General features: G+C 49.5%; 52 protein-coding genes (2 of these 52 running past the window's edge). 25 read left to right on the top strand and 27 right to left on the bottom strand.

What is annotated here, in order from left to right; all coding sequences use genetic code 11:
- The 3 genes in view from OCU49_RS00975 to znuB are tightly spaced (each overlapping or abutting the next) and all read left to right on the top strand, a layout consistent with a single transcriptional unit that may run on beyond the window.
- Positions 1 to 98, top strand: the 3' portion of a protein-coding gene (locus tag OCU49_RS00975; RefSeq protein ID WP_261843163.1) for a Fur family transcriptional regulator. It extends 391 nt beyond the left edge of the window; 98 of the gene's 489 nt are visible here — the last part of the coding sequence; its start codon lies beyond the left edge, outside the window; it ends in the stop codon at positions 96 to 98.
- The gene (znuC, locus tag OCU49_RS00980; RefSeq protein WP_261843164.1) at positions 98 to 916 is read left to right on the top strand and encodes a zinc ABC transporter ATP-binding protein ZnuC; all 819 of its coding nucleotides are present in this window, start codon (positions 98 to 100) and stop codon (positions 914 to 916) included. The genes OCU49_RS00975 and znuC overlap by 1 nt, the downstream gene beginning before the upstream one ends.
- Positions 909 to 1,694 carry a zinc ABC transporter permease subunit ZnuB gene (gene znuB / locus OCU49_RS00985; protein ID WP_261843165.1) on the top strand — a complete coding sequence of 262 codons (786 nt, stop codon included), beginning with the start codon at positions 909 to 911 and terminating at the stop codon, positions 1,692 to 1,694. Before znuC ends, znuB begins: the two co-directional genes overlap by 8 nt.
- Positions 1,695 to 1,740: 46 nt before the next feature.
- Here the strand turns inward: znuB and OCU49_RS00990 are convergent, their stop codons facing one another.
- Entirely contained in the window at positions 1,741 to 2,604 is an 864-nt protein-coding gene (locus tag OCU49_RS00990; RefSeq protein WP_261843166.1) for a DMT family transporter, read from the bottom strand.
- 171 nt (positions 2,605 to 2,775) lie between these two features.
- Here OCU49_RS00990 and OCU49_RS00995 point away from each other — a divergent pair, with 171 nt between their 5' ends.
- Entirely contained in the window at positions 2,776 to 3,081 is a 306-nt protein-coding gene (locus OCU49_RS00995; RefSeq protein ID WP_261843167.1) for an NIPSNAP family protein, read from the top strand.
- 17 nt (positions 3,082 to 3,098) lie between these two features.
- Here the strand turns inward: OCU49_RS00995 and OCU49_RS01000 are convergent, their stop codons facing one another.
- Together OCU49_RS01000 and udk are read right to left on the bottom strand one after the other, a co-directional pair.
- Entirely contained in the window at positions 3,099 to 4,874 is a 1,776-nt protein-coding gene (locus OCU49_RS01000) for an EAL domain-containing protein (protein ID WP_261843168.1), read from the bottom strand.
- A gap of 384 nt (positions 4,875 to 5,258) precedes the next feature.
- Positions 5,259 to 5,966, bottom strand: a complete 708-nt coding sequence (udk, locus tag OCU49_RS01005) for a uridine kinase (protein WP_261843169.1) — start codon at positions 5,964 to 5,966, stop codon at positions 5,259 to 5,261.
- 168 nt (positions 5,967 to 6,134) lie between these two features.
- Here udk and OCU49_RS01010 point away from each other — a divergent pair, with 168 nt between their 5' ends.
- Together OCU49_RS01010 and pbpC are read left to right on the top strand one after the other, a co-directional pair.
- The gene (locus OCU49_RS01010) at positions 6,135 to 11,060 is read left to right on the top strand and encodes an alpha-2-macroglobulin family protein (RefSeq protein WP_261843170.1); all 4,926 of its coding nucleotides are present in this window, start codon (positions 6,135 to 6,137) and stop codon (positions 11,058 to 11,060) included.
- Positions 11,061 to 11,065: 5 nt separating this feature from the next.
- The gene (pbpC, locus tag OCU49_RS01015; protein WP_261843171.1) at positions 11,066 to 13,375 is read left to right on the top strand and encodes a penicillin-binding protein 1C; all 2,310 of its coding nucleotides are present in this window, start codon (positions 11,066 to 11,068) and stop codon (positions 13,373 to 13,375) included.
- 33 nt (positions 13,376 to 13,408) lie between these two features.
- On the opposite strand, the gene OCU49_RS01020 is transcribed toward pbpC, so the two are convergent.
- Positions 13,409 to 14,365 (bottom strand): AraC family transcriptional regulator, encoded by a 957-nt coding sequence (locus OCU49_RS01020; RefSeq protein WP_261843172.1) that lies wholly within the window; start codon positions 14,363 to 14,365, stop codon positions 13,409 to 13,411.
- Positions 14,366 to 14,559: 194 nt separating this feature from the next.
- On the opposite strand from OCU49_RS01020, the gene OCU49_RS01025 reads away from it, so the two are divergent.
- Entirely contained in the window at positions 14,560 to 15,096 is a 537-nt protein-coding gene (locus OCU49_RS01025; protein ID WP_261843173.1) for a DUF4142 domain-containing protein, read from the top strand.
- A complete protein-coding gene (locus OCU49_RS01030; RefSeq protein WP_261843174.1) occupies positions 15,086 to 15,466 on the top strand; it encodes a plastocyanin/azurin family copper-binding protein in 381 nt (126 codons plus the stop codon). The genes OCU49_RS01025 and OCU49_RS01030 overlap by 11 nt, the downstream gene beginning before the upstream one ends.
- 39 nt (positions 15,467 to 15,505) lie before the next feature.
- Here the strand turns inward: OCU49_RS01030 and OCU49_RS01035 are convergent, their stop codons facing one another.
- The 3 genes from OCU49_RS01035 to OCU49_RS01045 form a co-directional block, all read right to left on the bottom strand.
- On the bottom strand, positions 15,506 to 17,503 hold the full coding sequence (locus OCU49_RS01035) for a methyl-accepting chemotaxis protein (RefSeq protein ID WP_261843175.1): 1,998 nt from the start codon (positions 17,501 to 17,503) through the stop codon (positions 15,506 to 15,508).
- Between the two features lie 271 nt (positions 17,504 to 17,774).
- The gene (locus tag OCU49_RS01040; protein WP_261843176.1) at positions 17,775 to 18,086 is read right to left on the bottom strand and encodes a cupin domain-containing protein; all 312 of its coding nucleotides are present in this window, start codon (positions 18,084 to 18,086) and stop codon (positions 17,775 to 17,777) included.
- A gap of 38 nt (positions 18,087 to 18,124) precedes the next feature.
- Positions 18,125 to 18,793, bottom strand: coding sequence for a response regulator transcription factor (locus tag OCU49_RS01045; RefSeq protein ID WP_261843177.1), 669 nt, complete (start codon positions 18,791 to 18,793; stop codon positions 18,125 to 18,127).
- Positions 18,794 to 18,930: 137 nt separating this feature from the next.
- Between OCU49_RS01045 and OCU49_RS01050 the strand changes: the two genes are divergently transcribed.
- Together OCU49_RS01050 and OCU49_RS01055 are read left to right on the top strand one after the other, a co-directional pair.
- The gene (locus OCU49_RS01050; RefSeq protein ID WP_261843178.1) at positions 18,931 to 19,311 is read left to right on the top strand and encodes a complement resistance protein TraT; all 381 of its coding nucleotides are present in this window, start codon (positions 18,931 to 18,933) and stop codon (positions 19,309 to 19,311) included.
- Positions 19,312 to 19,444: 133 nt separating this feature from the next.
- Positions 19,445 to 20,743, top strand: a complete 1,299-nt coding sequence (locus tag OCU49_RS01055; RefSeq protein WP_261843179.1) for a sensor histidine kinase — start codon at positions 19,445 to 19,447, stop codon at positions 20,741 to 20,743.
- A 50-nt stretch (positions 20,744 to 20,793) separates the two neighbouring features.
- Here OCU49_RS01055 and OCU49_RS01060 read toward each other — a convergent pair whose 3' ends face one another.
- The 3 genes from OCU49_RS01060 to prlC all read right to left on the bottom strand — a co-directional run bounded on the left by OCU49_RS01060 (position 20,794) and on the right by prlC (position 23,762).
- Positions 20,794 to 21,381, bottom strand: coding sequence for a DNA-3-methyladenine glycosylase I (locus OCU49_RS01060; RefSeq protein ID WP_261843180.1), 588 nt, complete (start codon positions 21,379 to 21,381; stop codon positions 20,794 to 20,796).
- A gap of 72 nt (positions 21,382 to 21,453) precedes the next feature.
- Positions 21,454 to 21,708 (bottom strand): YheV family putative zinc ribbon protein, encoded by a 255-nt coding sequence (locus OCU49_RS01065; protein WP_261843181.1) that lies wholly within the window; start codon positions 21,706 to 21,708, stop codon positions 21,454 to 21,456.
- A gap of 8 nt (positions 21,709 to 21,716) precedes the next feature.
- On the bottom strand, positions 21,717 to 23,762 hold the full coding sequence (gene prlC, locus OCU49_RS01070; protein WP_261843182.1) for an oligopeptidase A: 2,046 nt from the start codon (positions 23,760 to 23,762) through the stop codon (positions 21,717 to 21,719).
- Positions 23,763 to 23,988: 226 nt separating this feature from the next.
- Here prlC and OCU49_RS01075 point away from each other — a divergent pair, with 226 nt between their 5' ends.
- The 5 genes from OCU49_RS01075 to creD all read left to right on the top strand — a co-directional run bounded on the left by OCU49_RS01075 (position 23,989) and on the right by creD (position 28,824).
- Positions 23,989 to 24,552, top strand: coding sequence for a gamma carbonic anhydrase family protein (locus tag OCU49_RS01075; RefSeq protein WP_261843183.1), 564 nt, complete (start codon positions 23,989 to 23,991; stop codon positions 24,550 to 24,552).
- Between the two features lie 61 nt (positions 24,553 to 24,613).
- A complete protein-coding gene (locus tag OCU49_RS01080; RefSeq protein ID WP_261843184.1) occupies positions 24,614 to 25,156 on the top strand; it encodes a GNAT family N-acetyltransferase in 543 nt (180 codons plus the stop codon).
- Positions 25,149 to 25,841, top strand: a complete 693-nt coding sequence (gene creB / locus OCU49_RS01085) for a two-component system response regulator CreB (RefSeq protein ID WP_261843185.1) — start codon at positions 25,149 to 25,151, stop codon at positions 25,839 to 25,841. Before OCU49_RS01080 ends, creB begins: the two co-directional genes overlap by 8 nt.
- Entirely contained in the window at positions 25,841 to 27,343 is a 1,503-nt protein-coding gene (creC, locus tag OCU49_RS01090) for a two-component system sensor histidine kinase CreC (RefSeq protein WP_261843186.1), read from the top strand. Before creB ends, creC begins: the two co-directional genes overlap by 1 nt.
- An 83-nt stretch (positions 27,344 to 27,426) precedes the next feature.
- Complete coding sequence (gene creD / locus OCU49_RS01095) at positions 27,427 to 28,824, top strand: cell envelope integrity protein CreD (RefSeq protein WP_261843187.1); 1,398 nt, start codon at positions 27,427 to 27,429, stop codon at positions 28,822 to 28,824.
- A 60-nt stretch (positions 28,825 to 28,884) separates the two neighbouring features.
- Here creD and OCU49_RS01100 read toward each other — a convergent pair whose 3' ends face one another.
- From OCU49_RS01100 to OCU49_RS01125, 6 genes are all read right to left on the bottom strand, one after another.
- Positions 28,885 to 29,409, bottom strand: a complete 525-nt coding sequence (locus tag OCU49_RS01100) for a hypothetical protein (protein ID WP_261843188.1) — start codon at positions 29,407 to 29,409, stop codon at positions 28,885 to 28,887.
- A 168-nt stretch (positions 29,410 to 29,577) separates the two neighbouring features.
- Positions 29,578 to 30,324: a M48 family metalloprotease gene (locus tag OCU49_RS01105; RefSeq protein ID WP_261843189.1), complete on the bottom strand. Its 747-nt coding sequence runs from the start codon at positions 30,322 to 30,324 to the stop codon at positions 29,578 to 29,580.
- A gap of 116 nt (positions 30,325 to 30,440) precedes the next feature.
- Entirely contained in the window at positions 30,441 to 31,556 is a 1,116-nt protein-coding gene (locus OCU49_RS01110; RefSeq protein WP_261843190.1) for a DUF1513 domain-containing protein, read from the bottom strand.
- Positions 31,543 to 32,655 (bottom strand): imelysin family protein, encoded by a 1,113-nt coding sequence (locus tag OCU49_RS01115; protein ID WP_261843191.1) that lies wholly within the window; start codon positions 32,653 to 32,655, stop codon positions 31,543 to 31,545. Before OCU49_RS01115 ends, OCU49_RS01110 begins: the two co-directional genes overlap by 14 nt.
- Positions 32,652 to 34,193, bottom strand: a complete 1,542-nt coding sequence (locus OCU49_RS01120) for a di-heme oxidoreductase family protein (RefSeq protein WP_336605359.1) — start codon at positions 34,191 to 34,193, stop codon at positions 32,652 to 32,654. Before OCU49_RS01120 ends, OCU49_RS01115 begins: the two co-directional genes overlap by 4 nt.
- Positions 34,194 to 34,253: 60 nt before the next feature.
- On the bottom strand, positions 34,254 to 35,531 hold the full coding sequence (locus OCU49_RS01125; RefSeq protein WP_261843192.1) for an imelysin family protein: 1,278 nt from the start codon (positions 35,529 to 35,531) through the stop codon (positions 34,254 to 34,256).
- A 287-nt stretch (positions 35,532 to 35,818) separates the two neighbouring features.
- Here OCU49_RS01125 and OCU49_RS01130 point away from each other — a divergent pair, with 287 nt between their 5' ends.
- Both OCU49_RS01130 and OCU49_RS01135 read left to right on the top strand, forming a co-directional pair.
- A complete protein-coding gene (locus OCU49_RS01130) occupies positions 35,819 to 36,118 on the top strand; it encodes a hypothetical protein (RefSeq protein ID WP_261843193.1) in 300 nt (99 codons plus the stop codon).
- A 35-nt stretch (positions 36,119 to 36,153) separates the two neighbouring features.
- Complete coding sequence (locus OCU49_RS01135) at positions 36,154 to 36,663, top strand: DinB family protein (protein ID WP_261843194.1); 510 nt, start codon at positions 36,154 to 36,156, stop codon at positions 36,661 to 36,663.
- Here OCU49_RS01135 and OCU49_RS01140 read toward each other — a convergent pair.
- Entirely contained in the window at positions 36,660 to 39,119 is a 2,460-nt protein-coding gene (locus OCU49_RS01140) for an ABC transporter permease (RefSeq protein WP_261843195.1), read from the bottom strand. The two genes, OCU49_RS01135 and OCU49_RS01140, sit on opposite strands and share 4 nt — an antisense overlap.
- The gene (locus OCU49_RS01145; protein WP_261843196.1) at positions 39,116 to 39,805 is read right to left on the bottom strand and encodes an ABC transporter ATP-binding protein; all 690 of its coding nucleotides are present in this window, start codon (positions 39,803 to 39,805) and stop codon (positions 39,116 to 39,118) included. Before OCU49_RS01145 ends, OCU49_RS01140 begins: the two co-directional genes overlap by 4 nt.
- Between OCU49_RS01145 and OCU49_RS01150 the strand changes: the two genes are divergently transcribed.
- Positions 39,804 to 40,412: an arylesterase gene (locus tag OCU49_RS01150; RefSeq protein WP_261843197.1), complete on the top strand. Its 609-nt coding sequence runs from the start codon at positions 39,804 to 39,806 to the stop codon at positions 40,410 to 40,412. The genes OCU49_RS01145 and OCU49_RS01150 overlap by 2 nt on opposite strands.
- Before the next feature lie 67 nt (positions 40,413 to 40,479).
- Here the strand turns inward: OCU49_RS01150 and OCU49_RS01155 are convergent, their stop codons facing one another.
- Positions 40,480 to 40,908 (bottom strand): carboxymuconolactone decarboxylase family protein, encoded by a 429-nt coding sequence (locus OCU49_RS01155; protein ID WP_261843198.1) that lies wholly within the window; start codon positions 40,906 to 40,908, stop codon positions 40,480 to 40,482.
- Between the two features lie 130 nt (positions 40,909 to 41,038).
- Between OCU49_RS01155 and OCU49_RS01160 the strand changes: the two genes are divergently transcribed.
- Positions 41,039 to 41,929 (top strand): LysR family transcriptional regulator, encoded by an 891-nt coding sequence (locus OCU49_RS01160; RefSeq protein WP_261843199.1) that lies wholly within the window; start codon positions 41,039 to 41,041, stop codon positions 41,927 to 41,929.
- Here OCU49_RS01160 and OCU49_RS01165 read toward each other — a convergent pair whose 3' ends face one another.
- Entirely contained in the window at positions 41,930 to 43,297 is a 1,368-nt protein-coding gene (locus tag OCU49_RS01165) for a DUF3482 domain-containing protein (protein ID WP_261843200.1), read from the bottom strand.
- The gene (locus OCU49_RS01170; RefSeq protein WP_261843201.1) at positions 43,294 to 44,403 is read right to left on the bottom strand and encodes a DUF2868 domain-containing protein; all 1,110 of its coding nucleotides are present in this window, start codon (positions 44,401 to 44,403) and stop codon (positions 43,294 to 43,296) included. The genes OCU49_RS01165 and OCU49_RS01170 overlap by 4 nt, the downstream gene beginning before the upstream one ends.
- Positions 44,404 to 44,509: 106 nt before the next feature.
- Between OCU49_RS01170 and OCU49_RS01175 the strand changes: the two genes are divergently transcribed.
- Complete coding sequence (locus tag OCU49_RS01175) at positions 44,510 to 45,145, top strand: SGNH/GDSL hydrolase family protein (RefSeq protein ID WP_261843202.1); 636 nt, start codon at positions 44,510 to 44,512, stop codon at positions 45,143 to 45,145.
- A 122-nt stretch (positions 45,146 to 45,267) separates the two neighbouring features.
- Positions 45,268 to 46,053 (top strand): substrate-binding periplasmic protein, encoded by a 786-nt coding sequence (locus OCU49_RS01180; protein ID WP_261843203.1) that lies wholly within the window; start codon positions 45,268 to 45,270, stop codon positions 46,051 to 46,053.
- An 83-nt stretch (positions 46,054 to 46,136) separates the two neighbouring features.
- Here the strand turns inward: OCU49_RS01180 and OCU49_RS01185 are convergent, their stop codons facing one another.
- Positions 46,137 to 46,487: a hypothetical protein gene (locus OCU49_RS01185; protein ID WP_261843204.1), complete on the bottom strand. Its 351-nt coding sequence runs from the start codon at positions 46,485 to 46,487 to the stop codon at positions 46,137 to 46,139.
- Between the two features lie 236 nt (positions 46,488 to 46,723).
- Positions 46,724 to 47,458, bottom strand: coding sequence for a glutathione peroxidase (locus OCU49_RS01190; protein WP_261843205.1), 735 nt, complete (start codon positions 47,456 to 47,458; stop codon positions 46,724 to 46,726).
- Between the two features lie 368 nt (positions 47,459 to 47,826).
- On the opposite strand from OCU49_RS01190, the gene OCU49_RS01195 reads away from it, so the two are divergent.
- The 3 genes from OCU49_RS01195 to fghA all read left to right on the top strand — a co-directional run bounded on the left by OCU49_RS01195 (position 47,827) and on the right by fghA (position 51,483).
- Positions 47,827 to 49,206, top strand: coding sequence for an L-serine ammonia-lyase (locus OCU49_RS01195; RefSeq protein ID WP_261843206.1), 1,380 nt, complete (start codon positions 47,827 to 47,829; stop codon positions 49,204 to 49,206).
- Positions 49,207 to 49,434: 228 nt separating this feature from the next.
- A complete protein-coding gene (locus tag OCU49_RS01200) occupies positions 49,435 to 50,550 on the top strand; it encodes an S-(hydroxymethyl)glutathione dehydrogenase/class III alcohol dehydrogenase (protein ID WP_261845292.1) in 1,116 nt (371 codons plus the stop codon).
- Positions 50,551 to 50,637: 87 nt separating this feature from the next.
- Positions 50,638 to 51,483, top strand: coding sequence for an S-formylglutathione hydrolase (gene fghA / locus OCU49_RS01205; protein WP_261845293.1), 846 nt, complete (start codon positions 50,638 to 50,640; stop codon positions 51,481 to 51,483).
- A gap of 260 nt (positions 51,484 to 51,743) precedes the next feature.
- On the opposite strand, the gene OCU49_RS01210 is transcribed toward fghA, so the two are convergent.
- The 4 genes from OCU49_RS01210 to OCU49_RS01225 form a co-directional block, all read right to left on the bottom strand.
- The gene (locus OCU49_RS01210) at positions 51,744 to 52,718 is read right to left on the bottom strand and encodes an ABC transporter substrate-binding protein (protein ID WP_261843207.1); all 975 of its coding nucleotides are present in this window, start codon (positions 52,716 to 52,718) and stop codon (positions 51,744 to 51,746) included.
- A 19-nt stretch (positions 52,719 to 52,737) separates the two neighbouring features.
- Complete coding sequence (locus tag OCU49_RS01215) at positions 52,738 to 54,291, bottom strand: ABC transporter permease (RefSeq protein ID WP_261843208.1); 1,554 nt, start codon at positions 54,289 to 54,291, stop codon at positions 52,738 to 52,740.
- Between the two features lie 11 nt (positions 54,292 to 54,302).
- Positions 54,303 to 55,373: a quaternary amine ABC transporter ATP-binding protein gene (locus tag OCU49_RS01220; protein ID WP_261843209.1), complete on the bottom strand. Its 1,071-nt coding sequence runs from the start codon at positions 55,371 to 55,373 to the stop codon at positions 54,303 to 54,305.
- Positions 55,374 to 55,452: 79 nt separating this feature from the next.
- Positions 55,453 to 56,475 carry an arginase family protein gene (locus OCU49_RS01225; protein WP_261843210.1) on the bottom strand — a complete coding sequence of 341 codons (1,023 nt, stop codon included), beginning with the start codon at positions 56,473 to 56,475 and terminating at the stop codon, positions 55,453 to 55,455.
- Between the two features lie 300 nt (positions 56,476 to 56,775).
- On the opposite strand from OCU49_RS01225, the gene gcvA reads away from it, so the two are divergent.
- Positions 56,776 to 57,671: the 5' portion of a transcriptional regulator GcvA gene (gene gcvA / locus OCU49_RS01230; protein WP_261843211.1), read on the top strand. 34 nt of this gene lie beyond the right edge of the window; 896 of the gene's 930 nt are visible here — the first part of the coding sequence; its start codon is at positions 56,776 to 56,778; its stop codon lies off the right edge, out of view.

Here is a 57,671-nt window from a genome sequence, read left to right on the forward strand (position 1 = left end):
GTATTCATAACAGCGCCGCTGAACTGGGGTTTGTCGTGGAGCACGAAAATGTTGAAGTTGTCGGACGTTGCCCAAACTGTCCGCCAGAGGCGAAGTAATGACTGATGTATTAGTCGATCTGAAAAATATCCACATAAGTTTTGGCAGTGAAAAGGTTATTCAGGATGTGTCGTTTGGCCTTAACCGGGGCTCGATTACAACACTGATTGGTCCTAATGGTGCCGGTAAAACCACGTTAGTACGTGCGGTATTGGGGTTAGTTGAGCCGACTCAGGGTACCGTTAATCGCCAGCGAGGGCTGCGTATTGGCTATATGCCGCAAAAATTGCATATAGATTCGACATTTCCTCTGACAGTTAAACGCTTTTTGCAAACCGCCCGTTACAGCGACAAAGCTGCTTTGCTTCAGGCATTGGAAGATGTGAAGGCTGAGTCTTTGATCGATAAGTCTGTTCATAGCTTGTCTGGTGGAGAGATGCAGCGGGTTTTGCTGGCCCGGGCATTGTTACAGAAGCCGGAATTATTAGTGCTGGATGAGCCTGCACAGGGTGTGGATATTAATGGTCAGGTGGAATTGTATAGCCTGATTGGTCGTATCCGTGATCAGCATGGCTGTGCAGTTTTGATGATCTCACACGACTTGCATTTAGTTATGGCGTCGACGGATAACGTTATTTGTCTTAACCGCCATGTGTGCTGCTCCGGTCGTCCGGAACAGGTCAGTAATGATCCTTCCTATAAAGAACTTTTTGGTGTGCCGGGTGCCGAGAACCTTGCGCTGTACAGCCATCATCATAATCACCGTCACGATGAACATGGCGATGTTGTCGAAACTGGCGATTGCCAGAATCCGCAGTGCGCGAATACACCATCTGAATCACCTGTAAGCGACAAGGAACATACACACTGTGGCTGATTTTTTACTTTATGCATTACTCGGTGGCGTTGGTGTTGCGCTGGTTGCAGGACCATTAGGTTCTTTTGTTGTATGGCGGCGAATGGCCTACTTTGGCGACACGCTGGCGCATTCTGCGCTGTTGGGGGTTGCGGTTGGCGTTTTATTTGATATTAATTTCAATCTGGCGGTGATCAGCTGTTGTGTGCTGCTGGCGATTATTCTGGTTAGTTTGCAACGACAGCGACTGGTTGCCACTGATACCTTACTTGGAATTATGGCGCACAGCAGTCTGTCGTTAGGTCTGGTGGCTATAGCATTGTTAGATGATGTCCGTGTCGATTTAATGGAATACCTGTTCGGTGACCTGCTGGCGATCCTGCCGGAAGATCTGTTGTGGATTTATCTGGGCGGACTTGTGGTACTGGTACTGCTATGGAAGCTCTGGACACCGTTACTGGCAATTACTATCAATGAAGAACTGGCTCAGGTGGAAGGTGTGAATGTAACCCTGACCCGGCTGGCACTGATGCTGTTGATTGCCTTTGTTATTGCCATAGCTATGAAAGTTGTCGGGATTCTGCTGATTACGTCGTTGCTGATTATCCCGGCGGCAGCAGCCCGACGTTTGGCGCATAACCCGGAACAGATGGCGTTGATTGCCAGCTTGTTAGGTACACTGGCGGTGGTGATGGGTTTGCTGGCATCTTATCAGTGGGACACGCCGGCAGGACCTTCGGTAGTCGTCGCTGCACTATCCCTCTTTCTATTCCTCTACAGCCTGCCGCGCCGCGCCTGACTGTATCAGTGAAGCGCTAATAAGCACTTGTGAATAATCTTGCTGATTAGCGTTTCATCAATGCGTTTATAAGAGCGCCGGTAATAATCAGGCTACCGCCCATTAAGGTCCAGAATGTCGGTGTTTCAGCGAAGAAGATAATCCCCAGAATGGCTGAGAATATTACCTGTACATAAGAGTACGCGGTGGCTTTACCTGCTGACTCAGCTGCCATTGCTTTAGTCATACCTATCTGGCCTACCTGTGTGAAAATTCCCACCATAATTAACAGAATCAGTGCCTCGGTACCGGGCATAACAAAGTCATCTCCCAGTAAGATAAGCGACGCTGGCAGGGCGATCAGAGGGAAGTAAAAGATAATCACGGAACCGTCTTCGCTGCGGCTTAACTGACGCACAATTACATACGCAGCGGCACTGCCGAATGCACCCAAAAGGGCTGCACCAACGCTAAGCAATGGCAACGGGTCAGCATTGGAATCCATACCTGGACGCATCATGACTAAGAGTCCGAGAATGCTTAATCCGATACAGATAATAGTGGCGAGGTGAATACGCTCTTTAAGAAAGATCAGTGCTAATACCGCTGTAAATGCCGGGTAGGTGTATTGCAAAATAGTCGCTTCAGCCAGTGGTAATGTAGTTACCGCAAAGTAGATAACCATCAGTGAAACTGCCCCGATGCCACCTCTGGCTATCAGCAGGGGCTTGTTATTTCCCCAGATAGAAATGCCTTTTCGCTTCACATCTACATAACTGATTGCCAGCGAGATAATGGCTCGTGCAGCAACGATCTCCATCACCGGAATACCATAGCCACTGACAGCTTTTACACTGGCAGCCATGAGCGCAAAGCCCAGTGCAGAAAGAAGCATGTAGCGAACAGCAACGGGTATAGAGTCGGTCAGCATGTTGGATGATCTGTGTTAGTAAAACGTTGGATTTCGGTGTGATTTGTTAATAGCGCAATCGGCGATGAATGATAGCAGAGTTCGCCGGTATTACCGTCGCGTCTAATGGATTATTTATCGATGGCTGCGTATTCTCAGCGAACCTTATCTATAAATTTAAAAGGACGTTTTATGGTGACTTGTCATATCCGATATGAAATTGATCCGGCCAAACTGCAGGAGTTCGAAATATATGCCCGTATGTGGTTGCCGCTGGTAACCAGGCTGGGTGGTGAACACCATGGTTACTTCTTGCCCCATGAAGGAAAGAATTATGAAGCATTCGCGGCCTTTAGTTTCGAATCATTAGCGGCTTATGAGGTTTATCGGGAGAAAATGGCTGTGGATGAAGGCTGCCAGGCAGCCTATGAATACGCGAAACAAACCGGCTGCATTATTCGTATTGAGCGACAGTTTATGCGACCGGTTTTAAATTAACCGGTACGACATAATACTCAGAAGCGCCTGGCATAGATCATTGCATCCTGCCAACTCAGGGCTTCTGAGTAATACCAGCCCTGAACCTGCTGAGCACCGACTGACAGAGCAATCGCAAGCTGTTGGTCGGTTTCCACACCTTCTATAACCAGATCCAACCCTAAGCGCAGGCACATCTGACAAGAGTGCTGCAAAATAATCAGGCCTTCCGGAGAATTTGCCTGGTCCAACAGGATCTTATCTATTTTTACAATATCCACCTGAGAAGCTGATAGTGCGGCAATGCCTGAGTAACCGGTACCAAAGTCATCCATCGAAATTAGAAAACCGGCCTCTCTGAGTTTGCGAATGTTGGCTTTTACCCGGTTGCTACCACTGAAAGAGCGCTCGATGATTTCAAAGCTGACATTCATTCCCTGCATTATTTTGATGATTTTTTTGATGACTTCGTTGTCTTTCAGGGTATCAGGGTGAAGGTTTATGCTGACATGAAGTGCGGTGTTTTGCTGGTGTTCCGTGTCGCGACACACCTGCTGACACACCCAGAAGTCAATGATAGGTGCCATACCTGCTCTCTCAATTGCTGCCAGAAAAAACGGCGGCAAGAGCTTGTCTGTATTGGTACGCAAGCGTAATAGTGCTTCCAGCTTTCGGCAGTGATTGTTGTTTGTATCAATGATTGGCTGATACATCAGCAGGAGGTCATTATTTTGTAAAGTATTGATCGAGTCGTACAGGTATTTGTGATGTTCAATATAACTGAGCGGCTTATGAGACTGTATAAAGCGTTCGGCGTTTTCCAGCTCGGAGCTGATATTCAGGCGTTCATACAGACGGAGTAGTGACTTAGGGGTGTTCTGAATATCTGATAAGCGCCGTACGAAAGGCATGTAAATAAATATTCCGAGCAGCAGCAGTGAGCCCTGGAGTAACAGTGCAAGCGGATTGCCGTCTGTAGCAATCCAGGCATTCATAAAAACAGGTGTTGCCCAGGAGATATTGTGGTTTGAAAATTCGATTAAATCATATGACAGCATTAGTCCGCTGATAAAAATATTCACTAATGGCAGCGTAAGAAAGGGAATTAAAAGGTGCCGGTTAAGCATAATAGGCAAGCCGTAGATAATGATTTCGCTGATATTAAATATGGCAAATGGTAATCCCAGTGTGGCTATCTGACGGCTGTGCCGGTCCTCCGCGATGAGCAGGATGGCAAAGATAAGTGACAGGCAGGCGCCGCTACCGCCGTAGATAATAAATAAGTCATAGAACTCTTTATATGTAAGATTTTTTTGCAGTTCCTGGTCGAGAAAAGCATTACTGAAAAGCAAGTCGTGAGTGTTATCTCCATGCAGGCCAAGAAACCAGAATAAGTGACTTAGCTCTGCCCGTAATGCTGTTGCAATCAGTCCAGGTGTTTCAGGTAGATGGCTTCCAATCCAGAGCAACGGCTCAATAATAATGGCCTCCAGAATCAGAATACTGATGCAGGTGAGCAGGCAGCTGAGAATAAATGGCAATATATAGTTAAAAGTTTCTGCAACTTCAGTACTGATATTGAAGTAGCGTCGAATATTCGCCAGCTTCAGTGTGTACCGCAGTACAACGACGTTAATGATTGGAGTGACTAATCCAAGTGCTTCAGGAATATGTAAAACGTCGAAAGGTTTGTCACGCACCGCTGCAAAAATTACTCCCAGAGTCAGATAGCTGATGAGCGAAGCGAGGGCACAAATAATCTGACTTAACCTGTTCAGGCGGGCAAAATGATAGCTGATAGAAATCAGTAGCATGATTGGAAATAAGCTTTGTAACAGAAGAAGATAATTAGTGAGCTGGCTGTGTATTGGATCAGGTAAGTGAAGGTCTGAAAACTTTAGTATCTGTAATAATAATGTGCAGCTGACGAGCAGAAGGACGTAGGGGATAATCGCGACAAAGCTTTCCCTGAGTGTATACACTGCGGGCACTAAATTTGTTCGAATAAACTGCATGAGAGATCCTTCTCTTAGTTCGAATTCAGCGAATTTGATGACTTCCTGTCATATGTAGCTCAATTGATCATAAAGCTTGTATGGCTTACTTGCCAATAGATGGCCTAAAAAGCCGGAAAGGTTATTTAATGGATTGGGTATGAGAAGTGACCTGCGATTATGGCGGCAGGTCAGCATGGATGGTCAGAGAAGTTGTGATACCTGATTTGCCAGACCGAATACTTCTTCATCCAGTGTCTGGTAACCGTTGATGGTAATGTCGGCGTGCTGCACGGTTGGTGCAAGAAACTGCTTTAACATTGGGCGAACAGTGGTTTCATACTGTTGCAGAATTGAATCCAGACTGCGGCCGCGTTCTTTGGTGTCCCGCTGGATGCGGCGCATCAGACAGATGTCCCATGGCGTGTCGATATAAATTTTCAGTTCCAGTTCGTCCCGCAAATGGGTGTTGTGAAACAACATAATACCTTCCACGATAACCAGATTTGCCGGTGGAATCGTTTGAGTTTCTTTACGGCGATTATGGTTACTGTAATCATACAGCGGTGCTTCAATAGCCTCACCAGATTTGAGTCTGGCAAGTTGCTGAGCAAGCAACTCATGTTCGAAGGCTTCCGGGTGATCGTAGTTACACTGGCAACGTTCCTCGAAGCTCATTTCAGTCTGATCATTGTAGTAACAGTCTTCCTGCAGAATAGTCACACTGCCGGCGCCAAAACGTGTCTCGATCAGATCTTTAAGATGTTCGCTGAACCAGGATTTCCCCGAACCGGAAGGCCCGGAAATACCAATTACCCGTGTTGTCATGAATGCATACTTGCTCAAAAAAATTTGGCGCGCATCATACCAGCTGTTTACAAAGTAAACAAAAATATCCTGTTTTTCCTGCATGTTGATGTCCGTTAAGGCAAGGTCTGTACTCAGTTTGTAAAATTCTGGCAGGTCTGTGTCAGGTGTAGCTGTCGTGGTACAGAAACAGTGCTATAAATAGCTTTCGGAACCTTTATGCATAGCTTTTATACAGCGTTCTTTTGCTGAGTTTGAAACACGGGATGTGTTATGAAAATCGCTTATCTGGCAGTTCTGCTGCTGTTTGGTTTACTTACCGGTTGTAATGAAGAGTCGTCTGACATCCAGACGACTGCGCCTGCTGTTACCGATACCTCTGAGGCTGAGGTTTCTGAAAATGAGCTACCTGAGCAGATTCAAGTGACTGAAGGGCAACTGACAATTCTTGATATCAGTACCGAGCAGTATCAGGGGCGGCCAGCGTTGGTGGTTGTTTTATCGGCCAGAGTGGACGCTGATCAGAAGCTGGATAAGTGGTTACAGGTTGAGGATCAACAAGGGCAGCGCGTAAAAGGTAGCTGGATTGTCGCTGACAGTCTGAAGCGCTTGTATTTTACCGCTGTAGAACCCGAAAAGAGCTATCAGGTAATGGTGGATAAAGGTCTGCCAGGCAAACAAAGTAAGCTGACCAGCAGTCGTCAGGCTGAGGTTCAGGTTGCTGCAGTGAATACCATGCTGGGTTTTGCCGGTAATGGGAATTTACTGGCGAAAGATCTGGCCAAAGGCCTGCCGGTTATCGTCGCTAATGTATCCCGGGTAGATGTGGACTTTTATCGCCTGCCGAACTCCCGGCTGGTGAGCTTTCTTAGCCAGAACAGTCGTAAAGGTCAGTTGAATTTCTGGCGTATCTCCGATCATCTGAAAGATTTTGAGTTGGCGTATAGTGGCCGCTTTCAATTGCAACTGGCCCGTAATGAGCAAGGTATCCGTTATTTGCCGGTTAAAGATATTCCTGCCCTGACGGGCAGCGGTGTTTATGTAGCGGTGATGCGTGAATCCGGCGATTACCGTTATGACTATCCGGCAACCTGGTTTGCGGTGAGTGATCTGGGTATTCATCTGCGTCAGTATACTGAGCAGCTGGATGCAACTGTGAACAGCCTTAAGACAGCGGCGCCACTTGCCGGTGTTCGCTTGCAGTTGCTCAATAGCAGCGGTGATGAGTTGCTCAGTGAAGTGACAACCACCGCAGGTACTGCCAGTTTTAAGGGGGCAACTGAACTCGGGAATGCTGCTTTGCTGATTGCCACTACAGATGCTGGTGATACTTCGTTGGTGCGCCTGTTCGGTGCGGGGCTGGATTTAGCGGAGTTTCCGGTTGAAGGACCGGTGCGAAGCAGTGAGCAGTTATTTATGTATAGCCCGCGGGATCTGTATCGTCCGGGTGAGAGCGTAACTGTAAGTGGTTTGCTGCGGGATGCAGATGGTCGTGCGGCTGCGGTTTTGCAAAACGCGGATGGTACACCACGGCAACGAATAGCCGAATTAAGCCTGACCCGGCCGGATGGTCAGGAAGTTGCCAGCCGTACATTACGCTTTGATGATCTGGGCTACCTGCAGGGGGAGTGGCAGATTCCTGCTGATGCAGCCACCGGCGAGTGGACGCTGGTAGCCAGAATCAATGCAGAAGACAGTTTCAGTTACCACTTTCAGGTAGAAGAGTTTTTACCGGAAAGGATGCAGTTAACGCTGGAGGCTCCTGAGTATATATCCTCTGGCGAACCGCTGAGAATTAATGCGCTTGGAGAGTACTTATACGGTGCACCGGCCAAAGGCAATGTGCTGGAAAGCGAATTGATTAGCCAGATGGCAGCGCATCCGTTCTCCCGTTGGCAGGATGTTTACTTTGGACATCCGAATGCCACCGAATTTAACCGCCGGATAACGTTAAACCCACTTAGCTTAGGTCCGCAGGGCCAGGCCGTCGTCCGGCCTGATGCGTTTTGGCAGCAGGCCAAAGTGCCATTGCAGCTGAAAGTTTTCCACGGTCTGATTGATAGCGGTGGCCGGCCGGTAAGCCGGCGCAGTATCAGTTATGTACTGCCTGCTGAGCGGTTATTAGGCATCCGTCCCTTGTTTGCGGACGGTACTGTCGACTATGACACAATGGCAAGCTTTGAACTGATCGCTACTTCTGGCAATGAAGATCAGTTGGCGGCTGCTAATGTGCAGGTAAAACTGATTCGTGAGTATCGTCAGTACCACTGGGTTTATTCAGAAGTAACGGGTTGGGAGTCTGATTACACCCAGCGTGAATATCCGGTTTTCAGTGATGTGATTGATCTGATTGCCGGCAGTAGCAGTGAAGTCAGTGCGCCGGTGGAATGGGGGTATTATCGTCTGGAAGTGACTGATCCACAGACTGATTTAGTCAGCGGTTACCGTTTTCAGGCGGGTTGGGATCCGGGAGCAACCGTTATGGCCGGCCGGCCAGACCGAATCGGCATGGCACTGGATAAGCAGGTTTATGCTGCCGGAGATGAGGTGAAAGTTGCCATTCAGCCACCTGCCGCGGGTAAAGGCTTCCTGCTGGTGGAATCTGATCAACCTTTGTTGCGTATGCCAGTTGATATTCCTGAAGAAGGCTCGACCGTCAGCTTCACGTTAGACCCTGCGTGGCAACGACATGATCTGTACGTCAGTGTGTTACTGATACAGCCTGGCGAGCAGCGAGAACAGGCTTTGCCCCGTCGTATGTTGGGGATTGCACCACTGCCTTTGGATCGTGAGGCGAGGCGTTTAAGCATTCAGCTGGATGTACCTGCGAAAACTTATCCAAATAGTCAGTTGAGCGTACCGGTGCAAATCAGCACCACTGAGGATATGCCAGAAACTGTCAGTATGACGCTGGCGGCGGTAGATGTTGGAGTGTTGAATATCAGCCGTTTTGCAACGCCAGACCCTTTTGCAGACTTCTTTGGACAGCGTCGGTATGAGGTGACAGGTCGTGACAGTTACGGTGATCTTATTGATGCCGGAAGCGGTGAAATGGCCACACTGAGTTTTGGTGGTGATGAAGACTTCAACGGTGCCGGTGAGCAGGGGGAAGATGTAAGAATTGTTTCCTTGTTCAGTGGTCCGGTAAGTTTGAGTGATGAAGGTTACGCTGAAGTCGTGCTGGATCTGCCTGATTTTAATGGCAAGCTGCGCCTGATGGCTGTGGCATACAGTGCTGATGACTTTGGTGCAACGGAGCAGGATATTGAAGTGGCCGCACCACTGGTCACTCAGCTGACCAAACCGCGTTTCCTGGCACCGGGGGATATCAGCCGGCTGGCGCTGGATCTGCATAATCTCAGTGGTCAGGACCAGCAGTTCGAACTCAGTCTTGTGTTACAGGGGCTACGAACAGGGGACGCATTTAGCAGTGATGAATATCAGCAGTCGCTGAACTTGAAAGTGAATGAAAAGCGCACTCTTTATATCCCCGTCGAAGCAGCAGATATCAACGGACTGGCACAGATCAGTTTGGATATTCAGGGACTGCAGGGGCTGCCTGCGGCTCAGCAACAGGTTCTGCGCGATTGGTATCTGTCAGTTCGACCTGCCTGGGCTGCGCAGAGTCTGCTTGAGCAGCGACGCCTGGTGCCGGGGGAAGTGTGGCAAATGTCACCGGCTACTGCGGAAGACTGGCTGACATCTGATTTACGCAGCCAGTTGCGTGTGGCTTCGTTACCACCGATTGATTTTACCTCGCACTTTAATGCATTACGGGCTTATCCCTACGGGTGTCTGGAACAGACGACCAGTGGTGTTTTTCCACAGTTATTTGTAAACAGCGAGCTGATCCGTCGCTTTGACTTACCTGAGTCCACTCCGCAGAGTCGCCAGCAGGCGTTACAGTTGGCTGTGTCCCGGGTATTAGGTATGCAGAAATATAATGGTGGCTTTGGATTGTGGAATAACGAGAGCGCCGAAGAGCACTGGTTAACAGTTTATGTACTGGATTTTCTGCTACGGGCACAGCAGGCAGGTTATCAGGTACCTGCAGCAGGTCTGAACGAAGCGATGCAGCGGGTCAGTGAATACTTACGCAGCCCGTCCCAACTGGAATATCTGTCAGCCAGGAGCCAGTTTGCGGTACGTGCGTATGCTGCTCAGGTGCTAAGTCAGGCTGAGCAGGCATCACTGGCAGACTTGCGCAGCCTGTTTGATTATCAGCGTGGCAATGCTGGTTTCCTGGGACTGATTCAGTTAGGCCTGGCATTGGAGAACAGTGGTGACAGTAATCGCGGGGAGCGGGCGCTGACTGCTGGATTGGTTGCTGCAATGCAGCCTGATTATCGCTATGTAAGTTACGGCAGTAAGGTACGGGATCTGGCACTGGCTATTTTCTGGTTACTTGAGGCCGAACGACCAAGTGAGTATTGGATTGAGTTGCTGGATAATTTGCAGGAGCAGTTAGGCAAACGGCGCTGGCTGAGCACGCAAGAGCGTAATGCACTGTTTCTGGCGGGTCAGGCATTGGTGGTAAAAGGAGAGCAGCCGCTGGATCTGACACTTTTGCTTGGTAGTGAACAGGTGAGTCTGCAGGCTGTAAAAGGTTACGCCCGCAGTTTGCAGGGGGAGCAGGCTGCTGCGCCGCTGAAAATTGAAAATACCGGTATCACCGATGCGTATGTGAGCTTACGACTCAATGGCCGTACTGCCACTGAGCCTTCAGCACATAACCGGGGTATTCAGGTACAGCGCCGCTTTTATGATGCAGATGGCGTGGCATTTGCTGACCAGCAAAATCTGCGATTGCAGAGCGGGCAGCAAGTGCTGGTGGAGCTGTCTGTTATGGCAGATGCAAACCGTCCGCACGGTTTGGTTGTCGATCTGTTGCCGGCAGGGCTGGAGCTGGAAAATCAGAATCTCAATGATGCTTACAGTATCAGTGACCTGAGTGTTGAAGGTACGCGTCTGGCGGATTTACTCACCGGTGTTGAGATTAATCATCAGGAATATCGGGACGACCGTTTTGTGGCGGCAGTATCTTTGTATGCAGACCGGCCGGTACGGCTCTTTTATCTGGCCAGAGCTGTTGTGGCCGGTGAGTTTAAATTACCGCCAACCTTTGCGGAAGATATGTATCAACCGGAAGCGCGCCACCAGGGCGTGGCAGCCGGTCAGCTGACGGTAACACCAAGGTAATTGTCATGAATACACGGGGCGTACTGGCAGTGTATGCCGGTGCAACTCTGACACTGGCGGTATTGCTGTTGGTGTTTGGTGGGCTGAATCACCGCTATCCTTTACCGCTGGAAGCTGATTTCAGCAGTGTGGTAACCGATGTCGATGGTCAGCCGCTACGCAGCTTTACCAATGCCAGTGAACAGTGGCGTTATCCCATCAGTGAAACCCAGCTTGGGGATAACTATAAAGCCTTATTAATTGGCTATGAAGATCGTTGGTTTTATCAGCATCCGGGGGTTAATCCGCTGGCGATGCTGCGAGCCAGCTGGCAGAACTTCAGTGCGGGACGGGTTATCTCAGGTGGTTCGACCCTGACAATGCAGGTCGCACGCCTGCTGGATCCGCATGAACGTAGTATCAGAGGCAAACTGAAGCAGGTATTACGGGCTGTGCAGCTTGAATGGCACCTGAGTAAGGCAGAGATTCTTAATCTGTACATTAACCGTGCGCCTTTTGGAGGCACGCTGTCCGGCGTTCAGGCTGCCAGTTACAGCTATTTTGGTAAGCCGGTTAATGCCCTGAGTGATGCGCAGGCGGCGCTGCTGGCGGTATTACCTCAGGCGCCCAGTCGCTGGCGGCCGGACCGTTATCCACAGCGTGCCAGACAGGCCCGGGATAAAGTATTGCGGCGCATGGCAGAGTTACAATTGTGGCCAAAGGAAAGAGTTAGCGATGCGCTGGCTGAACCAGTGGTTTCTCTGAACCGAAAACCCCGGCGACTTGCACCTTTGCTAGCCCGTCGGTTGCGCAGTGAATGTCCAGACTGTAATCAGATACGCTCGCTGATCAAAAGAGATCTGCAGCAGGGTGTCGAGGCGCTGTTACGGCAACAGACGAGGCATTTTTCGCCCGGTGTATCGGCTGCGGTATTAGTAATGGATAACCGTAATGGCGCGGTACGCGCCTATGCCGGTTCGGCGGATTTTCTTAACAGCGAACGCTTTGGTCATGTGGATATGATCCGTGCGGTGCGCTCCCCAGGTTCTACACTGAAACCTTTTCTATATGGCATGGCACTGGAAGAAGGGCTGATTCATTCACACTCACTGCTCAGTGATGCGCCACGTTACAGGCAGCAGTACCGGCCTGTTAATTTCAGTGGTGGCTTTAATGGTCCGGTGAGTGCTACAGAGGCATTGCAGCGTTCATTGAATATCCCGGCGGTGCAATTACTGGAAGCCTATGGCCCGGCACGTTTTGCCAATCGTCTGCGCAGCGGTGGGTTGCGTCTTAGTGGTCCGGGTGCGCAACGCCCTAATATTGCCATGATTCTTGGCGGCGTAGGTACAACCCTGGAAAGCCTGGTGGGTAGTTACAGTGCGCTGGCCCGGCAGGGCAACGCGATACAGCCAAGATTAAAACCTGAGGATCCACAGCGCACCCGTTATTTGCTAAGTTCTGGTGCCGCATGGATAACCTGGAAGATGTTGGCGGTTCCCTTAAAGCGCTTGCAACGCAGTCAGCAGTTTCACGCGCGCTGGCCTATGGCCTGGAAGACAGGTACCAGTTATGGCTTTAGGGAGGCCTGGGCGGTAGGTGTCAGCCAGAACTGGACTATTGGTGTCTGGGTGGGACGGCCGGATGGTAGTGCCGCACCGGGGCTTTCAGGACGTAGCAGTGCTGCGCCTGTGTTATTCAAAGTCTATCAATTACTCGCCCGAAATAATGAAGCGCCAGTGTCGGCGCCTGATAATGTTACTCAGAAAATGATTTGCTGGCCGGCCGGAACGGCAGCATCGGCGCGGTTAAATCAGCAAAATAATAACTGCATGCGCCAGCATCAGGCCTGGGTACTTGATGGCCAGGTTCCCCGTACGCTGCATACTGAAACATTGCAGCAAAGGGTCTGGCTGGATAATGAAACGGCACAGCGGGTTGAGCCGGCATGCAGTAACACACCAATGCAGGTGGCTAATTACAGCCTGTGGCCGAGACAACTGGAGCCCTGGTTATTACCTGAATGGCGACGGGCTGCCCGTTTACCGGTGGCAATGCCGGAATGCCGTTATCTGACAGGTGAGCAACGGAATATTCAGATTACATCTTTACCGGATGAGGCGCGCTTAATGAGCCGTTCAGGACAGCCATTAGCATTAAATTTGCAGGCACAGGGAGGCAGTGGCGAACGTTACTGGTATGACAATGGGCGGTATCTGGGGCGTTCATCTGCTGATGGCTATCTGGTATTTAAAGATGTGTCCCGTGGCAAACATCAGCTTAGCGTCGTTGATGAGCAGGGCAATGCAGACCGCCTAAGTTTTGTGGTGCGTTGAGCGGATCTTTAACGGTCATTCCCGGGCTTACTATCAGTGATAGATCTGCTCAGTTTGTCTGCTTTGGCGGCGATATCCGGAAGGGCCCTGTTCAAAATGTTTCCGGAATACCCGACCAAAGGCTGCTTCAGACTGATAGCCAACCTGCTCAGCAATTTCAATAATTGAAGCGCTGCTGTCGACCAGCAATTGCCGGGCAATTTGCATCCGCCAGTGGGTAATGTACCCAAGAGGTGTCATCGACAGGTTGTCAGTGAATTTACTGATAAAGGAGGTGCGGGACATGCTGGCAATACCGGATAACTCTTCTATCCGCCAGGGATGTGCAGGATTGGCATGAATGGCTTGTAATACTTTTGCGAGCTTAGTATCAGAAAATCCGGCAAGCACAGGTTGGTCGACGCCTTCAGTATTTAAGTGAATCCGTAAAGCCTGGGTATAGATAATCTCAGACATTTTCAGTGCCATCAGATCGCTGCCGAGTTTATCACTGCCGGCTTCTTCACCTATGACTTTCAGCGCTGTTTCCATCCAGTGACCGGCAATCGCACCATAGTTACGAATGTGAATGTACGCAGGTAATGCCTGAATAAGTGGATGGTTAGCGTGTTTATTAAAAGCGAAGTGACCGCAGACTAACTGCGTCTCATGGCTGGTACCGGGCTCACCGTATACCAGTGTGCCACTGCCGGTGAAGCCGGACTTCTCCAGCATCTGATCCAGTGGCAGGGCTGCGGTTTCAGTTTTGGGATCGCAATATAAAGTATGTGCAGCTCCACGGGTAATAATAATCAGGTCGCCCTGTTCCAGTAATACCGGTTCGGCAACGCCTGCTACCCGTGCCAGACAGCGGCCACGGTATGCAAAATGGAAACGGGAGACATCTTCAAAAGAAGGCACCTGAACACCCCATGGAGAGGTGAACGAAGTACGAAAATAGAGCGTACCTGCCAGCTGCATACGATGCAGAATGTCGCTAAGTATATCCATAGGCTGACGTCTCCCGGATGCTAGCCGAATGTTGGTGTGTGCTTTGATGATAAGTCAGCTGATACTTAAAAACATGCATAGCAGTGAAAATTTGAATTATCAGTCAAGTGATTCGAATTTCCGGTCATATATCGTGTTTTTACGTTGTTATTTAATGTTGGTGTGCATTTTTTAGTCAATTGAGAGGACATGACATGAAAATAACAACAGCAATACTCGCACTGAGTTTAATGGCCGGTTTAAACGGCAGCGTGCAGGCAACGGAGTCTCCCGCAGAGCTTAATGATCTGCAGATTGCTCATGTGGCTTATACCGCAGATAACATTGATATCCGCTACGCTCATCTGGCATTGGCGCTAACAAATGATCCGGCGATTCGCAGTTTTGCTCAGACCATGATCCGCGACCACAGCGCAGTTAATGAACAGGCACTGGCATTACTGAAAAAACTTGAAGCACAGCCACAGGATAACTTTCTTAGCCAGCAACTGAATACTAAAGCTGAAGGTTTAATCAATGAAATGAGCCAGTTACGTGGCGCAGAGTTTGATAAGTTTTATGCGGCTAATGAGCTGGCGTATCACAAGGCAGTGAATGAGCTGGTGGAGTTTACTTTCCTGCCAAACATTGAGCATCCGGAAGTAAAAACCTTATTTGAGGCAGGGCTTAAAATCTTCAAAGTACATCAGGGTCATGCTGAGCATATGGTAGATAAGCTAAATGCCAGGTAAAACAGAGCTCAGTAAGCAAGTTGTGAATAACCAGTTGCCTGATATTTCCCGGCGAAACTGGTTGTTCCGGGTAATGCAGCTTGGAGGGGCGCTGGCATTGCCAGTACCTTTGGTGAGTCTGGCAGCACAGCAATATAAGGTATCAATACAAAGCTTTGCGTTTGTGCCTGCGCAGCTAAAGGTTGCGCCTGGAGATCAGATTACCTGGTTTAACGAAGACATAGTGCCGCATACGGCGACGGCTAAAGACCACAGTTGGGATACCGGCATTATTGAGCCGGGTCAGCAGGTAACTGTACAGATCCCGGCGGGTGCCGGAGCAGAATATTACTGCCTGTATCATCCGATGATGCTGGGCAGTATTAGCTGAACGTAGGCCGTGTGCCTACGTTCAGCGTTTGTTAGCAGGTTACTTAAGACGGAAATTAAGTACCAGACTGTTGAGACGTTCAGCCAGCTGAGCCAGCATGAGCGTTGCTTCAGCTGTTTGCTTGGCGCCTCCTGCTGTTTGCTGAGACAGTTCACTTATGTTGGTAATACTGAGATTAATTTCTTCCGAGACGGAGGACTGTTGTTCAGCGGCACTGGCAATCTGAATATTCATGTCTCTGATCTCATTGATCGAGCCGGATATTTTGTTGATTGCGTTGCCAGCATTGCTTGCCATTTCCAGTGTTTCCATGGTTTTCTGGCTACTGGTTTTCATGATGCCTACCGCTTGACGAGTACCTGTTTGCAGTTGGTTGATCATGGTTTCAATGTCACTGGTGGATTCCTGAGTCTTCTGTGCCAGAGAGCGTACTTCATCAGCCACAACGGCAAAGCCACGCCCCTGTTCACCGGCACGGGCAGCTTCAATTGCAGCGTTCAGTGCCAGTAAGTTGGTCTGATCGGCAATGCCGCGGATAACATCCATTACTGAGCCTATTTGCGCACTTTGTGTTTCCAGTGACTGAATGGACTGAGCAGCCTGACCTATTTCGTCGTTCAGGCTATTTATGATCAGGTTCGTTTTGTCGGTAACATCTTTAGCCAGCAAGGCTTCCTGTGCTGCGGTTTCTGCAGCATCAGAGGCATGCGCTGCACTACTGGCGACTTCCTGAACAGATGCTGTCATTTGTGCCGTGGCAGCGGCTACCTGAACAGATTCCTTTTGTTGCTGTTGCACGACGCCGTTGCTTTGCTGAGTAACAACTGACGTTTCTTCGCTGGTGGTAGCTATTTCGTTACTGGCCTCAACAATTTTGCTGATCATACTTTGCAAAGTATGAGTCATCTGGCTCATAGCGCTGTAGACACTGGCCTGGTGATCAGTGCTATCAAATTTACGGGTCAGGTCGCCGGATGCAATTTGCTCAGCAATCATACGCATGTCATTTGGCTCGCCGCCTAATGGCTGAGTGACTGATCGTGAGACTTTAAGAGCTGTAACAATAATCAGACCGGCAGCCACTAACAAAATCAGCAAAATATCGAGTTTAAGTTCTTCGATTATTTCAAATGCTTCGGCTTCATCTATTTCGGCAATCAGAGCCCAGTTATGCCCCCCAACAGAGACCGGCGTATAGGCTGAGAGTACCGGATTGCCGTTGTAGTCGGTGATGATATCTACGTTGGTATTGCCTTTGAGAGCTTCGCTGGTGGCTGCTGTATCGACACCATTATTTGCTATGTCACCTGCAAAGGAGGCTTTTACCGAATGGCCGCGGGGATCCAGGAATGAATCAGAACGCATTCGCATATCATTGCCAACCAGATAAGACTCACCGGTTGCGCCCATGCCATCCCGTACCTGCATGAATTTGTTGATGGCCTCGATGGATAATTGCAGAGCAACTACAGCGACTAGCTGACCATTTTGATACAGGGGCTCAGCAATAAAAGCTGCTGGTTCATTGTTTGAAGGTGCATAAGGTGCGAAATCTTCAAGTACAAAGTCACGTTTATCACGGGCGTTGCGGAAGACGCGTGCCAGGCCACTGTCGCGGTATGTGCCGCTGATCAGGTTCGTGCCAAAGTCGGCCTCTTTAGCTTCAGTAAAGAACACATCACCCTGAGGGCTAATCAGGAATACATCATAATAGCCGTAGCTTTTGACGTATTTATTAAAGAAGTTTTGGCTAGCACCCGGACGAGGCTGGGTTAACGGTGTTAGTGCGGTTTCCAGATCAGTACTTTTACCGGCAAACAGTGCGACAGTTTCGGTAAGAATTGCCATGTCGCCTTCGCGTTCAAAAAAGAATCCTTCAAGTTGTGCTTTTTTGATACCTCTGACAGCTTCCAGTTGATGAAAAGCTTGCTGAGATAAACCGCTACTGGCGAGATAAAAGGCAATGCCGCCAACTAACAGGGCTGGGATCATCCCAACAAGCAGAAAAATCAGAGTGAGTTTTTGGGTAAGTTTCATGGGGCCTCCATGGCAAATAACTAGTACGACTGCCTTGCTGTACTACTTAATTGATTAAGCTAGCGTTAAGGCGTGACATTATCATTTTCATGTGACAGTTGTGCAAAGTGTAAATGGGCATTTAGTCTATAAAAGAGCCATTCATATGCTCATTTTGGGAGGTGGGCGGGTTAGGCGGTAGGTAATAAACTTACTTATGGTATGGCTATTGTGCTATGAAAAGGAAAAATGCCGGTAAGGAGGAATTACCGGCGGCATTAAAAACAACGTCTCAGACGCTGCCTGCTGTTTCGACTACCAGAATACGGGCCTCGCCGATTGGATGCGCAACGTGCTCGGTACCCACCGATGCATAAAAAATATCGCCGGTTTCCAGTCGTATAATGCTTTCTTTGCCTTGTTCGCGATAATGCATATCAACCTTTCCATCCAGTACAGCAAAGACTTCTTCACCGTCATTGATATGCCACTTGTAGGGTTGGTCAGTCCAATGAAGCCGGGTAGTGATGCCGTTCATACTGGCGATGTCCTGAGCCCCCCAGGCCCGTTCAGCGGTAAACTCTTTTGCACGATAAATCTTCATAGTGTTTCCTGTGTGGATCGTCTGCGGCAGAGCCTGACTTAAAGCGCGAGTAGATAACCTTTACTGCGTACTGTCTTAATATACCGATAAGGTGGTTGATCATCGTTGAGCTTTTTGCGCAATGTAGATATTCGCAAATCTATTGCCCGGTCGATGCCGTCAAAAGGAATACCACGAATATCCTGGTATAGCTGCTCCCGGGAGATAATTTCGCCGGCCTTTTCATACAGGTAGGCCAATAGCTGATATTCACCGCTGGTGAGTTCCAGTGCAATGCCTTTCAAGCTGGCGGTATAGGTCGCAGAGTCGAGGTGAATATCCTGCACGGGTGTATTGGCGGGATAGCTGCGGCGCAACAGGGCTTCAATATGCGCGAGTAACAGATGCGGCCGGATGGGTTTTTGCAGATAGTTATCCACACCCAGCTGCAGTGACGCTGTGGCAACCATGTCATCATCTTTAGCTGTCAGCATCAGTACCGGAATGTCACTGGATTTGCGCAGGTGGCGACAGATTTCCAGGCCGTCCCGGCCGGGTAGCATCAGGTCAAGTACCGCCAGATCAAAGCTTTGCTGGTCGATTTCATGGCAGGCGACATTCCCGTCATGACAACAGACCACAGTAAAACCTTCTTCCTGTAAAAAGCTCTGCATCATTTCTGCCAGTGGGGCATCATCTTCTACCAGCAATATGCGGGTATCACGCATCGACTCTCTCCTGCTTACAAATGCTTACATTTACACACGGTTATGCAACTGAAGGGCTTTCTGCCGCCGGCTATCATAGCTGCAATTGTTAACCGGCATCTAGTTTACAGATGTCTGAATTGCAGGACATGAAGAAAATGTATTCTAAAACGAATCTGATACTGGCAACCAGCCTGGTGTTCACAACTTTACTGACTGGCTGCGCGAACACCGCGTCTGATTATGAGCCAATCGTAGACGGCCCGAAGGACGCGTTATTTTATGACGACCTTGCTGCCTGTAAAAATCTTGCCGAGCAGCGTGAGTATCTGAATGGTGATACTAAATCTGAAGCTTTGCTGGGGGCAGGATTAGGGGCTGTCGTTGGCGCAATCGGTGGTGATACCGGAGATATCGTTGGTGGAGCTCTGGTTGGAGGCGCTCTGAGCGCAGGGGGTAGTGCCTGGGAAGTACGGGGCGAACGTAAGAGCATTGTTATTGAATGTATGAATGGTCGTGGACACCGGGTGGTGGGCTAAACGCAAGAGGGGAAAAGTTTCAGCCTGCGCCGCTTCAGGGGAACGTCCGAGTGGATAAGATACATGACTATTGGTGGGTTATGTTTGTTATTCTGGGGCTGGCATTCAGTCATTGGGTAAGTGGTAGCGAATTATGCGCAGGCTTTTTTTTAAAACAGTTTTCGGTATCAGCGGCATTATTGTGCTGGGGATACTGAGTCTGGTGTTTTTTGTGATTGAGCCGGCGTTCGATGAGTTTGGCGAGATTGAATATCAGGAAGAAACATCACTGGAGCATCGTTTAGTTTACGTCTTGCTGGCAGATCAGCCATTTGAAGAGTGGCAAACCAGTATTGCTGAGTACAGCAGTTTTTTTGAACTGACGACCAGTCTGGTGAAGCATTCCGATGTCCCAGCCGATGCTGAGCCATTTACGACACCTGATGGCCAGTCCGGGGAGTTCTGGGTCGATGAAGAAGATTTGTATTACAGCTATTATCCCAGCCCGGATCCCGAATGGCTGATTCTCTACGAAGAAGGTGACAGCGAGTTGGTAGATGAAAGCCGTGCCGAAATGGCTGTGGCGCTTTTATTTATCGGGCCACTGGTGATTATCATTCTGGCGATGCTGCTGGGTATTGGTTATCTACTGTATGCCTTTAGTCGGCCAATGCAGGCGCTGGAGGCGGCTATCGAAGGTTTTAGCCATGATACTAAGGTGCGTCTGGGGCAAGAGCATGGCAAGCTGATTCCAAATATAGTCACAGCATTTAATGGCATGGCTGACCGGCTGGGTTCAACGCTGACTGAACAGCAGGTCATGATTGCTGCGATTCCCCATGAGCTGCGAACACCGATTGCCCGTATTCGTTTTGCACTGGATATGCTGCGGGGCAAGCAGGGAGAAACACTGTGGCAAGGCCTTGAGCGGATCGATAATTATGTCGATGAGTTGCAGCAAACATCAGAAAATATTCTTGAGTTGAGCAAAGTGAATCAGGAGGCGCTGATACTGCAGCCGATCTCGCTGACTGAGCTGGTAACGCAAAGCTGTGGGGAATATCGCGAAGCATCGGAACTGGCAGTTAGTATGCCTGATGATAATGTTCTGGTTCAGGGTAATTCAGGATTGATACAACGGGTATTGGGCAATCTGTTGGACAATGCGCTGCAGTGTCATCAGAGTTATATCGCGCTAAGCCTGACAATGGTTAAAGAACATGCAGTGATCTGCATTGAAAATGATGGCGCTGATTTAAGCGCAGAAGATATAAGTCAGTTATTCCAGCCATTTTACCGTGCTGATAGTAGTCGAAGTCGCCGTTCGGGTGGTCTAGGTATTGGTCTGACTCTGGTTGCGCAGATTATTGCCCGGCATAAGGGTGAAGTGAGTGCTGAACTGATCAGGCCGGGCGTCATTCAGGTGAAAGTATCGCTACCGGTTATCGAATAACTAAAAAGCCGGATAGTCATCCGGCTTTTTTGTGTTTGAGGGTGATGCCATCAGAGGGCGAATGTTTCGGCCAGCTGTTTACAGGGCTGGTAGCGAATACAACCAACTTCGTGGTCGTTCACCATGCCAGTTGCCTGCATAAAGGCGTAGCAAATGGTCGGGCCAACAAAGTTCATACCGAGTTTCTTCAGTGCTTTGCTCATGGCAATAGATTCAGGTGTTGATCCCGGTACTTCACTCATGTTTTGCCAGCTGTTCTGGACAGGTTTGTAGTTCACAAACTGCCAGATATATTTTGCGAAACTGCCATGTTCTTTTTGCAGTTCGAGAAAAATTCGGGCGTTCTTCACGGATGCTTCCAGCTTGCCGCGATGCCGGACAATACCTGCATCCTGCAACATAGCTTCAATTTTATCGGCATCAAATTCAGCGACTTTTTGCGGATCAAACCCTTCATATTGCCGGCGGTAGCCTTCACGTTTTTCCAGAATAGTCCGCCAGCTCAGACCAGCCTGAGCGCTTTCCAGTATCAGGTATTCAAACAGTATCTGATCGTCAGTCTGTGGAACGCCCCAGACTTCATCGTGATATTGAGTTTCCAGTTCGGTCACGGTTGACCAGGCACAGCGTTGACTCATGACGACAATCCTTATCTATAGGGTGTTAATAACCGGGTTAGCAGCTTTTGGTTCAGGGGCGTTAACTCAGCGTTAATGCTTAGTACCCGGATTCGGATGGAAAATCAGTGGTTGAGCCGGTTCAAGCTCTACCTTTCCGCCACGGTTTACCCGGGTTTCCATTTCTTCTGATGGCTGATCAGAGCCATCCATTGCCATGGAGTCTTCAAAATCGCAGCGTACGCATTCGCGGTATTCGCGGCCGTCAGCACGATACATTTTCAGGGTGTCCATTTCAGCGCACCGGGGACACACTGCCCCGGCGATAAAGCGTTTTACGATAGTCATAAATGCTCTCAGTTCGGTTGGCTGACGATGCCAGAGTGACGCAGTAGCGCATCAACTTCCGGTGCCCGTCCACGGAAAGCGGTGAACAGTTCCATAGGTTCGCGGGAGCCGCCCATTTCTAAAATGTTACTGCGGAAGTCACGGCCTGCCTGCGGATCAAAGATACCTTCTTCTTCGAACCGGGAGAAAGCATCGGCTGACAGTACTTCTGCCCATTTATAGCTATAGTAGCCTGCTGCGTAACCGCCGGCAAAAATGTGCGAGAAACTGTGCTGGAATCGGTTGAAGTCCGGTGCACTGATAACGGCTACTTTACTGCGCACATCATTCAGCACTGCCTGAACATCGGTTTGACCGGTTTGATACTCAGCATGCAGACGGAAATCAAACAGAGAGAATTCCAGCTGACGCACCATCATCATGCCTGACTGGAAGTTTTTCGCTGCTAACATTTTATCCAGCATGTCCTGCGGCAGGGTTTCGCCCGTTTCATAATGACCGGAAATAAGAGCCAGCGCTTCAGGTTCGTAACACCAGTTTTCCAGGAACTGACTTGGCAGTTCGACAGCATCCCAGGCGACACCGTTGATACCGCTGACATCGGCGGATTCTATCTTGGTCAGCATGTGGTGCAGACCGTGGCCGAATTCATGGAATAACGTTGTTACTTCGTTATGGGTCAGCAGTGCAGGCTTGTCGCCAACCGGAGAATTGAAGTTACATACCAGATAAGCAACAGGTAGCTGAATCGCACCGTCGTTCAGGCGGCGGCGTACCCGGCATTCATCCATCCAGGCACCGCCACGCTTTTTCTCACGGGCGAAAGGGTCCAGATAGAAACGGGCAATGGTTTCGCTGCCACGTATAACATTGAACAGGCGGGCATCTTTATGCCAGCTGTCGAATTCGGTTACTTCTTCTATTTCAATGTCGAACAATTTACCTGTTACCTGGAACAGGCCACTGAGGACTTTTGACATTGGGAAGTAAGGGCGAAGTTCTTCCTGAGAAATCGCATAGCGGTCTTGCTTAAGCTTTTCGCCGTAATAGCTGATATCCCAGGCTTCCAGTTTATCCAGCCCTTGTTGCTGCTGGGCAAACTCAGTCAGTTCAGCCAGTTCCTGCTGTGCGACCGGAAGGCTCTTAATTGCCAGATCTTCCAGAAACTGAATAACCTGCGAGGTGTTCTCTGCCATTTTGGTGGCCAGGGAGTATTCTGAATAGTTAGCGAAGCCAAGTAGTTGAGCCAGCTCACTGCGTAATTCGAGAATTTCTGTCATTAGCGGGGAGTTATCCCACTTACCTGCATGAGGCCCCTGATCAGATGCCCGGGTACAGAAGGCTTCATATACTTCACGGCGTAATTCGCGGTTATCAGCATAGGTAATAACCGGGAAGTAGGATGGGAAGTCCAGCGTAATTAACCAGCCTTGCTGATCTTTTGCTTCCGCTTGTTGTTTCGCAGCAGCAATGGCCATCTCGGGCAGACCGGCCAGTTCGGCTTCATCGGTAAGCACTTTGCTCCAGCCATCGGTTGCGTCCATCAGGTTTTCAGAAAACTTAGTGGTCAGCTCCGACAGACGTTGCTGCAACTCGGCATAACGCTGTTGATCTTCATCTTCCAGTGCGATACCGCTAAGGGTGAAGTCACGCAGCGCGTTGTTGATAGCTTTTTGCTGAGCTTCGTTAAGTACCGGGTAAACATCTGAGTCACGCAGATCTTTAAACGCCTGGTATAGCGGCTGATGCTGGCCCATTTCGGTCCAGTACTGAGACAGTTTTGGCAAACAGGCGTTATACGCATCGCGTAGGGCATCGCTGTTAACGACTGCATTCATATGGGAAACCGGTGACCATGCCTGAGACAGACGGTCGTTCAGTGCTTCCAGAGGCGCGACTAAATTTTCCCAGCTAGGTGCTGTCAGGTTGTTTAGAATAGTTTCCAGCTGTTGGCGGTTATCTGCCAGTAACTGATCGATGGCCGGCTCGATCTGGTCCGGTTGCAGTGTGCTGAATGGAGGTAACAAATTGTTTTGCAGCAGAGGATTCGACATACACTAGCTCCGGTAAATAAGATAATGCCTTGCGTGATGTTGGCTGGGAAAAGTCCCGGCTGTATTTGGTGGCAGGCGTGTTCTCTTTTATGTAAGGGCAAAAAGACTTTTTTCAATCAGGGACTTGGTCTTATGATTGTTATAAACAATCTGGGTTCCGTAATGTTGTCATGATGTATAGACAGAGCGGATTAATTCCTGAAAAAGCAGATAAGGGTATAACAGCATGAATGTACGCACTTTCCAAGGCATGACTCCAAAATTAGGGGAACGGGTGTTTGTCGATCCCAGTGCTGTCGTGCTGGGAGATGTTGAACTGGGCGATGATGTGTCGGTTTGGCCGTTAACGGTGATCCGTGGCGATATGCACAGAATTCGGGTGGGTGACCGTACCAGTGTTCAGGACGGTTCGGTGTTACACATAACCCATGCCAGTGATTTTAACCCGGGTGGTTATCCACTGTTGATCGGCTCAGATGTCACTATTGGTCATCAGGCAATGTTACACGGCTGCACCATTGGTGACCGGGTGTTGATTGGTATGGGCGCAATGGTGATGGATGGGGCAGTTGTTGAAGATGAAGTGATTATTGGTGCTGGTAGTCTGGTGCCGTCGGGTAAAACATTGCAAAGCGGTTATCTTTACGTTGGCCGACCTGTGAAGCAGATACGGGAGCTGACAGAAAAAGAAATCAGCTTCTTTCCTTACACTGCCGGTAATTACGTGAAGCTTAAAGATCAGCATCGTGAAGAGAATTATGGCGCAGAAAAACCGGATGCAAAAAGCTAAGTGAATTACGGATCACTATCTCTGGAAACATAAGCATTTAGAACATAAGGAAGCCTATTCTGTGATTGCTTCAGACTTGCTGATTATCCGGGCCGTGAAAGAAGCGGATTTGCCGGTGTTTTTTGAACATCTGAGTGATATGAGTAGCCTGGGTGAATTTTTACCGGTAATCATGCCTTCGGAAACTCAGCTGCGGCATGAGTTCGCCGCTGATGGCCTGATCGGTAAAGACGCTCAGCGCTTGCTGATTGTTTCTCCGGATGGCGAAATGCTGGGATATATCTGGGCATTTAAGTCGGTGCCGTACTTTGATGCGACAGAGGTGGGCTATCAGATATTCAGTACTGAGCAGCGGGGTAAGGGCTATGCCAGTGAGGCACTGCGGCTGTTCAGGGATTATCTGTTTGAGTCCAGCCAGGTGAATCGTCTGGAGCTGCGCATCTCGACTGACAATACCGGGTCACAGAAAGTGGCTGAAAAACTGAATTTTGTACGTGAAGGCATCTGTCGGGAAGCGGCTTATTCCAAAGGCAGGCTGCACGATATGTGCATATACGCGCAGTTACGCCGAGAGTGGCAGGAGCAGGGCAATACTGATGGCTGACAGTAAGCATATTCTGATTGTTGAAGACGAAGCTTCAATTGCGGATAACATCAGCTTTGCATTACAGCTGGAAGGTTTTAGCAGCGAGCACTGCACACTAGCGGGTGATGCCTTGCTACGCCTGAAGGAAGCGAGCTTTGCGTTGGCAATTGTTGATGTCGGCCTGCCGGACATGAATGGTTTTGAACTCTGTAAAGCAATTCGCAGGGATTCCAATATTCCGTTGATATTTCTGACCGCCCGGGCAGATGAGATTGACCGGATTCTTGGTCTGGAACTGGGCGCTGATGATTATGTGACTAAGCCGTTTAGTCCGCGAGAACTGACAACCCGGGTCAAGACTGTATTGCGCCGGGCAAGGCCAGAAAGTGCTGAAGTTTCCGTCAGTGCCGAGCTGCCCTTTGTGCTGGATACACTTCAAGCATCGATTCAGTTCAGAGGATGTGTGCTTAACCTGACCCGCATTGAATTTCTGATGCTGCAAACGCTGGTAGAACATCCGGGCCAGGTGTTCAGTCGTGGGCAGCTAATGCATGCTGCCTGGGAGCATCCGCAGGTGAGTCTGGAAAGGTCTGTTGATACTCACATTAAAAGCCTGAGGGCGAAGCTAAAACAGGTAGAGCCTGGGGATGATTCGATTCAGACCCACCGGGGGCTGGGCTATAGCCTGGTGATTTCAGACTGATGCAGAAGCTAATTGCGCGGCTGGGACTGAATAAATTCGGCGTGAAGCTGTTTCTGGCCTATTTTGCCATTCTGGGGCTGGGCATTTATCTGTTGCTGAATACTTTACTGGGCGAGATTAAACCCGGATTACGTCAGGCGATGGAAACAGCATTGGTGGATACGGCAAACCTGATGGCGGAATATGTGGCACCGCAAACGCTGCAAGACCCCCTTCAGTTGGAACAGTTAGCGCAGGTGCTGGACAGCACGTTACGCCGACCCATTAATGCCACTATCTGGTCGCACAAGAAAACCGCCACTGTGCTGCGGGTGTATGTAACCGACGTAAATGGCAGGGTCGTTTTTGACTCTGCAGGACGCGATCTGGGCGCTGATTATTCCCGTTGGAATGATGTCTATCTGACCTTAAGAGGCGAGTATGGAGCACGCAGTACACAGGAAAACCCCGGTGATGAATTCAGCTCTGTGATGTATATCAGTGCGCCTATATATGCCCGGCAGGATTCGGGCAGTGAACGGCAGATAGTCGGTGTACTGGCGGTTGGTAAGTCGAATATAAGTGTTGAGCCGTTCTGGCAGCTGGCGCGGGATAATATCCGTTCTATGGGCGTCTGGTTACTGGTTTTGGCAGCCCTGTTAGGTGCACTGTTATCCACCTGGTTAAGTTTGAATATTGGTAAACTGGTTAGCTATGCCCGTCAGGCCAGTGCTGGCAGCGAAGTTCAGCCCCCGCGCTTGAGTGACCCTGATTTAGCGGCGCTAGCACAGGCAATGGATGAAATGCGTACTGCACTGGACGGTAAGCAATATATTGAAAGCTATACGCTTAGCCTTACCCATGAAATGAAAAGCCCGTTAACAGCCTTGCAAGGGGCTGCAGAGTTGATTGCACAAGTTGATGACCGGGAGATGCGGCAAAAACTGGCGGGTAATATTGAGCTGGAAAGTAAACGCTTACGGGCGTTGGTCGATCAGGTTTTGTCGCTGGCCAGACTGGAAAACCGCCAGCAACTGGAGCATCCGCAAACGTTACAGTTAAATACATTACTGCAGCAGGAACTGAGTCAGTTGCAATGGTTGGCCGAACAGCGACAAGTAAGCCTGCTGTTGAAGTGCGAACCTCAAGATATGGCTTTCACCGTCTCTGGTGATGAGGTATTACTGGCGCAGGCGCTGCGCAATTTGCTGGAAAACGCGCTGGATTTCAGCCCGCAGCACAGTGATATTGAAGTATTGCTCCGTTATGATTCGGCGGGTTCAGATTTTGTGGTCATAGAGATTTTTGATCAGGGTAGTGGCATTCCTGAATATGCTCTTGAGAAAGTCTGGCAGCGGTTTTATTCTCTGCCTCGTCCTGCAACAGGGTTGCGTAGTACTGGCCTGGGGCTGAGTTTCGTACAGCAAATTGCCAAACTACATGCTGCTGAACTGAGCCTGGATAACCGACCACAAGCTGGTGTGGTTGCCCGCCTGCGGCTGCCACTGGCCAGGTCTGCATAAAACACACATAAAGCACATATACATCACACAGACTCCTCACATTCCCCACGCATACTGGCTCCATATTTATAAGGAGATCAGTCATGAAAAAACGTTTGGCACAGAAAATTCTGGCTCTGGCATTGCTGGGCATCCTGTTATGGATTCCGCTGCTGCTGGAGCAGGATGTCATTTATGAACGTATGGGGTATCGCGATCAGGTTATCCGGGATATCGCGACAACCTTTACTGGTGAGCAGGTTGTCACCGGACCACTGGTGATTGTTCCCTGGTCGCTGAGCTATCAGTCCAGAGTCTGGAACGATAAAACCAAAAGCTACAAGCTGGAGGATAAAAAGCGTTCTGGTCGTTATGTACTATTGCCGCAGCAGCTGAACACTGATGCAGTTGTCGGTACCAGTACCCGCCAGCGGGGCATTTATGAAGTGCCGGTGTATAAAACCAGTTTGAGTATGCAGGGAAGCTTCAGTAATGCAGGCTTGTTGAGCCATCAGCAACAGCTGGAAGAGGAGTTCCAGGGAACTCTGAGTTGGGGAAAGCCGACTTTGTCGCTGTTGGTATCAGATATGCGGGGCATTGTGGATGAACCGAGCGTCCAGTGGCAGCAACAAAATCTGAATATTCAGCCGGGCAGCAAATTGCCGTCTCATCATCAGGGGGTACACAGCGCGATACCTGGATTTTCCACAAGCCTGACACAAACTGTCGAGTTCAGTGTAGCGATGCAAATTCGGGGAATGGAGCGGTTATTGCTGACGCCGGTTGGTGATTATAACCGGATCAGCATGCAGTCTGACTGGCCGCATCCGAGTTTTACGGGCCGTTATCTGCCGGAAAGTTACACGCTGACAGACAATGGCTTTGCGGCGGACTGGAATACATCACCGTTTTCAGCAGACCTGCAGTCTGTTGCTAAGGAATGTCTCAGTGGCAGCTACTGCCAGTTTGCTGATTATGCTGTTGGCGCGGATTTTATTCAGCCAGTGGATATGTATGTACAGGCTGAACGTTCTATCAAATACGGTTTGTTGTTTATCGGCGTGACTTTTATCGTGTTCTTCCTATTCGAAGTGTTGAAGCAGCTCCAGATTCATCCGGTTCAGTACGGTATGGTGGGGATGGCACTGGCGCTTTTCTACATGCTGCTAATTTCACTGAGCGAACATATCAGTTTTGCTCTGGCATATTTACTGGCGACGCTAGCCTGTACTGGATTACTTGGTGTGTATTTAAGTGCGGTTTTGAAGAGCCTGCAACGAGGGATAAGTTTTGCAGCGGGTTTGTCGGCACTTTACGGGCTATTGTTTGTAATTATTTCTTCGGAAGACTATGCCTTACTGATGGGGTCAGTGCTGATCTTTGCGATTCTGGCGATCAGTATGGTGATGACCCGTAAAGTTGACTGGTATCAGGTAGGAGGCCGGGCTGATAAGCCGACAGATATTAATCCAAAGATGACAGAGGCAAAGCAGACAGTTTAAGTTTGCGAGGGTATTAAAGAAAAACGGTGCTGGTGGCACCGTTTTTGGATGTGGACTCTTTTAACTCGCACTCGCCTGGCTAACTTTTAACAGAGCTTTTGCCATTACGATGCGACCGCGTTTAATGCTTTCAAAAGCCCGTCGTTCGCGACGGCGGTTGTTTTCGGTCAGCGCATGTTTGAGATCCAGGCCGATAAGCAAAATACCTTCGTACTGATCAAAAATTGGCTGTAGTGAGTGACTGGCGACAAACTTACGGTTTTTTTTCAGCACCGCAGCATAGTGATTTTTAAGCTCAATATATTCCCAGGTCCATTTGGTATTGCGGTAGCCGATGAAGCCTAAGGAATCTTCTTCGGCTTTATATTTGTCGTAGGCGACCTCAAGACGATCAAGAATCTGATCGTAATCTTTACCGGCGATAGATACGAACTTACGCACGTTGTTATCTGTCAGTGTTGGTGCCATTCGCATGGCTTTTTCTTCGGCAGTTTCCTGGTTACAGGCACTGACCATCAACAGGGTTAGTAGTATCAGAAAACTGTTACGGACCAGATACAAGGTCCGGGTCAGGTTAAGGGTCATCAGCATATTCCATATGGCGGTATAACTGCCCCGTATACTGCATAAAATACTGAGGTCGGTTGGGTGTTATTTCCTAAGAGGCAGCCATTGTTGGACAATTATTTCAGGAATGAAAATAACCACTACCCAAATTGGGTTTTTGCTAAAATAAACTTAGTTTAAACTAGCTTAGTTAATGGTTTTCTGTAGATTTTCTAAACGCTTAGGGTTCGATGGGTGGCTATTGAGAAAACCACCGCCACGGCCATATTTAGTTTGCAAAGTGGCTATGGAGCGGGCCATTGCCTGGGGGTCCTGATTGAGTTGCTGGAGGATCTGCTGGGCATAGCTGTCAGCCGCCAGTTCATCCGCCTGGGAGAACTGGGCACTGATTGCCTGGTAAGCCAGGTCGCCAAGCTGGGATCTGCTCAGGGAAGCAATGTCACCACCTGCTGAATTTGCAGCCTGAAATACTGCATTAGTAAGTAGTTGTTTACGCATGCGTTGATAGCTGTGCTGCAGCTGTACGTGGCCGATTTCGTGACCGATTACCGCCAGTACCTGGTCATCAGGCATGGCATCCAGTAAACCCGAATGTACCCGAATAGTGCCGTCCGCCATGGCAAATGCATTAACAGCAGGGCTGAGATATACCTTGTAATTCATACGCTGACCATTCACCACTTCCAGCCCCTTAACGATTCGGCTGAGTCGTTGGCTGTATGCGCTGTTAGTCGGCGCAAGCTGGTTTTTTCGGTCCAGTTCTGCAGCGCTTAACTGAGCGGCCTGAATCACATCCTGTTCTTCCAGTGTGGCTGCCTGATAGACGGTCACGCCACTGGCGATTGCGCTGGCAAGGTTAAACTCACCTTCGTTATCGCAGCCGCTGAGGAAGAGTGCAAAGGCACTCAGGGTTATAATTTTCAGATACCGCATATTCTGTTCCTGATTCAGCCAGCGTTTAGCCCGTAGTGATCTTTATCTTCAGTGTTCGCAGAGCTGTTTTAGTGCTTAATCTATGAGGCACAGCTATGCGAAGAAGGTTCCGCAGACTATAAGGTTACCATATGGTTATCCCAGGCGAGTCGGTGCGCCAGTGACACACGCCGGGTTTCACCGCTCAGCAGATTATGCTGCTGGCATACGCCGCGTCCGGTGGAGATGATAAATTCACCGTCATTCCTGGTAGCCGCTAGCCCACAGCCGTCAGGACTGCTGATCATTGAATGATAGCTATCGCTATGTAAGTCCCAGAAAGTAATCAGGTTACCTCGTGGCGATGAAATAGCTGCGAACTGACCGCTGCTATCAAATCTGGCGCTGCCACAATAACGCTTCATGGCAATGTCTACAGGTTCGGGTGCGCTGAGCAGTTTCAGTGCTTGTCCTTTTCGGTGAATGGCCACCAGAGGCGGGTTATCTTCTTTACCCTGATACTGCAGTGCAATGATGGTTTCGTTACGAAGGTTGGTATCAATATGGCGAATGCTCAACTGATGATGTTCAACGGGAAGCAGTTGCTGTTCGTCGAGTTTACCTGTGAGTATATTCAGGGCTGCCAGTGATGGTTGCATGCTGTCCAGATTGAGCTTTTTCCTGCCCTGATCCGGGTGGGTAAGAATACCGCCATTGGCGATCATCAGTGTTTTACTGTCAGCTGGTAAGAGTTTAATTTCATGTGGGCCGATACCACCTGAAGGCATATCAGCAACTTTAGTGAACATGCCTGCAGCGCGACGGATAACGATACGGCCCTGGCCGTCAGCGATGTTGTTTTCGCTGCTAATCAGAAACTCACCGTCAGGTGTGAAAACTGAATGGCCAAAAAAATGCCGGCCTTTGCTGGATTCAATTCGCTTCAGCAGTTTGCCTTGCTGATAGTCGACAATGTCGATGAATCTATCCGGACGACGTGCTGTACAGGCGAGCAGTGGCCTATGAGGGTGAGCTTCCACATGGTGTGCCCGGGTAGGCAGTTTATGATCCAGCAACAGACGGCCGTCAGTCGCTACAACATACAGCCGGTAATCATTTTCAGCTGCTTTAGCAGCAGACGCAAACAGTGCTTGCTTTCCGCTTGCAGCGGCTGCTGATGTGAAGCTTAGTTGCGGCAGGACGATGCCTGCCGCCAGTAACTGGCAGAGTTTTCTGCGGTTAATCACCGTCACGGCTGTTGAATCCCAGTTGCAGATCCAGCACTTGCATGGCGTCGCCAAGGGCATACTGGAGGGTTTTCATGTTGGCAGAGAGATCACGTAGCTGTTGCTGGGTGGCAGGCTGTTCGATGGTGCTGAACATCGGGCCGGGAATCGTCTGTAGCTCTTTCTCAACTGAGACAAAGTTAGCTTCGATGCTGTCCGCCAGGTCCTTATGACCTGAAGTACTCAGCAAGGCCTTAAAGCTGGCATCTCCTTGACCGGAATACAGATCATGCAAAGTAGCAACGTTGTTTTCAATGTTGCGTAATGAACGGCTGCTGCGCCAGGATTCGCTGCGGCGTGGTTTTACTTTGCCGTTTACATCTTTCTTAGCGGTGCCCAGAGGTCGGAGGATTTTCAGGTCACGAATCACTTCTACCGGTTCTACCATCGCCTTCATCAGGTCGGTGCTGGCTTCAATATCGGTATCGTAATAGCTGATGCCATTACCCGGCTCGTCGAAGCTGGTGGCGTAATCCTGCCATTCCATTGCTGTATGCTGGCCCAGGTCGGCCAGGTATTGGCTGATGGATGCATTTAGACGGCACTGGTAGCTGTTATTTGCAAATACCGGTAAGCCTGCTTCATCGAACAATAAGCGCTCAACGGCTGGCAGGCCTTTAACGGCGATACTGGCACTGCGGAAAAACTCTGCGGTAAGGCTGGTCTCATCCTGTTTACTGAGTAAGCCATTAATGTGTTTACCGGTTAGGTTCTTTTTGTCTGGCCAGTATTGCACACTGAAGCTGCGCATCAGATTTTCGATTGGCCCAAAACGGACATGTTGAATGCTCTGCCAGGCATCCATTGCCTGATGATAGCTCTGCTGTGCAGTGCTTAAATTCTCGCTGGTTGCGTCCAGGCAAAGTGCTTTACTGGCAGCGGCCATCTGAGTAGTGGCTTCGGCAAAATTTTGATAACGGGGCAGAACATGTTTTGCCACTATAGTTTGATTCAGGCTGCGCCACTGGGTATCACTGGGTGCAGTGGCTGCCTGGGTTTGGCTCAGTAAGGCCTGGCCAAGCAGGGCGCTGCAAAGCAGTGAACGTGAAATTGCGCGTGTGATCATAGTGACTCCAGAAATGTGATCAGATTGTCCCTTTGTGGCTTCGCCATTGCGATAACCTTTTGTTTAGCGGCTTCTGCTTCGCCACCATGCCAAAGTACGGCTTCAAGCAGCGTGCGGGCGCGACCATCATGTAGAAAGTTAGCTTCTTCATTAACTAATTTAGTACGGCCAATACCCCACAATGGCGGTGTCCGCCATTCGCTACCACTGGCAGCAAATTCCGGGCGATTATCAGCTAAAGCCTCACCCATGTCATGTAATAGCAGATCGCTGTAAGGCCAGATTAACTGCTCAGACTGTTCTGGCATATCGGCGCGTGTTGCGGTTGTAAAGCTGGGGCGGTGGCAATCGACACAGCCGCTTTCATAAAAAGCCTGTTTACCTGCCAGAACTTGTGGTTTGGCTGCATTAGGGCGCACCGGAACCGCCAGATTAGCAGTATAAAACAGTAGCCAGTCGATCATCTGTTGTGAGGCTTCAGCGTTATCCTGAGCGGCTGTATTGCCGTTCGGCAGTTGGCGGCAAACGTTCTGGGCTTCGGTACAGTCGCCATATGCGACAGGTACCATAGGTGTGGAGATACCAATGTCGTTATTGAAGGCGCCGTTGTTTTGCTGGTCTAAGGTAGGGTTACCTGCTTTCCAGCCATAGCGGCCGAGTGTAGTTTGGTTTTCGACTATGTTCCAAACGTTGTTAGGCCGGCCGGAAATACCGTTGCCGTCCATGTCTTGCGGGTCTGCCCAGCTGATAATATCCGCTTCGCTGATGGCGTCCAGCAGGCCCAGCCCGATCATTGGTGGGGCGATACGGACGGAAAGCATTGTGTCTGGATGCAGGGGGCCGCTACTGAGCTCCGTTACTTGATATTCAGGCTTACGCAGTACGACGGGCTGATCTTCATTCAGGGCAACAGTCACGGGCGTATAAGTCGTGTGGATACGCCCTTCAGCAGGAATACCTGTAACCGCAAAGTCTTGTAGCTGGCCACCATAGGTCGGCTCTGGAATAACGCCCATATAGCCGCTCTTGAGTTGAGCTCGCTGGGCATCATTCTGGGGTGGAATGCTCAGACGCATCAGCAACGATATAGCGTTATCTTCAGGCCAGTTACTTTTGGGTGTATGTCCCCGGCCATCACGCACATGGCAACTCATGCAGGACCGGGCGTTGTACAATGGGCCCAAACCGTCGCTGGCAGTCGTTGAAGAAGGGGATGAAACCCATAGTTTACGGAAGATCCCGTGACCCAGCTTGAAATCGAGCTTGTTTTCAAAAGCCATGTTGCCGGAAGGCTGCATAAAAATATTTCGGCTGGCTGATTTCCGGGTGGAAGCACTGCCGCCAGGCAGATGTTCTCCGGTTTGTGGCTGGCTAAAGTCGGTTGGCATTTGCACACTTTTGACAGGTGCCGCCGCCGTCACCGACGCAAATAATACAGAGGCTAATAAAACAGAAAAACCGGTCAATACATTATTGACCGGTTTAATGCCGCGATAGCCTGCAAAGGATTGAGAATCAAACATCGTTTTGCGATTCACACTCTTATACAGTACTGCGCTATCTTCCTGACAGCGCAGGCCTTTCGGGGTTTTTAGGGATCAGTTAGCGACGATGGACGGGTTGTCCAGGCTGTCCGAACCTTCCAGTTCGATGTTTTCCAGATCCAGTGCGCCAATGATTTTTTCAATGGTTTTGGTTTCATCAACCAGGCCATTAACAGCGTCCTGTACGATCTGGTTGCCTTCAGTGTTACCTGCGCCGATCAGTACGTCGAAAGTTTCACCGGATTCACCGCGGTCAGCCATGACCTGCATCGCATCCTGAGTTGTTTTCAGTTTCATCTGCATTTCTTTGTCCAGCTTAGGCGCTTTAGCAGCAACCATGTCAGACAGACTAGGACCAGAAATAACCTGACCATTTACGCGGGTGTACTTACCTTCGTATACGTTCATGATGCCTTTAGCATCATAGAAGTGAGACCAGTGGGTATTGTCAGAGAAGCAATCATGTTCTTCTTCAGGATCGTGCAGCATCAGACCCAGCTTGGTACGTTCACCAGCCAGTTCGCCGTATGCCAGAGAGCCCATGCCGGTCAGCATAGTAGACAGGCCACCTTTCTCGCCTTTAGCCATCAGATCGTTACGTGCAGCACCATCTGCTTCCCAGTTAGCAACCATTTCTTTCAGATCAGAGATCATCAGGGTTGTTGCTGCCTGCAGGTACTGACCACGACGGTCGCAGTTACCGCCGGTGCAGTTGTTTACATCAAAATCTGTAGCAGGACGGTTACCCGCGCCTTTTTCAGTTCCGTTCAGATCCTGGCCCCACAACAAGAATTCAATTGCGTGGTAACCGCTGGCAACATTCGCTTCAACGCCGTCTACTTCTTGTAGCTGTTCAGCAAGCAGAGAAGGCGTAATAGTTGTCGCGTCGATTTCTGTGCCACCGATAGACAGCTTAGCGTTAGCAATTACGTTTGCTGCGTATGCTGGGTTTTCGTCAGACTCTGCGCCGTAGCTGGAAGCATCAACGTAATCGATCAGGCCTTCATCCAGTGGCCATGCGTTTACTTTACCTTCCCAGTCATCAACGATTGCGTTACCGAAACGGTAAACTTCAGACTGCTGGTAAGGAACACGGGCAGCAACCCAAGCTTCACGTGCAGCTTTCAGCGTTGCATCAGAAGGGTTAGCCAACAGCTTTTCGATGCTGCTCTGCAGAGTCATTGCAGTGTTCAGAGAGTCTTCATACTTTGCCTGAGCGATATTGGCATAGTTGTCCAGAACTGCCTGAGCAGATACGTCTTTAGCGAATGCCTGGCCGCCAGCAGCCAGCATTGCAACCGTCAGAGCGGCAGGTGCGAAAAGCTTTTTCATGAGTCCAATTTTCCTGTAAGTAGGATTACGATCCGTAATAGTAGGCGGAAGGTTAATTGAAACAAGAATGATTCGCAATAGGATTTTTAATTGGCTATTGATCCGGATCATAAATCAGTCAGATAAAGTGTTTGAAATCAGTATGTCAGTGTTTATGTGAAATTTAAGTCGCAAAAATTAATACGATTGATTGCTATTCATATTGCCGTAGCGGTGTGAGGAAAACATTGATCTGAGTAGGTATTCCTGCAAACAATGGGATGAAGTTAACGAAAAGGACAATGGAAATGGAAATTTTGGTATTTATTGCGCTGGATATTGTTTTCAGCGGTGCTTCGCTGTGGGTTGCCAGTAAGCTTGTATCGGTTGAACTGAGCTTTGCTCAGATTCTGATAGCTGTTGCTACTGCGTCTATGGTGGCCATGCTACCTATACCTGTGTTTGGCTGGTTACTATCAGTTGCGCTGCTGTTCTTTTTGTTGAAGCGTTTCAGTGATGCCAATGTCTGGCCGGATTTGATTTTGCTGGTGATCGTTGGTCGTCTGGTTAGTTTTCTGGCGCTGATAAGTCTGGGCGGTATACTTTAACTATACAGTTATTCAGAACCTTACCGGTGAATCCGATGCTGACTGATTTGCACGGTTTATGTCGTTACATGGCCTGGTCTAACCGGGTGTTTTATCAGGCTGTGGCTGCATTGCCTGAGGGTGAAGCTGAACGGCACCGTCCCATGCTGTTTGGCAGCATTCTAAATCTGTTGCATCACGTTTATGCGATGGATGTGGTGTGGCAGCAACATATGATTGCCGGTTCCCATGACTATGAAAAACGTAATCCGCCAGCCTGCTCTTTTACAGAGCTACAACAGAAGCAGGCAATCCTGGATGACTGGTTTGTTGATCATGTGGCACATTTAAGTCGGGCGCAGTCCTGCGAGGTAATTGAGTTTGAGTTTATTGGTGGTGGTTTGGGAAAAATGACCCGTGCTGCGATGATTCAGCATGTAGTGAATCACACCTCTTATCATCGTGGGCATATCGAAGGAGTGTTTTATCAGTTGGGTGTTGAGCCGCCCACCACTGATATTCCGGTATTCCTCCGGAATAACTGTGATGGGTTCAATGGCTGTTAACCTGATTTAAGCAAGCGATAACTATCGGTCAGGCTGAGGTTGGTACGAATAAGGCTACCTAAACCTGCAAAGATTGCCGTGGCAATCAGTGGCAGACAAAGCCACATCCATGGATGCAGAACGACTTCAAGTTCGAATACCAGTGTATTGATTAGTCCCAGCAGAAACTCTGCAATCAATACCGCGATGGCACCGCAGGTGAGCCCTAATAATGTGAACTCCAGACGATCCAGCTGACGGGTCTGTTTGGCTGATGCTCCCAGTGTTTGCAGCATGGCCCCTTCATAACGGCGCTGAGCAAGTTCTTGCTGCAAGATAGTGATCAGCATAATGGCACCGCTGAGCAGAGTCAGCAGCATGATCAGGGTTGCCGCGGCGCTAAGCCGGTCGATAATGCCCTGAGCACGCACAATTAAGCGGTCAATATCGATCAGTGTAATAGTCGGGAACGCTTTAATCAGGGCATTACTCAAATGCTTTTGCTCTGGCTTCAGCTGGAAACTGGTAATCAGTGTTGCCGGTAGCTGATCCAGCATACCCGGGGCGAAAATCAGATAGAAAGTCGGTTGGTAAGAATCCCAGTTTACTTCTCGGATACTGGTGACAGCACCGCTGATGGTTTGCCCGGCAATGCTGAATCCTACTTCGTCCCCCAGTTTGATGCCCAGCTCATCAGCCAGCTCAGCTTCAATGGATATTCCCTGTTCTTCACCGTGCCAGTTGCCACTGAGAATCTTATTGTGATCTGGCAGTTCGGAACGCCAGGTTAGGTTCAGTTCCCGCTGCAGAGCATGATGCTTCTGCTGTTCCTCATTGAGTACGCTGCCGGTAGATTGCTGGTTTATCTCGGTTAACCGGCCCCGCACCATTGGATAGATATTGGCATTAATCTGATTGTCGTCGAGCCAGTTGGTAAAACGTTCACCTTCCCATGGCTGAATATTAAGAACCACGTTGTTTGGGGCGTCTACTGGCAGTTGAGCCTGCCACTGGTTCAGCAGTTCATTGCGGGTCAGTAGCAGTACCGCCATGATTGCCAGAAGTACGGAAAATACACCTGCCTGGAGCTTATGCCAGTGACGTTGCTGACGCAGGCGCAATGTCAGTAATGCGCTCAAACGCAGTTTTTGCCTGGCAGCTGCAGCACTGAACAACAGTGCCTTTTGTGCCAGACTGCCGGCAATCCAGCCGAGAATCAGCAAAGCGCTTGTAGCGATAAGCGGCAATGCAACAGAACCGATATACAGACTGATTACCATAATTAGCAGGGCTGTACAGAGCAGATACAGCCAGCGGCTGGTTCGCTGAGATACATCTGAGCGGATCATTTGCATGATGGATACTTTACCCAGCGGTAATAAAGTTGGCAGGCCTAATGCAAACAGAATCACCAGTGCCAGTAACGGGCTGGTAATTACAGAACTGATGGCCAGTGGTGCCGGATTACGGATAAATTCACTGAGCTGGGCAATCAGCAATTCATGCATCAGGTAACCTGTAAGTGCCCCCAACACGGCGGCAAACAGCCAGCCGGCAAACAGCTGTAAGGTATACAGCCAGCCTAACTGGCGAGGGGATAACCCAAGGCTTAGCAGCAAGGCACAGCGGTTATGCTGATCTGCTGCATAGCGCTGTAAGCTGAGCAAAATGGCCACGGCTCCGAGCAAAATCGCCATCAGCGCGCTGAGCTTCAGATACTGGTTGGCATTCCCCATCGCGTTGCCATCGATTTCACGTTCTTTGCTGGCGCTGAATATTCTTTGATGGCTGGGAAGGTTTGCCTGCCACTGACTTTCCAGTTCATTAATCAGAGGCTGCGGGCCGGCAATCATCAGACGGAATCCTGCCCGGCTGCCTGGTGCCATGATACCTGTCGCTTCCAGCTGGTCAGCACGCATGATGATCTGTGGATTAAAACGGGAGAAACCGCCGCCCTGTACAGGGCTGTCAACCAGCACATGGCTGACGGTAAATTCGCTATAGCCTAAATAAATTTTATCGCCCAGTTCTATATTCAGCCGGTCCAGCAAAGCTTGCTCAGTCCAGACCGTATTCAGATCGGGTGTTGGCGGGTGCTCTGCCGGCAGCGTGTTTATTTTGCCCCGTAACGGATAAGGGGCCTCCACTGCGCGAATAGTGCTCAATACGTTCTGTTCGTCAGTTTCAGCCATGCTGATGAACTGTGTCAGTGTGGTGGTGCGCAGTGCCGGGTCGAGCGTTTCGGTACGTTGCTGAAGCTCAATTGGCCGGCTACTGCTAAGGATCATGTCGGCCCCCATCAGTTCGGCACCCTGACGGCTGAGGCTCGAATAAATCCGGTCACTGGTGGTGGTTAGCAAGGTCACCAGAGAGGTCATCACAAATAATGCCAACAGTAAGGTTAGCCAATCACTGCGACGCCACTGGCTGCGAAACTGACGCCAGGCAAGCTTACGAATATTCCGTATAGAGCTCATAGGTTTTGCTCAGTCAGCTGGTTGTCTGCGAGAAGAAACTGGCGGTCGCAGCGGGTAGCCAGCTGCGGATCATGGGTGATCAGAATCAGGGTTGACCCGCTATCTTTGCTAACATCAAATAGCAGGGAAATGATTTTTTCGCCGGTTTTGGTGTCCAGATTACCAGTGGGTTCATCGGCGAAGAGCAGATTAGGGCGGGTTACAAATGCCCGGGCAATCGCTACGCGCTGGCGTTCTCCACCTGACAGCTGTGCAGGCAGGTGATTCATTCGGGCACCGAGTCCGACCTGTTCGAGCCAGTACGCTGCCTGTTGCTGGCTGTCTTCTGCACCCTGAATATCCAGCGGTAGCTGAACGTTTTCCAGCGCTGTGAGTTCATTGAGCAAATGAAAGGACTGAAACACAAAACTTATGTGTTCGGCACGCCAGCGGGCTTTTGCTTCGTTATCCAGCGTGTTTAAATCGGTGCCCGCGAGGGAGATGGTACCGGCGCTGGGTGTGTCTAAACATGCTAACAGGCTCAGCAGGGTTGATTTACCGGAGCCGGAGGCTCCGAGAATAGCGACCCGTTCTCCCTGCTTGATTTGTAAATCGAGTGCGTTAAAAAGGGTAATCGCCCCTTCACTACTGGTAAATGTTTTCGCCAGTTGGCGGGCATCAATTGCAAAAGAGGATGGCATCGACATGAAATTCTACCGTTTACTGTTTCTGTTAATCATATTTAGTAGCAGCGCCAGTGCCAAAACTATGCTGGTACTGGGCGACAGCCTTTCTGCTGCCTATGGCATGCAACAACAACAGGGTTGGGTTGCTTTGCTGCAACAACGTTTATCTGAACAGTATTTCGAAGTAGATGTGGTCAATGCCAGCATCAGTGGCGAAACACTTAGTGGCGGGCTAACCCGCCTGCCGGTTTTGTTAAACAGACATCAGCCGGACTACATAGTTCTTGAGCTGGGAGCCAATGACGGTCTGCGCGGTGGTAATGTTAAAGTCATTGAGAAAAATCTCCGTAAGCTCATGGCAACAGCAACCGAAAGCGGTGCTCAGGTGTTGCTACTGGGTATTCGTTTACCACCCAACTATGGACCACGCTATACCGAGAACTTTTTCAAACTCTATGAACAAACCGCCGTAGAATATAAAACTTACCGGGTGCCTTTCCTGTTAGAGAATGTCGCACTGGATCCAAAAATGATGCAGTCCGATGGTTTACATCCTAACGTTATCGCGCAACCGGTATTACTGGATACGGTCTGGCCAATAATGCAGATTATGCTAGGTAAGCCGTAAAAGGAAAGTTAAGAAATGTTAAGACCTGTATGCGGTTACTGCAGTTAACCGCTTACTCGGGCTGACTTCAGCTCGCAGCCATTGATATTCCCAGACGGTTCCAAGCATTGATTGTTGCGATTAGCATAATCAGTTGGGCCAGTTCTGTTTCTGTGAACTCCATTTCTGCTGCTGCATACACCTCATCCGGTAAACCCTGCACAGCAACATTCGTCAGCATGTCCGTTATTGCAAACGCCGCGTGTTCCCTGTTGCTGAAAACGGTGCTGTTTTTCCAGTTGTTTAATGCCTCTATTTTGTCTTTATCTATGCCGATTTTTTGAGCTGCTGTTGTGTGCATATTAATGCAGAAGTGACATCGGTTTATCAGTGAGGCCCTGAGACGAATCAGTTCTTGTAAGTCTGCTGTGAGGCTTGAGTCAGCCAGATAGTTTTCCAGACCAAACATAGCCTGATAAGCATCAGGCTGAACTTTTTGTATGTTTAAGCGTGACATAGTCTTTCCTTAATTTCGGTGGATAGTCACAGCTACTCTAGAGACTATGCGTATTTGTATTAATGGCTTAAATTGATAAACATTATCGCTATTATAGCGATAATAGAGTCGGCACTGAGTGACTGGAAACATGTTGAAAATACAGCTGGAAGAGTTAGAAATATTTGTTGCGGCGGTAAATAGCGGCAATTTTAGCAAGGCTGCTGAGGTGCTGGGGGTAACTGCGTCAGTGGTGAGCCGTACTGTTATGAAGCTGGAAGCGAAGCTGAGTACTACCTTGTTTAACCGCACAACACGGAAAATATCTATAACTCAGGAAGGTGAGTGGTTATTTGCGAATGCTCAGAATATGCTTGCGGATGCCAACAAAATAGAGAGTTTTTTGAGGACAAAAGACCGGGAACCTGAAGGGTCGTTAGTCGTCGATGCGGCAACGCCATTTTCGTTGCATGCGTTGAGTCCGTTGATTCGCGGCTTTAATCAACAGTATCCGAAAGTGCGGGTATCACTACAATCAAACGAATCTAATATTGATTTACTTGAGCGCCGGATTGATCTGGCAATTCGTATCGGTGAATTGCAGGATTCCAGCCTTAAGTGCCGCAAAATAGGCGTCAGCTATCGCAAACTATATGCTTCACCGGACTATCTGAAACTGCACTCTGTACCGCATTCGGCTGACGATTTGCGCGAACATGCCTGTCTTGGTTTTATTAAACCGGAAAAACTGAATACCTGGCCGGTCAGGCTGGCTGATAAGTTTTTGGAAATTACTCCTGACACCCTGGCTGACAGTGGTGAAACGCTTAAACAGCTGGCGATTAATGGCTGTGGTATTGCCTGTCTTTCTTCATTCACTGTGCAGACCGAAGTTCAGGCAGGAAGGTTGTTGCAAGTTCTTGAAACAGAGACTGTTTTGCAGCCGGTACCGATTTATGCGGTGTTCTATTCGGATAATGAAGTGAATAGCCGGCTACGTTGTTTTATTGATTACATCAGCGAGCATATACAGCTGAGTTAATCAGTGCTGCTGTTCTATGAATAGCGGCTCTAGAACGTCTGCAAGATTACTGACATCTTTTTGCCGGCTGAGTCGGTCCAGCGCTTTATAGATGGGCTTTTGTTGCTGCTTTGACAGTTGCTCTAACAGCTTTCCTACCTGCGCATCATCAACACTGAGATGGTCCCGTTGTGCGTGGTTACGCTGATTAAGCAGTTTATAGATATACAGAAACCGCGCCAGTACGACATAAGGAAAGTTACGGTTTGTCATGGGGCCTATTTTGGCTTCAAAGCCGCCTAAAGGCAGGCCTTTAAGTTTCTGTTTTGCTAATTTGTTTGCTCCCAGCCAGGCAGCAGAAGAACCAATCGCACCGCCGCCTAAAGTGCCAAGCAGGAGTGAGCTGCCGGCAACGGTAAGATCCAGTACACCACCTGCGGCAGCTCCGGCAATGCCGCCGACGGCTGCCAGTTGTTTACGGTTGAGACCCCATGCATACCATTTTTCAGTATCGAACAAGTCATCACTGAGGGTAAGTTCACTGCTGTCTCTTTGCAGTTGATGGTGTCGGTAAACAGTCTGAAGTTCGTCGTGTGCCTGGCTTTCGCGTTTGCGCATCCAGCTGTAGTAAGCGGCTTGTAAAACCGGCTGAAGTGATTTCGCCTGTTGCTGATCGATTACCTTCTGACGTTGCTGATAACGCACCATATCTTCCAGCAGATGTGCAGCAAGTTTACAGCTGTGTTGCTGTTGCCGGCGGATTTCAGCTTGCACGGCAGTTACCAGTGAGCTGAGGGATTGTGACCAGGGTTGGTGCAGGTGGGCAAATGCCTGCAGTAATTCGATATGCTGATCGAGATCTGCCTTTACCGCATCGAACACTCTCACAGTGCGGAAAAACTGCTGTAACGCCTGTTGCCAGCTGTCGATGTAATCACTGTTACTGATGGGGTTGATAAGTGCCATGCTTGGCTGGCCGGTCCAGCGCAGAATTTCCATTTCAGCTTCATATTCGGGGCTGTACGGGCGGGAACTGTCGACCACGTAAAGAATTGCAGCGCCTTCCATTATGGGTGTGAGCAGTTCGGTTTCATCCGGAAACTGCTGGTGACAGCTGTCATCTTGCAGAAAGGCTTTGATTCGTGCTGCTCGCTGATCGGCGTTAACCGGTTGTTGCTGTAACCAGGCCAGCAGTTTGCGCGGTCGCTGGAATCCTGGCGTATCGATCAGCTTGTAATGGGCTTCACCCAGATGAATATCAAAGCTCTCAGAAACCTGTGTAGTACCGCTTTGCATGGATACGGCAACTCTGTCATCTCTGGCCAGTGTTGATACGACTGAAGATTTTCCCTTGTTTGGGTGACCTACTACAGCAAATGCCGGAATCATAATAATCCCTCCGCACGTATCAGTTGCCACTGGGGTAACGGTTTGCAAAAGCGACGCCATTCATTCAGGTAATGTGTGCTGACCGGAAGCCATTGACTGGCTTCACTGTTCCAGTCCAGTGGCAGTAAATAACCTGTACCTGCCTGAAGTAAATCAGCCAGCTCTCCCATCGGTGGTTCCCAGGCTGCGGTAACGACGACTAACGGTAAGGTTGCTGAGAGTGCCTGTTGCTCTGTATCAGGATGACCGGTGGCGCCGCCCTGAAATGCATTGTTAGGAGTGCCTAAAACTGCATATAGAGAATGCTTCAGTTCAGTTGGCAAGGCATTCCAGTAAAGCAGGTTGTATTCAGGTAATGGCAGTTCTGGTTCCGCGACAGTCGTGAGCTGTGGCGCTTCCGGTTGAGGGTTCTTAAGAGCTTCAGATGTTGGTTCGTTGTGTATTGCTGATGCTTGTGTCAGTTGTTGTAAGCAATAACGGCTCCAGCTTAGGCTGAGTAGTCGTGGTACAACTCCATAGCAGAGTTGCGCCATGATCAGGAAAGGCCACCAGGCACCGTAGTCTGCTGTGCCTTGCGGTGCAATGAGGCGTGAGTCCCGGGTTTGTTCAAGCAAATTCTGCAAAGGCTGTGCTGCGTCCAGAAACCACCAGGGCAAAGCGATGGCTTTTAAAACCGGAAGAATATGTTCGGCGCTCAGCAGAGTGCTGCGCCAGACAAAGTTAACATCACTGAATAGCAGGCTAAAAATCAGCGCCATACTACAGGCCAGACTAAAGCTCAGTGCTAGCTTTTGTGCCAGATAAAAGACCTGTACCTGCCAGTCATCCTGATGCTTACGTTTTAATACCTTCTGCTGCCAACCCGGTGGCCATAAGGGTAGATTGATCAGTTGTAATGTCAGTGAGGCCCGTTGCTGCAGAAAAGGGGAAATAAACAGCAATAACATCGCGCAAACCGGCCAGGCAACGAAAAGTAGCAGCAGATAAAGAAGATTTACCCGACCCAGTGCGTCGCCACCCATGATGGCAAAGGTTGAAAATGCGCCGAGCAGAAACACTGCGCCGGTTAATAGGTTGCTGATTCGAGCGTAAGCAGATGTTTGCACTCAGATTTATCCTGACAGAAAAGCTTCATCTTAACTCCTTGGCTGGCAGAAAAAAATCAGGATTGTTAATGTGCTGAAATGCTTAGCAAAGGAAAGGATGGATCACATGCAACAGATACTCGTTTATGCCGACAGCCTCAGTTGGGGCATTATTCCTGATACCCGTGGCCGTTTGCCATTTGAACAGCGCTGGCCAGGTGTCTGTGAGATTGCATTGCGCAATGCAGGGCAGGATGTCCGGGTGTTGGAGAACTGTCTGAATGGGCGGCGTACAGTCTGGTCTGATCCCTTTAAAGATGGCCGGGATGGCAGTGAAGGCCTGGCACAGGTAATGGAAATTCATGCGCCCCTTAGAATGGTGGTGCTGATGTTGGGTAATAACGACTTTCAGTGCACTCATGATAACAATGCCTGGTTGTCTGCACAGGGCACCGCAAAACTGATTGATATTATCCGTCAGGCACCGATTGAGCCGGGCATGCCTGTGCCAGAGATTCTGGTGATTGCGCCTCCTGCGATTGTTCGGCCTAAAGGCGCTATTGCTCATAAATTTCAGGATGCTGAACAGCGCTGGCCAGGGCTGAAGGAAGCTTTGTGTGAGGTTGCTTCAGGTCGGCAGTGTCATTTTATGGATGCCGGGGCGGTAACGGATGCAAGCCGGGTGGATGGTATTCACTTAGATGCAGATCAGCATGAAAAACTGGGATTGGCCGTTGCTGATTTTTTACAAAAACGACTATGAACAGATCTGTTCGCAAAACGGGTAGTCTAACTGTGTATCAGTATCAGCTTTCTGAATGGAAAACTGTAATATGTTGCTGATATATCGGTTTTAGTTGCTGTACCGTTACCGGAGAGAAAGCTGTGATTAGAAGAGCGTGGCTAGGAATTTTTAGTGGTTGGCTGTTGTTATGCTCATCTGCTGCGATCAGTGCGCCCGAGAAAGTAGTCTTTGGTGTGATGCGGTTGGCGTTCCCCCCTTTTCAGGTTCTGCAAAGTGGTCAGCCTGCAGGGCCTGATCTTGATACGGTAATTGAAGCATTTCGTCGCATGCCGGATTATGAACTGGATATTCAGGTAATGCCTTTTAAGCGGGCAAGACATGAAATTTATACAGGCCGTATAGATGTTACGACTATGTATAAAACGCCAGACCGTATCGATAAATTGCTGTTTCCGGATACTCCGATTCGTTGGAGTATCTACAAAATTGCCGTGCCGGCAGGTAAACGTTTTGAGTTTAACGGCATAGATGATCTTGCTGGCCGCCGTTTCGGGAAGTTGGAAAAAGTGCCTGTCAGTCAGGCGTTCGATGTAGCGGCGGAAGAGAAGAAATTTGAGTTGTATGAGCTGAAATCATTTAAAAATATGCTCGAAATGCTCAACCTGGAACGTTTAGAAGCGGTTGTGGGGCACGTGCAAGTGATTGATTATGTAGCTATGACAATGGATTTAAGGGGGCGGATTGAGTTTCTGGATAAACCTGTGCGTCCAGCTAAAGAGTTACATCTTGCGGTATCTCCTCAGTCTAAAGTGTCGAATCCGGAAGCGTTACGTAAAGCTTTATCTTTGAGTTTTAAAAGTATGCTGGATGACGGCACTTATGATGCTATCTACCGGGCTTATGGTTTGACTTACGAAGGCTTATAAAAGTAGTAAAGAAAACCTGACAGCTCCCGCACACGGATCAGATAGCTAAGGAATGTCAGGTTTTTGGGGCCGTGAGTACCGGATCAGCACTCTGAATAGTAAATATCGTCGAGTTCATCGTTAACCCTGTCCAGGGCATCGACGTAAGAGACAGCATCTTCCCGTTTCCAGGCGCTTTCCATCTTACTGGCCGAATGGAACAACACCCGGTTGTTTTCTTCATCGGCGACTATGTAAACAGCGTCAACAACATCAGCAAGAAACTCATCTTCCTCGCGGGTAAAACCGATGCTGGCGTCAACATCGTCTGCCAGTTGGGAAACATCGTGGCGCATTTCATTCAGATCTGGGCAGGACAATTCCGCATAGCTGACGCTACTTAGGGTTAACAATCCTATAAAGCTGGAAAGTTTTAAAAGTTTTAACAGTTGCATTGTCAGAACATTCTCTGTGTTTAGGTTTGTCGGGAGACAGCAGGGAGGAGCTGTAGTTGTCTCTTCAAAGTGGCCACAGAATAGCAATATCAGGTTCAGGACTGTGTAAGGCTTTGTAAGCGTTTGTGTAGTCGTTGCCGGCATAAAAAAAGGCGCGACCTTGAGGGTCACGCCAATGGAAAGGGCGCCTGATAAAGCACGCCGTGCTGGGAAGAGTTCGTTAACCGAAGTGGATGTTAAGCAGCGACCCACTTTTCCAATTCATCGGCACCACCAATGTGCTCACCATCGATGAATACCTGTGGTGCAGTACCGCGACCTGAAATAGCCGCCAGTGAGCTGTAAGAAATACCTTTACTGCCCAATTCGATTTCTTCGAATGGTAAGCCCTGAGCTGTCAGAATTGCTTTGGCACGGACACAGTGTGGGCAGCCTGCTTTAGTCAGAATGCTGACGCGCTTAGGTTGCTCGGCATCTTTATTCAGGTAAGCCAGCATAGTGTCGGCATCAGAAACCTGGAACGGGTCGCCCGGTACGTCTGGTTCAATGAACTGCTTCTCGATTACACCATCGACAACCAGCATGGAGTAGCGCCAGCTGCGTTCACCGAAGCCCAGGTCACTCTTACTGACCAGCATGTCCATACCGCGGCTGAAATCACCATTACCGTCAGGAATAAAAGTGATGTTTTCAGCATCCTGATCTGCCTGCCATGCGTTCATTACAAAGGTGTCATTGACTGATAAACAAATAATGCTGTCGACGCCCTCTTTTGCGAATACTCCGGCCAGTTCGTTGTAACGTGGCAAGTGAGTTGAAGAGCATGTCGGAGTAAAAGCGCCTGGCAAAGCAAAGATAACGACCTTTTTGCCGGCGAACAGATCATCAGTGGTTATGTTTTTCCATTGGTTATCCTGCTGTGTGTGGAATGTAACCTGTGGAACCTTCTGACCTTCGCGGTTGCTCAACATCGTGTGAATCTCCTGATAAATGAGTAAGTTTTTTGGCTTCCCTGTGAAGCGATGAAGCTATAGTGCCGTAGCACCTTAAATAATAGAAATTAATTAATTCTAAAAGTTTAATAGTTTTTGGCTAAAATAAATCTATTAATACCTAAGTCTTAATAGTCAAAGAGAATCACCGCGCTACCCAGGCTGGTGTTACAACGCCTGCAGGACAAATGTTGTCGTAAATCGGCACATGGCTATTAGTAGATACCTTGATAATTGCCGGTCACAATAATAATTAGTCTGTATACAGATGCGCCATTCTGAACTTGTCAGATCAAATCAGGCATCGTAGTACAGACTCAGTAGCAGGCGAGAGCTGCGGGGTTCTTATGTCAATCAGCGTATTTGATCTTTTTAAAATTGGGGTGGGGCCATCGAGCTCGCATACTGTAGGGCCAATGTTGGCAGCGGCTGAGTTTGCCGATTACCTGCAAGAGCATAATCTGGCTGTAGATGTGTCACAGATTCGTGTTGAGCTGTTTGGTTCATTGAGTGCGACTGGCGTTGGTCACGGCACAGATAAGTCTGTTGTTATTGGTTTGTTGGGTGAGCGTCCGGCAACCGTAAATCCGGAAATTATTGATCCGACAGTTGAATCTATTCAGAGTGATGGTCGTCTCAACTTGCTGGGTAAATATGATATTGAATTCGTCTGGGAGCGCGACATGCTGCTGCTGGAAGAGAATCTGTCATACCATCCAAATGCTATGCGTCTGTCTGCTTACAATGCTGGCGGAGAAGTCCTGTATAGCAATACCTATTATTCTATTGGTGGTGGCTTCGTCATTGATGAAAGCCATGCCAGCAGCGACGCGCATCTGGTCCCTCAGGTAGCGCTGCCATATGAGTTCAACAATGCTGTTGAACTGCTTGCGTTGTGTAAAGAAAACAACTTCAGCATCAGTCAACTGATGATGGAAAATGAAAAGGTCTGGCGTTCAGAAGAAGAGACCCGTGAAGGTCTGGTGATGATCTGGCGTGCGATGCGTGATTGTGTGAACAACGGTTTGCGCAAAGAAGGTATCTTGCCGGGTGGCCTGAAAGTACGTCGTCGTGCGGCCAGCCTGCATAAATCGTTACAGGAAGCTCGTGGCAGCAACATCATCAGCTCAACAATGGGCGCGATGGAATGGGTTAATTTATATGCGCTGGCGGTTAATGAAGAAAATGCTGCCGGTGGTCGTATGGTAACTGCGCCAACCAATGGTGCAGCGGGCATTATTCCTGCGGTATTGATGTACTACATGGAATATTCTGATCAGATTAAAGAAGAAAACGTTGTCGAGTTTATGCTGGCAGCTGCTGCAATTGGCGCGTTATGTAAAAAGAACGCGTCTATTTCCGGTGCAGAAGTGGGCTGTCAGGGTGAAGTAGGTTCAGCCTGTGCTATGGCTGCTGCCGGTCTGTGTGAAGTATTAGGCGGTACGCCTGAGCAGGTAGAGAATGCTGCCGAAATTGGTCTGGAGCATAACCTGGGTCTGACCTGTGATCCGGTTGGCGGTCTGGTACAGGTGCCTTGTATTGAGCGTAATGCGATTGCTGCTATTAAGGCAATCAATGCAACTCAGTTGGCTCTGCGTGGCGATGGCGAGCACTTCATCTCACTGGATAAGGTTATTAAAACCATGTGGGATACCGGCATGGATATGCAGGATAAGTACAAAGAAACCTCCCGTGGTGGTTTGGCGGTAAACGCTGTCGAGTGCTGATCCAAGCCCTGCTGGCCGGGAGTATTCCTGGCCGACATGTATAGCAACGACATTTACAGGGGTATAAGTTTTTTGCTTATGACTTATGCCCAGCTAATCTATATAGTTGCTTTGGCGATGATTTTTTCGTCAGATGTACGTTTCTACAGAACGTATATTTCAAGAATTTAAGCTGCCGTTGTCATGATAGGGCTGACAGCGGTTGAGATAATGCCGGAGAGAATAATGATTAAATCTAAAGCTGCTGTTGCCTGGGGACCGGGTCAGCCTTTAAGCATTGAAGAAGTCGATGTAATGCCACCACAGGCAGGCGAAGTCCTGGTTAAGATTGTTGCTACCGGTGTATGTCACACGGACGCTTTCACCCTGTCAGGTGAAGATCCGGAAGGTATTTTCCCGGCGATCCTGGGCCATGAAGGTGGCGGTATCGTTGAGCAGGTAGGCGAAGGTGTAACCAGCGTTGCTGTTGGCGATCACGTTATCCCTCTGTACACCCCTGAGTGCGGCGAATGTAAATTCTGTAAGTCAGGTAAAACTAACCTGTGCCAGAAGATCCGTGAAACTCAGGGTAAAGGTCTGATGCCTGATGGCACCAGCCGTTTCTCTATCGACGGTAAGCCTATCTACCATTACATGGGTACCTCTACTTTCTCTGAGTACACTGTACTGCCGGAAATTGCACTGGCAAAAGTGAACAAAGAAGCGCCTCTGGATGAAGTTTGCCTGCTGGGCTGCGGTGTCACTACCGGTATGGGTGCAGTAATGAATACTGCCAAGGTAGAAGAAGGCGCAACAGTTGCTGTATTCGGTCTGGGCGGTGTTGGTCTGTCGGCAATTATCGGTGCAGCAATGGCTAAAGCTGGCCGTATCATTGCGATAGATATTAACGAAAGTAAGTTTGATCTGGCGACTAAGCTGGGTGCGACTGAGTGCGTTAATCCAAAGAATTACGACAAGCCAATTCAGGAAGTCATTGTTGAACTGACTGACGGTGGTGTGGACTATTCTTTTGAGTGTATCGGTAACGTTCACACTATGCGTTCAGCACTGGAATGCTGCCATAAAGGCTGGGGCGAATCAGTGGTGATTGGTGTTGCTGGCGCAGGTCAGGAAATCAGCACCCGTCCATTCCAGCTGGTAACTGGTCGGGTATGGAAAGGTTCTGCTTTCGGTGGTGTTAAAGGTCGTTCTGAACTGCCGGGTTACGTTGACCGTTACATGGCTGGTGAATTCCGCCTTGATGACTTCATTACCCACCGTATGGGACTGGAACGCATCAACGAAGCCTTTGATCTGATGCACGAAGGTAAGAGCATCCGTACGGTTATCGAATACGATAAGTAAGCGGTTGTGAGAGGCCTGTTATAATAGGCTCTATCAGAATACGGAGATCCGCCGGAAGCGGATCTTTCCCTCAACGGGAGAATTATGATGAGTATTGAAACACTCAGCTCGGTACGGAGCTTCGCTGGCTGGCATCGCCAGTACAGCCATCAGTCAGAAACGCTGGGCTGTGCTATGCGCTTTGCTGTTTACCTGCCACCGCAGGTAGAAGAAGGCGAGAAAGTGCCGGTGCTGTACTGGTTATCAGGCCTGACCTGTACCGACGAAAACTTCATGCAGAAAGCTGGTGCTCACCGGATGGCTGCAGAACTGGGAGTAGCTATTGTTGCTCCGGATACCAGCCCGCGTGGTGAAGACGTACCGGATGATTCGGAAGGTGCTTATGACTTTGGTCTGGGTGCTGGCTTTTATGTCAATGCCACTCAGGCACCCTGGGATAAGCATTACCGCATGTATGATTATGTGGTGAATGAATTACCCGCGCTGATTGAAGCCGAGTTTCCTGTATCCGATAAAAAGGCCATTAGCGGCCATTCTATGGGTGGTCATGGTGCGCTGATGATCAGTCTGCGTAACCCGGGTATGTTTGTATCTGCTTCAGCTTTCAGCCCAATCACTAATCCGGTAAATGCACCATGGGGGCAAAAGGCCTTCAGTAATTACCTGGGTGATGATGTTGAAACCTGGCGTCAGTATGACACCTGTGAACTGATTAACCTGGCGGATTCAATTCCACCTATGCTGGTTGATCAGGGCGGCGATGATTCATTCCTGCATGAACAGTTGATGCCAGAAAATCTGGTTGGCGCTGTAGCGTCCAGTGGTCTGAATTTCGAGCTGCGTATGCAGCCTGGCTATGACCATAGCTATTACTTTATCGCGAGCTTTATTGAAGAGCACCTGCGTTTCCATGCGGGGCATCTGAAAGGCTGATCAGCACTAAGCGTCTGAGACAGTTGTCTGATAAAAGTAACCCGGTTCAGTGTCAGCTAAACCGGGTTTTTTTTAAAAAATCAGAAAGTAAGCCAAGGTAAGTATTGAGGTCTGAATTTACAGGAAATAAAAAACGGCCTGATAAGAATCAGACCGGGTACTAATACATAGCCCAACACTATGTTTCTGGCACCAAGAGTTACTACTGTTGACCGTTAGACAAAGCGATGGGGTTAACCGCTGGGTCTTTCAGGTAAAGATCAGAAACCTAACCACTTCTGTACTTTCTCAGGGTTATTCTGCACCCAGGATTTAGCGTATTCACCGGCGTCTTTTTTCTCCACCGCCATGGCATAGATCCAAGCGCTGATGTCGCCGCTTTCCAATTGAACATTCTTTAACAGCCGGGCAATTTCCGGAGCGCGTGCATCCAGTGAACTTGACCATGCAACGTGTACATTGGCGTTGTCCCAGGCGGTGCTGACGTTGGATTTGCTCATCCAGTCCGGGTCATCAGTCGGCTTTACCATGGTCCATTTATTGGCGTCATACTTTGGTTCTTCCAGCATTACCAGATCATAGAGTTTGAAAATGTGGTGCGGGGCATAGCAGTAGCTGACAAACGGTTCCTGTTTCTTTACTGCACTATCGAGCTTCGACAGAGCCAGTGTTTCATCCAGTTCTTGCAGTTCAAAAAACTCTGCGAAGCCGTAATCCCGGGCGCGAACCTTTTCTACCGGGGTAGAGCCCCAGCCTGTTGCGCCGATCCAGACTTCACCGCGGCCGTCACCGTCAGTATCAAACAGGCTGGCATTGTCGGCATCTGCCAGATCGAATACAGATTTAATACCGTGTTTCTCTGCGGTATCTTTCGTTACGCAGTAGCCTTGTACAACGTCGTAAGGTTTACTGCTCAGAGTGACGGAACCTTTGTCAGTGTACTTGTCTATCAGACTTTTCTGATTAGGCATCCAGGCTTCCGGATGTACATCAATATCACCTTTGCCGCTGTCCATCGCTTTAAATATAACTGCGTTATTTCCTGGTGAAATATCGGCTTCCATTCCCAGTTCCTGTTCGATCACTTCTTTCAGAACGTAGGCGGTTACTTTGGCTGATGGCCAGTTCGGCTCACCGATGACGACATCAGCGGCGTGCGTCAGTCCTGCCGCTGACAAGCCCGATGTGAGCATGATGGCGGAGAGTAATTTGTTCAGTTTGTTGTTGTTTTTCATTACTGGTTCCTCACAGTTATTATTTTGCTTTACGTTTTTTTGGATTGCCCTGAATGATGCGGTCGAGCACCATGGCACAGGCCAGAATGGCAAGGCCGGCGATAACGCCCTGGCCCTGTGCGGCGTATTGCAGTGCACTGAGTACATCTTCGCCGAGGCCTTTTGCGCCGATCAGTGATGCAATGACCACCATCGACAGGCACATCAGGATGGTTTGGTTAATGCCCGCCATGATGGACGGCATAGCCAGTGGGATATCTACTTTGAAGAGTAGGAACCATTTACTGGCGCCGAATGCTGTTGCAGCTTCGCGGACAGTATCCGGCACCCCTTGCATACCAAGGGCTGTTAAACGAACGACCGGTGGCATACCAAATATGATGGTGGCAATGATGCCTGGGGGTTTACCGGTACCGAAGAAGGCGATAACAGGTATCAGATAGACGAAGGCAGGCATGGTTTGCATGAAGTCCAGAATGGGTCTGACAGTGGCGTAGACTTTCTCATTTTTGGCACACCAGATACCCAGTGGTACACCGAATAACACACAGATGAAGCTGGCGGTGCCAAGCAGTGCCACTGTGGCCATGCTTTTTTCCCAAAAGCCAAACAGAGCCAGATAAGCCAGTGCGCCTACAGTAAATAGCGTTACCCGGGGGCCAGCCAGCCGCCATGCCAGTACGATGATCACCAGCATGACGATTGGCCAGGGTGTATCAACCAGCACCACTTCGGTAGCATCGAGTAATATCCGAATAGCATCACGAATACCGTCGAACAGACCTTCACCGTTTAAGGTTAACCAGCTGAATAAGCCGTCTACCCAGTTCGCCAGTCCTGTGTGCCAGCTACGGTCAGCCGGGAATATCAACAGCCAGTGTGGTGGCTCGGTGGCAGTGAAACGATAGGCTGCCAGTGGATATACCAGCGCCATCATCAGCGCACCCATACTGGCACTCATAACGCTTAGGCCGCTACGGATACTGCGGTCAGAACGCCATTGCATGAAACGTTGTTCCAGTAGCCAGTTAGCCAGGCTGCCCTGTATCGCTTTGATGGCAATCAGTAACAACAGACCGACGATCATGATACTGACTCCGCCAGCTGAGGCTGCCGCAGCGGCTTGCTCTGCTTTCAATGCGCCGGCCTGAAATGACTGCGCACTGTTCATAAGGATTTCGCCATTAATGGAGCCTTCTTCAATGGCGATACGGGCCTGTTGGAAACGCTGTTCTGCTTTAGCGGAAAGACGTTCTGCCCGTGCCAGCTGATCAGCACCCAGGTTGCCAAATAAGCCCCGGCAGATCTGTACCACCATCACTGCTTCGGCAATCAGAAATGGCCAGAACCATGCCCATAATCCTCGGGCTGCTAACCAAACAGGTCCAAAAAGGGCGGCGGAAAGGTTAAAGGTAAAGCGGTAATTGGCAGCATTGCCCAGTTGTTCAAACTGTTCGGCGTAGTAATCACTATTCTGGCCGGCGAACTGCTGTGCCAGGCTGAGTTCTTTATCGCTGCTGGTGGTTTGATCTTCGCTGATTGGATCAAAAGCAGAGGTTTGCGTGGTATTCATTATTACAGCTCCTATTTACCGCCCTGAATGCCGCGTAACAAACGACTGTTATCGACGACACCTATGTCGGTGCCTGCGTCATCGGTGATGATGACTGCACCCTGACCGGAGACTGAAATATCGATCAGTTGGTCTAAGTCGGTACTTTGTGGTGCTCGTGGTGCGCGGGTTATATCGGTTGACGGTGCCTGGCTAAGCCATTCGCTTAAGGGCTGCATAATGCTGCCAGCGTGAACCAGCTTCAGACGGGATATACCCGCGATAAAGTCGGCAACATAGTCATCCGCCGGGTGGGTAATTATCTCTTCCGGGGTGCCTGTCTGTACGATGATGCCGTCTTTCATGATGGCGATTCGGTCACCAATACGAATGGCTTCGTCGAGGTCATGGGTGATGAAAATGGTGGTTTTTTTCATCTTACGGGATAGCTCCATGAACTGATCCTGGAGCTGTCGGCGGATTAGCGGATCCAACGCACTGAAGGGTTCGTCCATCAGCAAAATATCTGGATCTGCTGCCATCGCCCGGGCTAAATTCACCCGCTGTTGCATGCCGCCGGAGAGTTCGTGGGCGAAGTTGTCTTCCCAGCCGGCAAGGTCAACTAATCCCAATACTCTCTGAGCAACCTGATAACGTTCGCGCTTGTTAACGCCCTGAACTTCTAAGGGCAGGGCGACATTGTCCCGCACAGTTCGGTGTGGCAGCAGTGCGTTGTTCTGGAAGACCATGCCGATTTTGCTGGCACGCAGCTGGCGCAGGGCAAGATCATCTTTTTCCATCACGTCTTCATTATTTATCAGAATCGCGCCGGCGGTTGGCTCAAGCAGACGGTTAATATGACGAACCAGCGTGGATTTACCACTGCCGGACAGGCCCATGATGCAAAATATCTCACCTTCCCGGACGCTGAAGTTTGCATCGGCGACACCGACCACGCAGTTATACTGCTGGCCTATTTCTGTTTTACTCAGTCCCTGATTGATTGCGGCATCTAAGGCTTCACTAGCCCGTTCACCAAAAATTTTCCAGACATTACGGCATTCGACGGCCACCTGAGTCTGGCTATTCATCGCACTTGTCATTGCGTATTTGCCTCCTGTTATTGTTGTTTTGGGGGGCCGGCAGAATTTACTGTCTGCCGGCGGAGGAGTTATGTATGGATCAGCCCTGACTGGTTTCCCGTTCGCGGCGAATAGAGTCCGCGATAAGGCTGATTTGTTCGAACATGATGGCGGTGGAAGCAAAGGCGGTAATTTGATTTGGGCTGTCTTTGGATGGAATCATGCAAACAACATCAGCACCGATGACGTTCAGGCCCTGCATACCCTGCAGAATGCCGACGGCTTCATCCATGGTGAAACCTGAACAGCCAGGTTCGAGGTTTGAAACTGCCGGTGCGACTGAAGGGTCCAGGCAATCCAGGTCGAAGGTGATGTAGATCGGCATGTCACCGACTCGCTCGCGCAACAGATCTACAGTGCCCTGAATACCGATTTCGCGGAACTCATCCATATCGACCATGCGATAGCCCAGACGGTCGCTGGTGCGCTTCCAGGTAAGGGTTCGGGTATGGCCACGGATGCCAATCTGAATACTTTGTTCCGGATCAACGTGGCCTTCTTTGGCGACATAACTGCCCCAGTGAGCAGCGGAACGTTCGGCTCCCAGCCAGTGTGGCAGGTGGTCCATGGTGTCTGTGTGAGCATCGAAGTGCACCATGGCGATTTTCTGACCGCCGCTGAGTTTAGCGTCGGGTCCACCCAGTGCTTTCAGGATAGGCCCTGTAATGGAGTGATCACCACCGACTGAAACCGGGCGAACACCGGCGGCATCCAGCTCTTTATAGTAATTTTCGATGTCGATGACCGTTTCATCGTTCACCATGGCCCGTGGCATGAGTACGTCACCCAGGTCATGAATCTTGCACTCATCCCAAGGCACAATATTGAATTTATTGTGAGCCCGGCGGTAAGAGCCGGATACGTTGCGAACAGCTCTTGGTGCCAGGTGCTGATCCCGTTCAGTGGTGCCATTACCGGTACTGTGTGGTATGCCAACCAGAGCGATATCACAGGCATTCACGTCAGGATCGTGAGGGCAACCAAACAGGGTTGGAACGCCCCACCAGTAAAGGTTTTTCATAAAAACGTCCTGGTCGGACTTGAGGTGCTTATCTTCGCTCATGGTTCTTCCTCACACAGCATGCTGTTTATTGTTATGCAGTGCCCGGCTCAAAGGTTGAACCGAACATCTATGATGGGGTTAACCGTAACGCGGAAGAATTCACGAGAGTATGCAAGAAATTTCATACTATTTATGATTTTTAGTCATAAATATTTCTACTGTACTGTGATAAAAATATAGCGGAATAGCTGGTTTTATAACGGTATTGCGAATGATTATTGAAAAGTCTTCAAAACCGCATTATTGCTTCTATACATTATTCGGCTGCTGAATCCGGTAGCCTGACTGAGAGACTGAACCATGCGACGCATACCTCCTTTGAACAGTTTACGGGCCTTTGAAGCCACTGCCCGGCACATGAGTTTTACCCGGGCGGCAGATGAGTTATGTGTGACTCAGGGAGCGGTTAGCCGACATGTGCGTAATCTGGAGGAGTATCTGGGTGTTTTGTTGATTCAGCGAAATACCAGGCACATGAATCTCACTGACGCCGGGATAACTATGTTATCTGGTCTGACCCAGTCATTTAATTCGATTGCCAATACAATTGAAGCGGTGACTAAACAACATAATGATCTTAACCTGCTGGTTTCATCCGGGTTTGCCATGCTGTGGCTGATTCCCCGTTTGCACAGCTTTGAAGAAGACACAACGCACCCGCATGTCCGCTTAACAACCCGGGCAGGCAGCATCAGTTTTGAACGGGATTATTTTGATGCCGGCATTATTTATGGTGATGGTAACTGGCCGGGTGTGCAGGCTGAACTGGTATTTCGGGAACAGTTAGTTCCCGTGTGTTCTCAGGCTTTGATGAAAACAGAGTACCCGTTAACGGATCTGGATAATCTGCAACACCATACTTTATTGCATCCATCGACGGATCACCGTGACTGGCGGGTATGGCTGAAAGCGAATGATGTTAAAGGAGTAGATCCTGATCAGGGATTAGCGTTTGAATCGATGGATGCTGCGCTTCGGGCGGCATCTATGGGGCATGGTATAGCGATCAGTGATCTCTCGCTGATTCAGGATGAGCTGACTTCTCAGTGGTTACTGCAGCCTTTTCCAGGCTCGTTTTACAGCGGTCAGGGGTATTACTTTGTATATCCTCCTGAGAAAGCCGATTATCCACAGATTCAGCGTTTCAGAGAGTGGCTGAGTAGCGAATTAGCAGACCATCAGACAGCATCAGACAG

The sequence above is a fragment of the Aliamphritea ceti genome (assembly GCF_024347215.1).
Taxonomy (GTDB): domain Bacteria; phylum Pseudomonadota; class Gammaproteobacteria; order Pseudomonadales; family Balneatricaceae; genus Amphritea; species Amphritea ceti.

What these genes read in the sequence shown, in the direction of transcription:
- OCU49_RS01125 (WP_261843192.1), bottom strand. Translation starts at nt 35,531, where the DNA reads ATGAAAAAGCTTTTCGCACCTGCCGCTCTGACGGTTGCAATGCTGGCT.
- OCU49_RS01215 (WP_261843208.1), bottom strand. Translation starts at nt 54,291, where the DNA reads ATGAATACCACGCAAACCTCTGCTTTTGATCCAATCAGCGAAGATCAA.
- OCU49_RS01075 (WP_261843183.1), top strand. Translation starts at nt 23,989, where the DNA reads ATGAATGTACGCACTTTCCAAGGCATGACTCCAAAATTAGGGGAACGG.
- OCU49_RS01035 (WP_261843175.1), bottom strand. Translation starts at nt 17,503, where the DNA reads ATGAAACTTACCCAAAAACTCACTCTGATTTTTCTGCTTGTTGGGATG.
- OCU49_RS01185 (WP_261843204.1), bottom strand. Translation starts at nt 46,487, where the DNA reads ATGCAACTGTTAAAACTTTTAAAACTTTCCAGCTTTATAGGATTGTTA.
- fghA (WP_261845293.1), top strand. Translation starts at nt 50,638, where the DNA reads ATGAGTATTGAAACACTCAGCTCGGTACGGAGCTTCGCTGGCTGGCAT.
- OCU49_RS01060 (WP_261843180.1), bottom strand. Translation starts at nt 21,381, where the DNA reads ATGAGTCAACGCTGTGCCTGGTCAACCGTGACCGAACTGGAAACTCAA.
- udk (WP_261843169.1), bottom strand. Translation starts at nt 5,966, where the DNA reads ATGCAGGAAAAACAGGATATTTTTGTTTACTTTGTAAACAGCTGGTAT.
- creD (WP_261843187.1), top strand. Translation starts at nt 27,427, where the DNA reads ATGAAAAAACGTTTGGCACAGAAAATTCTGGCTCTGGCATTGCTGGGC.
- OCU49_RS01165 (WP_261843200.1), bottom strand. Translation starts at nt 43,297, where the DNA reads ATGATTCCGGCATTTGCTGTAGTAGGTCACCCAAACAAGGGAAAATCT.
- OCU49_RS00995 (WP_261843167.1), top strand. Translation starts at nt 2,776, where the DNA reads ATGGTGACTTGTCATATCCGATATGAAATTGATCCGGCCAAACTGCAG.
- OCU49_RS01135 (WP_261843194.1), top strand. Translation starts at nt 36,154, where the DNA reads ATGCTGACTGATTTGCACGGTTTATGTCGTTACATGGCCTGGTCTAAC.
- OCU49_RS01190 (WP_261843205.1), bottom strand. Translation starts at nt 47,458, where the DNA reads ATGTTGAGCAACCGCGAAGGTCAGAAGGTTCCACAGGTTACATTCCAC.
- OCU49_RS01025 (WP_261843173.1), top strand. Translation starts at nt 14,560, where the DNA reads ATGAAAATAACAACAGCAATACTCGCACTGAGTTTAATGGCCGGTTTA.
- OCU49_RS01150 (WP_261843197.1), top strand. Translation starts at nt 39,804, where the DNA reads ATGAAATTCTACCGTTTACTGTTTCTGTTAATCATATTTAGTAGCAGC.
- OCU49_RS01220 (WP_261843209.1), bottom strand. Translation starts at nt 55,373, where the DNA reads ATGACAAGTGCGATGAATAGCCAGACTCAGGTGGCCGTCGAATGCCGT.
- OCU49_RS01145 (WP_261843196.1), bottom strand. Translation starts at nt 39,805, where the DNA reads ATGTCGATGCCATCCTCTTTTGCAATTGATGCCCGCCAACTGGCGAAA.
- OCU49_RS01130 (WP_261843193.1), top strand. Translation starts at nt 35,819, where the DNA reads ATGGAAATTTTGGTATTTATTGCGCTGGATATTGTTTTCAGCGGTGCT.
- pbpC (WP_261843171.1), top strand. Translation starts at nt 11,066, where the DNA reads ATGAATACACGGGGCGTACTGGCAGTGTATGCCGGTGCAACTCTGACA.
- OCU49_RS01010 (WP_261843170.1), top strand. Translation starts at nt 6,135, where the DNA reads ATGAAAATCGCTTATCTGGCAGTTCTGCTGCTGTTTGGTTTACTTACC.
- OCU49_RS01155 (WP_261843198.1), bottom strand. Translation starts at nt 40,908, where the DNA reads ATGTCACGCTTAAACATACAAAAAGTTCAGCCTGATGCTTATCAGGCT.
- OCU49_RS01225 (WP_261843210.1), bottom strand. Translation starts at nt 56,475, where the DNA reads ATGAGCGAAGATAAGCACCTCAAGTCCGACCAGGACGTTTTTATGAAA.
- OCU49_RS01195 (WP_261843206.1), top strand. Translation starts at nt 47,827, where the DNA reads ATGTCAATCAGCGTATTTGATCTTTTTAAAATTGGGGTGGGGCCATCG.
- OCU49_RS01000 (WP_261843168.1), bottom strand. Translation starts at nt 4,874, where the DNA reads ATGCTACTGATTTCTATCAGCTATCATTTTGCCCGCCTGAACAGGTTA.
- OCU49_RS01045 (WP_261843177.1), bottom strand. Translation starts at nt 18,793, where the DNA reads ATGCGTGATACCCGCATATTGCTGGTAGAAGATGATGCCCCACTGGCA.
- OCU49_RS01100 (WP_261843188.1), bottom strand. Translation starts at nt 29,409, where the DNA reads ATGACCCTTAACCTGACCCGGACCTTGTATCTGGTCCGTAACAGTTTT.
- OCU49_RS01210 (WP_261843207.1), bottom strand. Translation starts at nt 52,718, where the DNA reads ATGAAAAACAACAACAAACTGAACAAATTACTCTCCGCCATCATGCTC.
- creC (WP_261843186.1), top strand. Translation starts at nt 25,841, where the DNA reads ATGCAGAAGCTAATTGCGCGGCTGGGACTGAATAAATTCGGCGTGAAG.
- OCU49_RS01020 (WP_261843172.1), bottom strand. Translation starts at nt 14,365, where the DNA reads ATGGATATACTTAGCGACATTCTGCATCGTATGCAGCTGGCAGGTACG.
- znuC (WP_261843164.1), top strand. Translation starts at nt 98, where the DNA reads ATGACTGATGTATTAGTCGATCTGAAAAATATCCACATAAGTTTTGGC.
- OCU49_RS01040 (WP_261843176.1), bottom strand. Translation starts at nt 18,086, where the DNA reads ATGAAGATTTATCGTGCAAAAGAGTTTACCGCTGAACGGGCCTGGGGG.
- OCU49_RS01030 (WP_261843174.1), top strand. Translation starts at nt 15,086, where the DNA reads ATGCCAGGTAAAACAGAGCTCAGTAAGCAAGTTGTGAATAACCAGTTG.
- OCU49_RS01050 (WP_261843178.1), top strand. Translation starts at nt 18,931, where the DNA reads ATGTATTCTAAAACGAATCTGATACTGGCAACCAGCCTGGTGTTCACA.
- OCU49_RS01175 (WP_261843202.1), top strand. Translation starts at nt 44,510, where the DNA reads ATGCAACAGATACTCGTTTATGCCGACAGCCTCAGTTGGGGCATTATT.
- prlC (WP_261843182.1), bottom strand. Translation starts at nt 23,762, where the DNA reads ATGTCGAATCCTCTGCTGCAAAACAATTTGTTACCTCCATTCAGCACA.
- OCU49_RS01065 (WP_261843181.1), bottom strand. Translation starts at nt 21,708, where the DNA reads ATGACTATCGTAAAACGCTTTATCGCCGGGGCAGTGTGTCCCCGGTGC.
- OCU49_RS01055 (WP_261843179.1), top strand. Translation starts at nt 19,445, where the DNA reads ATGCGCAGGCTTTTTTTTAAAACAGTTTTCGGTATCAGCGGCATTATT.
- OCU49_RS01140 (WP_261843195.1), bottom strand. Translation starts at nt 39,119, where the DNA reads ATGAGCTCTATACGGAATATTCGTAAGCTTGCCTGGCGTCAGTTTCGC.
- OCU49_RS01105 (WP_261843189.1), bottom strand. Translation starts at nt 30,324, where the DNA reads ATGCGGTATCTGAAAATTATAACCCTGAGTGCCTTTGCACTCTTCCTC.
- OCU49_RS00990 (WP_261843166.1), bottom strand. Translation starts at nt 2,604, where the DNA reads ATGCTGACCGACTCTATACCCGTTGCTGTTCGCTACATGCTTCTTTCT.
- OCU49_RS01115 (WP_261843191.1), bottom strand. Translation starts at nt 32,655, where the DNA reads ATGATCACACGCGCAATTTCACGTTCACTGCTTTGCAGCGCCCTGCTT.
- creB (WP_261843185.1), top strand. Translation starts at nt 25,149, where the DNA reads ATGGCTGACAGTAAGCATATTCTGATTGTTGAAGACGAAGCTTCAATT.
- OCU49_RS01160 (WP_261843199.1), top strand. Translation starts at nt 41,039, where the DNA reads ATGTTGAAAATACAGCTGGAAGAGTTAGAAATATTTGTTGCGGCGGTA.